The 57,671-nt window shown below is 44.3% G+C and carries 44 protein-coding genes, 4 tRNA genes and 2 pseudogenes (1 of these 50 running past the window's edge); 20 read left to right on the plus strand and 30 right to left on the minus strand.

Going from position 1 to position 57,671, the window contains the following annotated elements:
* Positions 1-414 precede the first annotated feature (414 nt).
* The 3 genes and pseudogenes from DW033_RS03375 to DW033_RS03385 all read right to left on the minus strand — a co-directional run.
* Positions 415-825 (minus strand): annotated as a pseudogene (locus DW033_RS03375) (tyrosine-type recombinase/integrase); the annotation flags it as partial.
* Between the two features lie 128 nt (positions 826-953).
* Positions 954-2,219, minus strand: a complete 1,266-nt coding sequence (locus DW033_RS03380; RefSeq protein ID WP_048928139.1) for a site-specific integrase — start codon at positions 2,217-2,219, stop codon at positions 954-956.
* A gap of 139 nt (positions 2,220-2,358) precedes the next feature.
* Positions 2,359-2,432: transfer RNA gene (locus tag DW033_RS03385), tRNA-Arg, on the minus strand.
* Between the two features lie 196 nt (positions 2,433-2,628).
* Between DW033_RS03385 and asnA the strand changes: the two genes are divergently transcribed.
* Both asnA and DW033_RS03395 read left to right on the plus strand, forming a co-directional pair.
* The gene (gene asnA / locus DW033_RS03390; RefSeq protein WP_022193225.1) at positions 2,629-3,666 is read left to right on the plus strand and encodes an aspartate--ammonia ligase; all 1,038 of its coding nucleotides are present in this window, start codon (positions 2,629-2,631) and stop codon (positions 3,664-3,666) included.
* 21 nt (positions 3,667-3,687) lie between these two features.
* The gene (locus DW033_RS03395; protein WP_005867913.1) at positions 3,688-4,359 is read left to right on the plus strand and encodes a uracil-DNA glycosylase; all 672 of its coding nucleotides are present in this window, start codon (positions 3,688-3,690) and stop codon (positions 4,357-4,359) included.
* A gap of 70 nt (positions 4,360-4,429) precedes the next feature.
* On the opposite strand, the gene DW033_RS03400 is transcribed toward DW033_RS03395, so the two are convergent.
* The 3 genes from DW033_RS03400 to DW033_RS03410 all read right to left on the minus strand — a co-directional run bounded on the left by DW033_RS03400 (position 4,430) and on the right by DW033_RS03410 (position 10,256).
* Positions 4,430-7,174, minus strand: coding sequence for a putative LPS assembly protein LptD (locus DW033_RS03400; RefSeq protein ID WP_122382447.1), 2,745 nt, complete (start codon positions 7,172-7,174; stop codon positions 4,430-4,432).
* 65 nt (positions 7,175-7,239) lie between these two features.
* Positions 7,240-7,782, minus strand: coding sequence for an HDIG domain-containing metalloprotein (locus DW033_RS03405; RefSeq protein WP_048928137.1), 543 nt, complete (start codon positions 7,780-7,782; stop codon positions 7,240-7,242).
* A gap of 59 nt (positions 7,783-7,841) precedes the next feature.
* Entirely contained in the window at positions 7,842-10,256 is a 2,415-nt protein-coding gene (locus tag DW033_RS03410) for a DPP IV N-terminal domain-containing protein (RefSeq protein ID WP_122382448.1), read from the minus strand.
* Between the two features lie 96 nt (positions 10,257-10,352).
* On the opposite strand from DW033_RS03410, the gene DW033_RS03415 reads away from it, so the two are divergent.
* Complete coding sequence (locus DW033_RS03415) at positions 10,353-11,546, plus strand: exo-beta-N-acetylmuramidase NamZ domain-containing protein (protein ID WP_122380642.1); 1,194 nt, start codon at positions 10,353-10,355, stop codon at positions 11,544-11,546.
* A gap of 6 nt (positions 11,547-11,552) precedes the next feature.
* On the plus strand, positions 11,553-13,610 hold the full coding sequence (locus DW033_RS03420) for a TonB-dependent siderophore receptor (RefSeq protein WP_122382449.1): 2,058 nt from the start codon (positions 11,553-11,555) through the stop codon (positions 13,608-13,610).
* Between the two features lie 49 nt (positions 13,611-13,659).
* On the opposite strand, the gene DW033_RS03425 is transcribed toward DW033_RS03420, so the two are convergent.
* The 3 genes from DW033_RS03425 to DW033_RS03435 all read right to left on the minus strand — a co-directional run bounded on the left by DW033_RS03425 (position 13,660) and on the right by DW033_RS03435 (position 15,988).
* Positions 13,660-14,109: an META domain-containing protein gene (locus DW033_RS03425; RefSeq protein WP_005858959.1), complete on the minus strand. Its 450-nt coding sequence runs from the start codon at positions 14,107-14,109 to the stop codon at positions 13,660-13,662.
* Positions 14,109-14,534 (minus strand): META domain-containing protein, encoded by a 426-nt coding sequence (locus DW033_RS03430; RefSeq protein WP_005858961.1) that lies wholly within the window; start codon positions 14,532-14,534, stop codon positions 14,109-14,111. The genes DW033_RS03425 and DW033_RS03430 overlap by 1 nt, the downstream gene beginning before the upstream one ends.
* A gap of 83 nt (positions 14,535-14,617) precedes the next feature.
* The gene (locus DW033_RS03435; protein WP_122382450.1) at positions 14,618-15,988 is read right to left on the minus strand and encodes an MATE family efflux transporter; all 1,371 of its coding nucleotides are present in this window, start codon (positions 15,986-15,988) and stop codon (positions 14,618-14,620) included.
* A gap of 127 nt (positions 15,989-16,115) precedes the next feature.
* Between DW033_RS03435 and DW033_RS03440 the strand changes: the two genes are divergently transcribed.
* Both DW033_RS03440 and DW033_RS03445 read left to right on the plus strand, forming a co-directional pair.
* On the plus strand, positions 16,116-17,432 hold the full coding sequence (locus tag DW033_RS03440) for a M23 family metallopeptidase (RefSeq protein ID WP_370453714.1): 1,317 nt from the start codon (positions 16,116-16,118) through the stop codon (positions 17,430-17,432).
* 3 nt (positions 17,433-17,435) lie between these two features.
* On the plus strand, positions 17,436-17,804 hold the full coding sequence (locus tag DW033_RS03445) for a YccF domain-containing protein (RefSeq protein WP_122382452.1): 369 nt from the start codon (positions 17,436-17,438) through the stop codon (positions 17,802-17,804).
* Positions 17,805-18,115: 311 nt separating this feature from the next.
* Here DW033_RS03445 and murI read toward each other — a convergent pair whose 3' ends face one another.
* The 8 genes from murI to ribD all read right to left on the minus strand — a co-directional run bounded on the left by murI (position 18,116) and on the right by ribD (position 27,115).
* Complete coding sequence (gene murI, locus DW033_RS03450; protein WP_008772655.1) at positions 18,116-18,946, minus strand: glutamate racemase; 831 nt, start codon at positions 18,944-18,946, stop codon at positions 18,116-18,118.
* Between the two features lie 90 nt (positions 18,947-19,036).
* Positions 19,037-19,531 (minus strand): OmpH family outer membrane protein, encoded by a 495-nt coding sequence (locus tag DW033_RS03455; protein ID WP_005858972.1) that lies wholly within the window; start codon positions 19,529-19,531, stop codon positions 19,037-19,039.
* A 74-nt stretch (positions 19,532-19,605) separates the two neighbouring features.
* A complete protein-coding gene (locus tag DW033_RS03460; protein WP_005858974.1) occupies positions 19,606-20,121 on the minus strand; it encodes an OmpH family outer membrane protein in 516 nt (171 codons plus the stop codon).
* 172 nt (positions 20,122-20,293) lie between these two features.
* Complete coding sequence (bamA, locus tag DW033_RS03465) at positions 20,294-22,984, minus strand: outer membrane protein assembly factor BamA (protein ID WP_005867898.1); 2,691 nt, start codon at positions 22,982-22,984, stop codon at positions 20,294-20,296.
* Positions 22,985-22,998: 14 nt separating this feature from the next.
* On the minus strand, positions 22,999-23,742 hold the full coding sequence (locus DW033_RS03470) for an isoprenyl transferase (RefSeq protein WP_005858978.1): 744 nt from the start codon (positions 23,740-23,742) through the stop codon (positions 22,999-23,001).
* A gap of 11 nt (positions 23,743-23,753) precedes the next feature.
* Complete coding sequence (locus tag DW033_RS03475; RefSeq protein WP_008772658.1) at positions 23,754-24,458, minus strand: DUF6089 family protein; 705 nt, start codon at positions 24,456-24,458, stop codon at positions 23,754-23,756.
* Between the two features lie 81 nt (positions 24,459-24,539).
* On the minus strand, positions 24,540-25,916 hold the full coding sequence (locus DW033_RS03480) for a DUF6242 domain-containing protein (RefSeq protein WP_005867894.1): 1,377 nt from the start codon (positions 25,914-25,916) through the stop codon (positions 24,540-24,542).
* A 119-nt stretch (positions 25,917-26,035) separates the two neighbouring features.
* Entirely contained in the window at positions 26,036-27,115 is a 1,080-nt protein-coding gene (gene ribD / locus DW033_RS03485; protein WP_122382453.1) for a bifunctional diaminohydroxyphosphoribosylaminopyrimidine deaminase/5-amino-6-(5-phosphoribosylamino)uracil reductase RibD, read from the minus strand.
* Positions 27,116-27,171: 56 nt separating this feature from the next.
* Here ribD and DW033_RS03490 point away from each other — a divergent pair, with 56 nt between their 5' ends.
* The 12 genes from DW033_RS03490 to DW033_RS03545 all read left to right on the plus strand — a co-directional run bounded on the left by DW033_RS03490 (position 27,172) and on the right by DW033_RS03545 (position 33,839).
* Complete coding sequence (locus tag DW033_RS03490) at positions 27,172-28,128, plus strand: HemK/PrmC family methyltransferase (RefSeq protein WP_005867890.1); 957 nt, start codon at positions 27,172-27,174, stop codon at positions 28,126-28,128.
* Positions 28,125-28,625 (plus strand): regulatory protein RecX, encoded by a 501-nt coding sequence (locus DW033_RS03495; RefSeq protein WP_005867888.1) that lies wholly within the window; start codon positions 28,125-28,127, stop codon positions 28,623-28,625. The genes DW033_RS03490 and DW033_RS03495 overlap by 4 nt, the downstream gene beginning before the upstream one ends.
* Entirely contained in the window at positions 28,606-29,295 is a 690-nt protein-coding gene (locus DW033_RS03500) for a ComF family protein (protein WP_122369026.1), read from the plus strand. The genes DW033_RS03495 and DW033_RS03500 overlap by 20 nt, the downstream gene beginning before the upstream one ends.
* 86 nt (positions 29,296-29,381) lie before the next feature.
* Positions 29,382-30,017 carry an orotate phosphoribosyltransferase gene (pyrE, locus tag DW033_RS03505; RefSeq protein ID WP_005858992.1) on the plus strand — a complete coding sequence of 212 codons (636 nt, stop codon included), beginning with the start codon at positions 29,382-29,384 and terminating at the stop codon, positions 30,015-30,017.
* Between the two features lie 22 nt (positions 30,018-30,039).
* On the plus strand, positions 30,040-30,453 hold the full coding sequence (locus tag DW033_RS03510; protein WP_005858994.1) for a polyketide cyclase: 414 nt from the start codon (positions 30,040-30,042) through the stop codon (positions 30,451-30,453).
* A 13-nt stretch (positions 30,454-30,466) separates the two neighbouring features.
* Entirely contained in the window at positions 30,467-31,807 is a 1,341-nt protein-coding gene (gene argH / locus DW033_RS03515; protein WP_122382454.1) for an argininosuccinate lyase, read from the plus strand.
* On the plus strand, positions 31,800-32,261 hold the full coding sequence (locus DW033_RS03520) for a (2Fe-2S)-binding protein (RefSeq protein ID WP_044545206.1): 462 nt from the start codon (positions 31,800-31,802) through the stop codon (positions 32,259-32,261). The genes argH and DW033_RS03520 overlap by 8 nt, the downstream gene beginning before the upstream one ends.
* Positions 32,262-32,334: 73 nt before the next feature.
* A tRNA-Gly gene (locus DW033_RS03525) sits at positions 32,335-32,407 on the plus strand.
* 23 nt (positions 32,408-32,430) lie between these two features.
* Positions 32,431-32,515, plus strand: a tRNA-Leu gene (locus DW033_RS03530).
* A 15-nt stretch (positions 32,516-32,530) separates the two neighbouring features.
* Positions 32,531-32,603, plus strand: a tRNA-Gly gene (locus DW033_RS03535).
* 92 nt (positions 32,604-32,695) lie between these two features.
* Positions 32,696-33,478 (plus strand): HipA family kinase, encoded by a 783-nt coding sequence (locus tag DW033_RS03540; RefSeq protein WP_005859001.1) that lies wholly within the window; start codon positions 32,696-32,698, stop codon positions 33,476-33,478.
* On the plus strand, positions 33,456-33,839 hold the full coding sequence (locus tag DW033_RS03545; RefSeq protein ID WP_005859003.1) for a DUF3037 domain-containing protein: 384 nt from the start codon (positions 33,456-33,458) through the stop codon (positions 33,837-33,839). Before DW033_RS03540 ends, DW033_RS03545 begins: the two co-directional genes overlap by 23 nt.
* Positions 33,840-33,932: 93 nt before the next feature.
* On the opposite strand, the gene gltA is transcribed toward DW033_RS03545, so the two are convergent.
* From gltA to DW033_RS03560, 3 genes are all read right to left on the minus strand, one after another.
* Positions 33,933-35,402, minus strand: a complete 1,470-nt coding sequence (gene gltA / locus DW033_RS03550; RefSeq protein WP_005867881.1) for an NADPH-dependent glutamate synthase — start codon at positions 35,400-35,402, stop codon at positions 33,933-33,935.
* A gap of 20 nt (positions 35,403-35,422) precedes the next feature.
* Positions 35,423-36,220 (minus strand): sulfide/dihydroorotate dehydrogenase-like FAD/NAD-binding protein, encoded by a 798-nt coding sequence (locus DW033_RS03555; RefSeq protein ID WP_034531562.1) that lies wholly within the window; start codon positions 36,218-36,220, stop codon positions 35,423-35,425.
* A 91-nt stretch (positions 36,221-36,311) separates the two neighbouring features.
* Positions 36,312-36,698: a co-chaperone GroES family protein gene (locus DW033_RS03560; protein ID WP_005859009.1), complete on the minus strand. Its 387-nt coding sequence runs from the start codon at positions 36,696-36,698 to the stop codon at positions 36,312-36,314.
* Between the two features lie 396 nt (positions 36,699-37,094).
* Between DW033_RS03560 and DW033_RS03565 the strand changes: the two genes are divergently transcribed.
* Together DW033_RS03565 and DW033_RS03570 are read left to right on the plus strand one after the other, a co-directional pair.
* Positions 37,095-40,421, plus strand: coding sequence for a TonB-dependent receptor (locus DW033_RS03565; RefSeq protein ID WP_122144017.1), 3,327 nt, complete (start codon positions 37,095-37,097; stop codon positions 40,419-40,421).
* A gap of 27 nt (positions 40,422-40,448) precedes the next feature.
* Positions 40,449-42,197 (plus strand): RagB/SusD family nutrient uptake outer membrane protein, encoded by a 1,749-nt coding sequence (locus DW033_RS03570; protein WP_122144018.1) that lies wholly within the window; start codon positions 40,449-40,451, stop codon positions 42,195-42,197.
* A gap of 78 nt (positions 42,198-42,275) precedes the next feature.
* On the opposite strand, the gene DW033_RS03575 is transcribed toward DW033_RS03570, so the two are convergent.
* The 10 genes and pseudogenes from DW033_RS03575 to DW033_RS03620 form a co-directional block, all read right to left on the minus strand.
* Positions 42,276-42,869, minus strand: coding sequence for a DUF4251 domain-containing protein (locus DW033_RS03575; protein ID WP_005859017.1), 594 nt, complete (start codon positions 42,867-42,869; stop codon positions 42,276-42,278).
* Positions 42,870-42,953: 84 nt separating this feature from the next.
* Complete coding sequence (locus DW033_RS03580; protein ID WP_122382455.1) at positions 42,954-44,300, minus strand: MATE family efflux transporter; 1,347 nt, start codon at positions 44,298-44,300, stop codon at positions 42,954-42,956.
* 14 nt (positions 44,301-44,314) lie between these two features.
* Entirely contained in the window at positions 44,315-45,319 is a 1,005-nt protein-coding gene (locus DW033_RS03585) for an ABC transporter ATP-binding protein (RefSeq protein ID WP_048928126.1), read from the minus strand.
* A gap of 5 nt (positions 45,320-45,324) precedes the next feature.
* The gene (locus DW033_RS03590; RefSeq protein ID WP_048928125.1) at positions 45,325-46,359 is read right to left on the minus strand and encodes an iron ABC transporter permease; all 1,035 of its coding nucleotides are present in this window, start codon (positions 46,357-46,359) and stop codon (positions 45,325-45,327) included.
* Positions 46,360-46,407: 48 nt separating this feature from the next.
* Positions 46,408-47,655 (minus strand): annotated as a pseudogene (locus DW033_RS03595) (AAA family ATPase); the annotation flags it as partial.
* Positions 47,656-48,798: 1,143 nt separating this feature from the next.
* Positions 48,799-50,364: a RagB/SusD family nutrient uptake outer membrane protein gene (locus tag DW033_RS03600; RefSeq protein WP_057326570.1), complete on the minus strand. Its 1,566-nt coding sequence runs from the start codon at positions 50,362-50,364 to the stop codon at positions 48,799-48,801.
* 21 nt (positions 50,365-50,385) lie between these two features.
* The gene (locus DW033_RS03605; RefSeq protein ID WP_122380968.1) at positions 50,386-53,364 is read right to left on the minus strand and encodes a TonB-dependent receptor; all 2,979 of its coding nucleotides are present in this window, start codon (positions 53,362-53,364) and stop codon (positions 50,386-50,388) included.
* A gap of 410 nt (positions 53,365-53,774) precedes the next feature.
* On the minus strand, positions 53,775-55,775 hold the full coding sequence (locus DW033_RS03610) for a fructose-1,6-bisphosphatase (protein WP_005859099.1): 2,001 nt from the start codon (positions 55,773-55,775) through the stop codon (positions 53,775-53,777).
* 38 nt (positions 55,776-55,813) lie between these two features.
* A complete protein-coding gene (locus DW033_RS03615; protein ID WP_034531564.1) occupies positions 55,814-57,322 on the minus strand; it encodes a PD40 domain-containing protein in 1,509 nt (502 codons plus the stop codon).
* 3 nt (positions 57,323-57,325) lie between these two features.
* On the minus strand, positions 57,326-57,671 hold the 3' portion of the coding sequence (locus DW033_RS03620; RefSeq protein ID WP_122382457.1) for a DUF6057 family protein. 1,409 nt of this gene lie beyond the right edge of the window; only the last 346 of its 1,755 coding nucleotides appear in the window; the start codon falls outside the window, past its right edge; it ends in the stop codon at positions 57,326-57,328.

Raw genomic sequence — 57,671 nt, forward strand, 5'->3', positions numbered from 1 at the left:
CAGACTTACAAAGCTGTATGCTTAATCCCCCAGGTTTATCGGGTGAGCCGTTTGAATGTTTAACAATTGGATTGAAGACAAAAAAAGCTCCTGCGACTAAGTTATAGTTACAAATAGACACATTACATCCATGTATAAAGATGCAAGAGTAATATGTCTAACGTAAGTGCGGGAAGTATATCCCGGTAACTTAGTTGCAGAAGCCGCTACCTATGGTAGAATTATTGCTGTTAGGCTTCTTGTAGAAGGCCATCTTTCTTGGTATCGTTTTTGATACTGCACTGTCACGTAGGCCATGTGATGAACAGGAGATTATTCCTTGTTCTTAATCCTTTTCCCTTACCTCGTTTGTAAGATTGGGGCAAATGTATGAAGAATTTCGAGATAAGCAAGCTAATCCATGATAATTTAGAGCTAATTCCTCATCGCCTCGTCCATCTGTTCATTGTCGAAGCTATCCAGATAGATTTGAGTTACGCTTTCTGAACTATGCCCCATCAACTCACGAATGATTGAGGTAGGCACACCAGCCCTTTTCATTACGGTTGCTTAACTGTGGCGTGCGACATAGGTCGTAAGGTCAATTGGAATATCCAATGCCTTGCCAATCTCTTTCAAGCGTTCGTTCACCTTGGAGATTACCTTATGTACCCTGTTCGCTCTTTGCAATTCAGTCTTGTGAAAATTAGATAGAATAGGGAACAGGTAAGTATTGTCTTTGATACTGTATTTCTCGATCAGATCCACGGCCTGCGGTTGCAAGGGAGCTTTGATTAACTTACCGGTCTTATGTCTGGTGTAAATCAATCTGCCATCAACAATATTCTTCTTGCAACGAAAGCAATGTATTCTAATTTATCTTCTGTTAATTCCATTAATATAAACGTTAGGACAACAAAGATAGACAAGTTATCCCCACCTACATTGCTGCAAGTGGGGATTTACCTTATCCATCAACCCAAAACATATTCTATCACTTTCAAATTAGCTTTATTTTCATTTACGAAGTCACGCTCGATGTAGATATCTGTAACCTTCATGCTTTCATCAAGATGATTCAACGCTGCATGCACAGTATATTTATCTATGCCTACCTTATTCAGGGCTATAGTAGCCCAAGAGTGACGGGCCGCATAAAATTCCAAATCTTCAACACCTAATTCCTTCCCCAATTCCTTCAACCCACAATTGATGGCTTTATTAAAAGTTGATTCATCCGCATAGTTTAAATAAAAATTGAATAGTCGTTTGCCAGTACAATCACTATATTTATTTACTATAGATCTAATAATTATAGGAATATCAACCATCATCTTAGCATCATCATCTCTACGTGCCTTTGTCTTCGTTCTATTGTAAACTATTGTATCTTCAATCCTTGTAGCAGCATTAAATAAGTCCACGGAATTCATTCCTATTAAACAAAATGAAAGCATAAAACAATCTTTCGCTAAATTATAACGGCAAATCGCCTCATTACCTTTAACCGTGTACCTATAGGGCAATTCCCATATCTTCTTTAATAAAACAGGGGTAATAGCTCTCTTACGTGTAACTTCTTGCTTTGGTACTTTAAAATTTTCAAAAGGAGAATTAGGTATGAGGATGATATTCCTGTCATAATCATTATAAAACCTCTTAGCCTCATTAAACAAATGCCTAACACTACTTATATAAAGAGAAGCTGATCTGTTAGAAGGTACTCGTTTACCAGAACAACGTAATACCTCGATTCTAGCCTCCCTCTCTTTATTTAAAAATTTAATGAATCCATTTAAGAAGGTTACAGTAATATCATTCACATTCAGATGTTCTTTATTGACATAACGAATTAGGGCATTCACAGCACTTTTGTAGTTCTTTACTCCTTTAACTTCTGTATTTGCAATCCACTCTCTAGCAAACTGAATAAAATCTACACTCCTATTCCTCTCACGTTCCTCGTCTAAACAATTAATAATTTCATCTAAAGTGTAACACTTCGATTCTATTTGAAAGTGAGCACACTTGTCCTGATAATAACGAACCAGATCATCAATCTCCCTTTTGATGGGAGTACCATCTTTAAAGGATAAGGACTTAGTAAGATCTTTAGCTGTTACGAACAGACTTGAAGACAGCCTTCTAACCTTTCTCTCATAAGTAAAACGAATCTTCACATTGTAACTTCCGTCATTTCTCTGTTTGTCCCTTTGGACTTCTGCCTTGATTGTCAACATTTTAATTCTACAATTTAGGGGTCAACAATAGGTCAACAACTAAGCTATATTAGTAGAATCTGCACAGAATTGGAGCCTTATCAAAGAGTCATAAAAAGAAAAAATCCTCAATAATCTAATGATTACCAAGGATTTCTTGTGACCCGGGAGGGATTCAAACCCTCGACCTTCAGAACCGGAATCTGACGCTCTATTCAACTAAGCTACCGAGCCAAAGACTGTGCAAAAGTACATATAATATCTTAGTTTAGCAAATACAGGAGAGAAATATTTTATTTTTGATATTTTGCATATAAGTATTCTGCTTATTCTGCCATTTTGCAAATAAAAGCGATCACATTCTTGTTATTTTGCCATTAATCATTATCTTTGCCGCACATATTTCACAAACACAAAGTACAACAAGTATATGAGCTATCTTATTAAACCCGCAGGGTATAAAGCCTTACTTAATTTATCCCAGACTGAAATGGGAATCAAGAAGATCAAGGACTTTTTCCAGCAAAACCTCTCATCCGAGCTGCGCCTAAGACGCGTAACCGCACCTTTATTCGTACTTAAGGGCATGGGTATCAATGATGATCTCAACGGGACTGAGCGAGCCGTTACTTTTCCAATCAAGGATTTAAACGACTCTAAAGCAGAGATCGTACACTCACTCGCCAAATGGAAACGACTGACACTCGCCGATTATCACATTGAAGAAGGTTACGGTATTTACACCGACATGAACGCCATCCGCTCAGACGAGGAGCTAGGCAATTTACACTCTTTATACGTGGACCAATGGGACTGGGAACGTGTAATGAGCGAAAGCGAACGTAATATCGATTTCCTCAAGGAAATCGTCCGTCGCATATATGCCGCTATGGTCCGTACCGAATATTTAGTTTACGAGATGTTTCCTCAAATCCGCCCGACGCTCCCCCAACAGATTCATTTCATCCATTCCGAGGATTTGTTACAAAAATATCCTACCTTTACACCGAAAGAGCGGGAAGACGCTATTACCAAGGAATACGGGGCCGTATTCATTATCGGTATCGGATGCTCGCTAAGCAATGGAGAGAAGCATGACGGACGTGCTCCGGACTACGATGATTGGTCTACGATCGCCGAGAACGGACAAACCGGATTGAACGGGGATTTATTGGTTTGGGATGATGTACTAAACCGTTCTATGGAACTATCCTCTATGGGTATCCGCGTCAATAAGGAAGCCTTGCTACGCCAGTTGGATATTTGCAAAGCCGGGGAGAAAAAGGAACTATATTTCCACAAACGCCTCTTGAGCGGTGAACTTCCGCAAAGTATCGGCGGTGGTATCGGACAAAGCCGGTTGTGTATGTTCTATCTTCGTAAGGCCCATATCGGAGAGATACAGGCAAGTATCTGGCCGGAGGAGATGCGCAAGGAAGCACGTGCGGCTGGAATGATGCTTATTTAGTTAACAGCCAACTATTATATTATGGACGTAAAGATTGAAGAAAGCTGGAAAAAACGGTTAGCCGACGAGTTTGAAAAAGATTATTTCAAGCAATTGACCGATTTCGTTAAACAAGAATACCGCCAAGGTACTGTTTATCCTCCCGGTCCTTATATGTTCAACGCTTTTGAGCACTGCCCGTTCGATAAAGTGAAGGTCGTTATCCTCGGCCAAGATCCTTATCACGAGCCGGGACAGGCGCACGGACTTTGTTTCTCCGTGCAGGATGGGGTACCTTTCCCCCCTTCCCTCATCAATATATTCAAAGAAATACAAGATGATCTAGGGCATCCGGTTCCAACAACCGGCAATTTGATTCGTTGGGCAGATCAAGGCGTATTATTGCTAAATGCCACTCTCACAGTACGAGCGCATCAAGCCGGTTCCCATCAAAATAGAGGTTGGGAGACCTTTACTGATGCTGTTATTCATCGTCTGGCGGCTGAAAGAAGCCATATCGTTTACATATTATGGGGTTCCTACGCACAAAGGAAAGGTGCTTTCATCGATTCATCCCGTAATCTGGTTCTTAAATCAGCTCATCCGTCCCCACTTTCCGCTTACCGGGGATTCTTCGGAAACAAGCATTTCAGCAAAGCCAATGATTATTTAATCGCAACTGGGCAAACCCCCATCAAATGGGGCGAGAATTAAAAATTGAGAATTGAGAATTATTGGATTGTGTAACTTTAATTTTCAATTCTCAATTCTCAATTTTCAATTATTAATACCACTGCAGTCCATCCCTATAATTACTTCTCTTATCATACTTCAAATCTTTCAATAAAGCAGAGCTTACAGCGATACTGAATGTATAGGATTTATAAGGACCGACCGGAACGAAACTAGCCGTCATTTGCCAACAGTGCAAGTTACGAGTTACGTTACAAGTCATATAAGAAATCTTCTTAGCGTCAAAATCATAAGTAGCGTTAAAGTTAAAACGCCAGTTCTTTGTCGGCTGGATATTTCCGTTAAAGCTCAAAGAGTGAGTCAAGGCGTAATCATACTCCAGTTTAGAACGATTAAAATCACCATACCGCAAGCTCAAACCATAACTAAACGAGAGGCTCCAAGGAATCTTGGAAATTAAATAGCCATCGGCATCTGTCTCACCGGTCTCTTTCTTTTTGCCCAACAGACGGCCACCACTTTCCTTATTCTCGCCCTCTCCTTCTCCATCCGGGTTCAATCCATCCGGATCTGCATTCGGATCCGTGGAAGCCGATTGATTCCCGGATTTATCCGATGAGCTATCACCTCCTCCAAACAACTTCTTGAACGTATCATTATTAAATGTATAAGAAAAACTGGTGCTAGTCCCTCTCAAACGGCCAATACCCTTGCCTGCTTTCCAACGGGGAATATCGACACGATGCCCATTCTCATCGTACGTATAGGTATCGAACTGACCATTCAAGTTCAACGTATAACTCTTGGATAATTTCAAACGTAAACCGACACTCAAGTCACTCCACTTAAATGAATCCGCCGCCATATTATAACTCATGCCTAACGACAGCTTATCGATCAGACTAATTTTCTTGAATCCAGTAGAGTCCTTATCCGAACGCACCTTCATCTCGATATTGTTATTTACGTCAAAACTGATATTTCCTTGTTTTCCCGTTCCCGGAACGCCATACATATTATGAGCGAACGGAGAATACGTATATTCACGATCCTCACCATTCGCGTCTTGATATACATAAGTCTCATAAAAACCAAAACGAGAAGAAGCGAAGTCCGGCTGGGCGCTTACCGTAATAGACGGCTCGAAGCGGTGACGGATCATCTCAACCTTATTACCCAAGAATGGCAACGGTTTATAAAAACCATACAAGGTAGTAGACGCAGAGATAGAAGCGTTAAAATCGTAAATACGATAAAAACCATACGTAGTGTCGCGGGCTACCAAAGCCTGTTTCTGCGTATCATATTCCTGTTCGATCTTGCTGGTGTACCAACGTTCCTTATAATTGAAAGAGGGAGAAATATTCAAGTACTTGAGCACGGAGAATGTAGCGCTTACCGGAATCGAGTGCTGCATAGCATTCTGCCAATCTTTGATCAAATTCGATTTGAATAATAAGTTTTCTTTTGTCGTTATACTATTACTAAACGTACCGGAATAACTCATGGAGATCTTCTCGTACCAACGCTCCTTCCCGACCGGATGTTTCCGCTTGAAAGGGAAGATACGACTCATCGTAACCGTCATGCTAGGCAAGGTCACGGCGATAGAAGAATCACGGGTCGTCTGGTTTATACTCATCGTACCGGAGATCGTGAACGGGTTATTCGGGAAACGTTTCGTTACGTTGATGGATGAACTCTTCGTATTCTGGTTCACATCGGCATATCCATTCGCATTCGGGTATAAACTGTTCTGATTATTACGGTCATACGAAGAGGTCGAGAAGTTTACGCTCGCCGAGAAAGACAGATAAGGATTCGCCTTAGGGTCTTGCGTATGCGTCCAGTTAACCTTGAAGTCCTTGGATAAATTATAGTCTGGCAAGCCCTTATCTCCCAATTTCGTCACCAAATAAGAAGCATTAAAACTGCCCGAGAATTTATAACGTTTGCGGTAAGCCGACTTGGCCGACAATCCCCAAGATCCCTTGGTATAAATCTCTCCCAACAAAGCCAAGTCCATATAATCGCTCAAGGCGAAATAATATCCACCGTCACGCAAGAAGAAACCTCTGGTAGACTCGTCTCCGAAAGTCGGCATAATAATACCGGATGAATATGTACTCGAGAACGGGAAGAAACAGAAAGGTAACCCGATCGGATACAACGGCACGTCCTCCAAGACCAGATAGACCGGACCCGTTACGATATTCTTTTTCGGGCGCACCTTCGCTTTCGTCATCTGGATGTAAAAGTGAGGATGCTCATGCTCGTCGCAGGTCGTATACTTACCACCCACCATGTTCAAGATATCCCCTTCCATCTTTTTCGTTCGCCCGGCGGTAACATACCCTTCGCCCTGCTGGGTAATCACGTCCGTGATATATCCTTTCTTGGTACCAAAATTATACCGCATCGTCTTCGACTCATACTGCTGATCGCCCTCCTTAAACAACGGATAGCCAAACTCCTGCCCGATAGAGTCGAGTCCAAACTTAGCGAACACGATGCTACTATCCATATTCATCTCAATCAATTCGGACTGCAGCTCGATATTCTGGTATTTGACATCGCCTTCCCCGTAAAGATATGCCCAGTTGCCAGCCGTCATCACGATAGAATCGGTCGCTTGATAACTGACCGGAGCATCTAACCCGGTCTGCTTTTCTGGAATCGAATCTCCCGCTAACGTTGTACTATCCGTAGGAGCCACCAAGAGAGAATCAGTCTGCGCCAAGCTATCGGCAGGAGCGACAATCTCCTGCGCTTGCACGCCCAAGCCTCCCAAGAGGAAAACGAATAGAATGATTAGGACTCTATATATCAAAAACATTACTTCGTTCTTTGCAGTGTGTTACAGCGTGCAAATGTATAATAAATAAACGAGCCCTTATGCTTTTATTCCCCTAAAAAGAGTTTACACCAGTGTTCAAACTGCTCAACTGTCTCATTTCCATACTTGGATAAGCTCTGTTTTATCTTATCAGCCGGTTTCTCTTTCGTCAATTTAGTCTTGCTAAAGAATTTATCAGCGAAACAGATCAATTGTTCTTCCAATGACACGGGACGCATATCCCGATGTGGAACAGGCAGGTTCCGTTCCTCGATCATGGCAAGCGAAAGCCCCGTTCCCGTATGCCTCTCGCAAACTAAGGCGTGGCGAGGATACCCCTCTTTCCGCATTAAATCGGCTCCCAGACAGCCATGGCAGATATAATCGGCCTCCCCATGGCAATCGATATCCGGTGCGTTACACAAAAAGATCCCTATGTCATGCAACATCGCCGCTTCCTCAATAAAAGTCAGATCCAGATTCATCTCCGGATGCAAACGGGCCAATGCTAATGCCTTATCCGCCACGCTGCGGCTATGAGTCACCAAAATCCGGTAGGCATCCGAACTTTCCGGATAATATTTCTTTATTATATCAAGAGGTTTCATCCTATTTATTTTTTTGCGAGACAAAAATAAACAATCTCTCTCACATATACTACTTTTCATCACTGATACCCCTGAAACCAATTGCCCAGTTTCAAATCTTTTATATCCGCACCTGTTTCCCGTTCGCCTCTCAAATACTCAGAGAAGTAATCGACCATCCGCCAGTAATAATACTCATTATAGTCATCAAAATGATGACGTTTTCCCGGTACGATCAACATATCAAAGCGTTTGCCAGCCTTGATCAACTCGTCCACGACAACAATGGTATTCGCCGGATGCACATTATTATCGATATCGCCATGGATCAATAACAGATGGCCTTTCAAGTTCCTCGCCAATTCCTGATTGGTCGGGATGCGAATATCGAACGAGATATTTCCCATATCATCCGTGATCTCCTTTACCCCATGATGTTTCTCTCCCCACCACCGGTTATAAATGTTATTGTCATGATTGCCGGCACAAGATACTGCCACCTTAAAGAAATCCGGATAAAGCAGCATAGCCGCTGTAGACATGAAACCGCCACCGGAGTGTCCGTGTATGCCAACCCGGTTGATATCCATGAATTTATAACGAGCGCACAACTGCTCGATAGCTACTTTATGATCCGCCATCGGATAATCACGCAAATTTCCATATCCATAATTATGATACCACTTGGAGCGACTGGGATGCCCTCCCCTATGTCCCATGCACACCACGACAAATCCGGCTTGCGCCAAACGATCCGTACGAGGATTCATCGGGATGTAGCGAAAGAAAGTTCCCTCCTGTTGCGGTCCGGGGTATACATAGTTAATGACCGGATATACTTTCGTGGAATCAAAATCAAAAGGCTTATACATGACACCATACAAATCGGTCACCCCGTCGGCCGCCTTTACCGAAAAAGGCTCAGGGAATTTATAACCTGCCATGAATAATTGGGAGAAGTCACTCTCCTCCAAGGTCATCAATCGGTTACCTTGGTTATCATACAATGCCGTAGCCGGGATCGTATTGACACGAGAATAGTTATCCACGATATATCGCATGGATTTATCCATAGAGACCAGGTGGAAATAATCGCCCGGAGTAATCAGCTTTAAGCCCGAACCATCCAGATTCACCCGATACAAATGCTCGTAATAAGGAGTCGTATCTCCCTTTTCCCGGGCATTCGCCTTGAAGTAAACGACACGATTCCTACTGTCCACGTCTACGATGGCGTCCACATGCCAAGGTCCTTTGGTGATACGGTTTTTCAAATTTCCTTGCGCGTCATATAGATACAGATGCGCCCAACCATCCCGTTCGCTCCAATGGATCAATTCCTTACCATTATCGGTCATCGCTAGCGGGCGGGTTTCCATAGAGGTATTTAGACGTTCCTCAATGATCGCTTTTACCGAATCCTCCCCGATCGTATACGAACAGATATCCACCCGTTTCATATCCCGGCTGACACGGGTCAAATAGAAGGTCTGGTTATCTCCCAACCAGATCGAGTTCCGAGTGAGTCCCATACGCTCCTTATCCGGCTTGGAGGCTAGATTGATTGTTTGATCTTTAAAACAATCCACCCGGATTTCTTTCCGCTTCCCGGTATTTTCCAAATCAAAGAGATATAAATGAACGATTGGAGAACCCGCCTCTCCCGGCATCTGATATTTATAGGTCTCAAGTGTAGGACGAGGTTTGGCGATCGAGTTAATCACCCATAAATCTTGTACCGCACGTTGATCCGACAAAGTCGCAGCGAAATAACGACCATCGGGAGACCAGTTCCCCATTACATATTTCCGCTTATGGTCACATAAAGTATCGGTATTCAAGAAGGTCCGGGGCATACCAAAGCCAAAATCTTTTTCGCCATCCGTAGTCAAGGCGATCTCGGATATCGTCTTATCCTCCGGGTCCTTCACGGCCTTCTCATAATCCTCATAACTCATGACATACAGGTTCAAATCTTTCGCGAAGACGACCCGCTTTTTATCCGGCGATATATTCGCCCAACGGATTTTAGCAGGAATCTCGTCTTTCGTAATCCGAGTCAACCGGGAGGACGGATAATCATACGAGAAAAAATAGTTCCCGTTCGTACCCTTTATCGAGAAAGTAAACGTGCGATCATCTTCCTTTAAGCGTAAATCTTCGATAGGAAGTTGTTGTCCGGTAAAAGGCTCTCTCACGATCTCGCTTATCTGTGCCGCCAACTCATCCCGATCGAATAATAATCGTTTATTTCTCGAATCGGGGTCCACCAGATACCAGTTTGTCCCCTCACTCGTCTTATACTCGTACCAGAATTTGTCACTATTATTAAAATAATTGGGGGTAAGGGTATAAGAGAAAAGTAACTGTTCCGCATTCGACGGGGCGAAACGGCGTGCTTGCGTATATTCCGGTAGGACATCTTGCGCATAGGTGAAAGACGCCCACGACAAACTCAAAAAGGCTACCGCATAAAAAAGTGTTTTTACATTCATATTCTTAGTATTGTCTGTTATTCGCCTCAAAAGTATAAACTTTCTGTGAAAAACATTTCGTACTTTTGCGGTTAGTATACAGTTATTATATATGTAATGAAACAGATCTTTATATTTCTAGTCATACTTTTTAGCCTGACGCCAACGGTCTATTCACAAAACGCCCCGTTAAAGCTAGGTGCCGAGCGGATGGATGTCGTCACTCGTTTACTGAAGGGTAAGCGGGTAGGATTAGTGGTCAACCAGACTTCCATTTTGGAAAAGCGGCAGATTCATTTATTAGATGCGCTAGTAGCGGAAGGCATAGACGTTAAGAAGGTGTTCGCTCCGGAACATGGATTCCGGGGAACCGGTGATGCCGGAGAGGAGATAAAAGATAGCCGAGACTTGAAAACAGGCATCCCCATCATCTCTATTTATGGGAAAAACAAGAAACCGTCCGCCGAGCAACTGGGCGACCTCGACGTAATTGTTTTCGATATACAAGATGTAGGTGCCCGTTTCTATACCTATATCAGCACGATGCATTACGTGATGGAAGCCTGCGCCGAAAACAACAAAGAGTTTATCGTGTTGGACCGCCCGAACCCGAATGACTTCGTAGACGGACCGATCCGCCAGAAAGGATTCGAGTCTTTCGTCGGTGTCGATCCGCTCCCGATCTTGCACGGCTTGACCGTAGGAGAATTGGCATGGATGATCAATAAGGAAGGCTGGCTGAAAAGTACGCCCGATACCTGTCGGTTAAAGATCGTAAAGATGGAGAATTGGAAACACGGAGATCCCTATTGGTTGCCGGTCAAGCCCTCTCCGAACCTCCCGAATGATCAGTCTATCCGCCTGTATCCGTCGCTTTGCTTTTTTGAGGCTACGAACGTTAGCGTGGGAAGAGGAACCTATTATCCGTTTCAAGTACTAGGTTTCCCGGACCCTAAATACGGGGATTTCACTTTTACCCCGACCTCCTTGCCCGGATTCGATACCAATCCCTTGCAAAAGGATAAAGTATGTTACGGCATCGATCTGCGGGAATATCCGTTCGAAGGAGGATTAACCTTGCGATTCTTCCTCGACTTCTACAATAAAGCGGGAAAGGATCAAGCCTTTTTCTTCTCCCGTCCGAACTGGTTCGATTTATTGGCAGGCACGAAGCAGCTCCGCTACCAGATCGTAAGGGGCTTATCCGAGAAAGAGATCCGGGAAAGTTGGAAACCCGAGCTGGATCAATACAAGGCCATGCGTAAAAAGTATTTACTTTATCCGGACTATCCTACTCAAAATAAAAAATAAGAACGAATGAATTATTGGGAATCGCATACCCAAGTCGCCGTACGTTTCCGCCGATTCGACCGGAAACGTTACGCCGTGTTCCGGAGTATGCACAAAGTCATTAACATTGGAGTCGTAACAGCAAGTACGCTACTATTCGCCCTGCCCGACACGGCGCAAGCTCAAAAGACAATCGAGCCTAACCGGACCGGCGAGGAAGCTTCCGTAGAGCTGGAAGAGGTAGAAGTTACCGCCTCCCGTGCGCCTATCGCACGGAATCAAGTGACCAAGATCGTGACAGTCATTCCCGCCCGTGAGATCGCGGCGGCACCTGTCACCAGTATCCAGGATCTTTTAGAATATGCCGCGGGAATAGACATCCGGCAACGAGGAGAAGGAGGCACCCAAGCCGATATCTCCATCCGGGGAGGGACGTTCGACCAAATAGCGGTTCTCTTAAACGGGGTCAACCTCTCCAACCCACAAACTGGCCATTATAGTTTTGACCTCCCGGTGAATCTCTCGGACATAGAGCGCATCGAGGTGGTATCCGCCCCTTCTTCCCGTATATTCGGGGCCAGCGCTTTCGCCGGAGCGATCAATATCATCACGAAAACAGGAAAAGAGAACAGGATCTCGACCGACAATTACGCTGGAATGCATAAGCTCTGGAAACTGGAAGCTGCCATCAATCACGCGACCACTCATTTCGGACAGCGCCTTTCCGCAGGGTATGCCTCGTCCGGAGGGTATATAGACAATACAGACTTCAAACAATTAAATCTTTTTTGGCAATCGGAACTTAAAAGCGAGGAGGCCGATTTCCAATTCCAAGCTGGATACAACGACAAAGGTTATGGAGCGAATAGCTTCTACTCCGCTTCCTACCCCAACCAATACGACAAGACTCGCCGCTTTTTCCTCTCCGCCGGAGGAGAAACACATGGCAAAATCAAGTTCACCCCCAAGGTATACTGGACCCGACATTTCGACCGGTACGAGTTGTTCCGTAGCGATCCCGCCGATTGGTATACCGGGCATAATTACCATGAGACGGAAGTATTCGGAGCCAACCTCAACGCCACGACACAGTGGAAACTAGGAAGAACCAGTATGGGCGTGGAATTCCGAAACGAGGGAGTAAGGAGTAACGTATTAGGCAAGCCGATGAAGGAACCGCAGGATGTTCCTTTCGAGAAAGAGGGGCAATATCTAAAAAGCGATAACCGAAGTAACATCAGCTACTTTCTTGAGCATAACGTATTATTACGCCGCTTCACGTTGTCAGTCGGGGTCTTGGCAAACTATAATTCGGCCTTAAACGAAGGGATTCATTTCTATCCGGGAATAGATGCCAGTTACCGTATCGGGGACAATGTCCGTCTGTATGGGAGCTGGAACCGGGCATTGCGTATGCCGACTTTCACCGATCTTTATTATGAGGGTAAGACGAATAAAGGAAATCCTGACCTAAAACCGGAAGAAAGCGAGGCTTTCGAGGTCGGACTGAAATACAACACTTACTTCCTCCGGGCTCATATAGCCGGCTTTTACCGAAAAGGCAAGAACATGATCGATTGGGTGAAAGAGAAACCGGAAGATATCTGGGAAAGCCGAAATCTGACAAAAGTCGATAACCTTGGTTTCGAGACTAACCTGAGTTTATTACCAAGGGAACTGGGCAACGAACGGTTCTTTATCCGGAAAATAGAACTGGGATATGCGTTTATCCATCAAGACAAGGATAGTGAGGGGTATATATCGAATTATGCGTTAGATTATCTGAAGCACAAGTTCACGGCTCAATTAAGCCATTCTATCTGGAAAGGTTTTTCGGCCACTTGGTATGTCCGTTGGCAAGACCGGGCAGGTAGTTATACTAAATACGAGAATCTTAAGCCGGCTTATGAGGAACCTTACGCTCCTTATTGCTTAGTAGATATGAAAGTAAATTGGGAATATCAGCGGTTAAATCTATATGCGGAGTTAAATAATCTGCTCAATTCCACTTATTATGATCTGGAAAATATCCCCCAACCGGGTATTTGGTTTAAGGCAGGATTCCGTTATAGTTTCAAATATTAATACCCAGTTGTAGAGACGGGGCGTGCCCCGTCTCTACAACTGGGTGATTTTATTTTTGCTTTTTGATCACCAACAACTTATCATTATTGGTCCCGAACAAAGCGATTTCCGTAACAGGAGCCGCCTCACCCTGTGCCTCAAAGCGCACCACCTTATTAAGCGCTTCCAGCAACTCACGTTCGCCGCTCATATCCGGGCAAGCCATTCGGGTAGTCGCTACCTGTGGGAACTTAATGATATTTTTATAAGCATCATTATATTCGATCTTCCCCATCAACCGATTGCAACCGGCATTTCCTGAAAGCCCTTGACGAGCCACGTCGAACACCAAAACCTGATGAGTCTCCTCGGGATTCAACGTCTTACCGTTCATCTCCACGACACCCCATTCACCATCCAGATCCGAGAAAGAAGCTACCACCGCTTTCTTGGATTTACAGCCGGCGAACAAACCGACGCCTACCAAAAGCAGGCAAATATAAAAAAGACCTTTTCTCATTAATTTCTCTCCAATACTAATAATACATTACCATCTTGGTCTACCAACAACATCTCATTCTCATCTTTTCCGGCCTTCACGGAACGAACCTGATCCATCGATTGAAGCACGCTCGTCTCCAAATCCATATTCGGACAAGCCATCATAGTCGTAGCGCCCGGAGCGATCGTAATAGAAGATACATCTTCCGGATCTAACGTGATCGTCGTATTGAATAAATTACAGCCTGTATTTCCATGTAATTTCTTCTCAGCCATATTGAAGTCCATCTGCGGCAGGCCTTCTTCCAAGACTTTCTCACCTTTCACTTCTACCACATTCCATTTACCTTCCAACTTCTTCACATCTGTCTTGACGTCTGAACAAGAAAACATCATCCCAACGAAAGCGGGAAGCAAAAACGCATAAAACAATACCTTTTTCATCTTCATCATAATCTTTTATAAAATATCTATTGTAATTAGTAAGACGCAAATAGAAGGCGAAATGTTCCCAAGAGCACCCTGTTTTAGCTTATATTAACAGGATTCTTGATTAACATCCTCTTTTTCCACTTCTGCGTTCGCCACCGCAAACAGAGTACCGCTCCCCTGGAACACTCGTCCAAAGCAAAAGCGAACCACATCCCCGCTAAGCCTAATCCGAACACGATACCGAACATATACCCGCAGAACACGGCAAAGAACCACATACAGAATAACTCGATAATTACCGGGACCACAACGTCGCCTACCGAACGCAAGCAGAATAAGAACAGCAGTACCGTGGCCCGCCCTTGCTCCAAGAGTACATCTACCAGCAAGGCTCCCATCGCGATCGTTATGATTGCTTGATTCTCAGTAAATATCCCCAATAAAGGACGTCCCAGCAGATAAACCCCGGTACTAGCGACCAGCGTAATCAGCAACGACCTCCTCCAAGCATACCAACTCAATAAATAAGCGGCTTGCTTCTTCCTCGCGCCCACCAAATTGCCGGTACAAATAGAAGTAGCTTGCGCGATCGACAAAGAAAAGATATAGCCGATTATCACGATATTCATCACATAAACACGAGCTGTCAAGTACTCATTACCCAGCATATTGATAAAGTAGACAATCGTCACCTGCGAGGCATCATACGAGATTTGTTCCGCTGCCGAAGGCAAACCGATCTTCAACACATCTTTCAACTTCTGAAACGGGAACGGACGGAAATAAGCCAAAGGGATACGAGGCACCAACCGCTTGAACAGCATGATAAACAAAAGTGTCATCGCCACTCCCCGGCAAACAGAGGTAGAGATAGCCGCTCCTTGTACACCGAGGGCAGGGAAACCAAAATGGCCAAATATCAACGCATAATTTCCAAACACATTCAATACATTGATCAACAAGGTCACCTGCATCGCGCAATTCGGCTTGTTCGCCGCACGGAGCACCGCCGATATCGTAAAACTAACCGCTTGGAAGAAGCCGAACCCTCCGACAATGTGCATATAAGTCTCAGCGTCCGGCATCAGATCCGGACGGATATCCATCAGGACCAACATCTCCCTACCGAACAAGAAAAGCATCAAGCTGATCAAGCAACCTACGCCGGCGTTAAACAACAAGGAGGTTCCTAACACCTGAATAAAACTCTTATTATCTTTCGCCCCGAAATAAAGGGCGCACATGACGGAAGTTCCGGTCGTGGTAATATTGAACAGCAGGAATACCATGTTCAGTAATTGATTAACCACACCTACCGCTGCCACCGCATTATCGGAATGATGGCTCAACATAAGCGTATCCACCACGCCTAAAGTCAACATCAGCAAGGTTTCCAGAAAGATAGGCCCTGTTAATTTAAATAATTTGCCTCTCAGCCCTCTCGGGGCACGGAATAGTCTATACATGTCCATTGATCTGCTTTCTACCTAAACACCTTTTTTACGAGTCCGCGAAGGTACAAAGCTTTACGCTAAATAGGTTTCGCTATTTCTATTATTTTCCGTAAGTTTGTATCCGGTTGAATAATTTTTGATGAACAAACGAAGACAAATGGACAAGAAACTACCTATATGTATCGTATTAGCCATGTTGATGAGTTGTTTCTCCTGCAAACAGCCCCAACAGCCCACGGAAGACGCGGACATGGATACGCAGTGGGTGGATAGCTCACAACATCTGTATCAATACGGCATCTGTATCGATTCCTTGGACGTAAAAGAGTATTTGATGAAAAACGGGGATAATCCCGCCTCCATCTTCTCTGGGCTGGGCTTCTCGGCCTTGAAAGCAGACAGTATCAGCAGGGCATCCACCCATGTCCTCGATCCGACGAAACTGCGAGCCGGCATGCATTATTACACATTTTCCACGGTAGATTCCTTGGAGACGATCCGATATATCGCCTTCGCCAAGTCGCTGACCGATTATGCCGTAATCGACTTGACCGGAGATACGATCAACGCCTATGAATTTAATAAGCCGATCACCCTCAAGAAAAAATATACGGAAGGAGTATTAAACTCTTCCCTATGGAACGTGATCAAGGCCAACGGAGGTGATCCGTATCTGGCGATCAAGATATCGGACGTGTACGCTTGGCAAATCGATTTCTTTGACATCAAGGATGGAGACTCCTTCAAGGTTCTATACAATGAGGCTTACATCGACGATACCACCGCCTTGAGCATCGCCTCTATCGAGGGGGCTATCTTTACGCATCAAGGCAAGGATTTCGTGGCGATTCCTTTCACCCAAGACAGTATCTTCGAATACTTCGATGAGGAAGGGAACAGCCTTCGCAAGGCGTTCCTGAAAGCACCGCTGGACTTTTTCCGGATCACATCCCGTTTTACGAACGCCCGTTTCCACCCGATCCTCAAACGATACCGGGCGCATCATGGGGTTGATTACGCGGCACCGGCCGGTACACCGGTACGCAGCATCGGAGCTGGTACGGTTATCGCCAAGGGATATCAAAACGGCGGGGGCAATTTCCTGAAAGTGAAACATAACTCCGTATACACCACGACTTATATGCACTTAAGCCGCTTCGCCAAAGGAATCCAAGTAGGCAGCCATGTGCAACAAGGCCAAGAGATCGCTTATGTAGGCTCCACCGGACTCTCTACCGGGCCGCACCTAGACTTCCGTGTCCACAAAAACGGGCAACCTATCGATCCGCTAAAAATGGAAGCTCCCCCTTCTGAACCGGTGAAACCGGCCTATAGGGATAGTTTCGCTTTCGTTAAGCGGCAAATCTTGGCGGAAATAGATAGTTTTCATGTAGCCACAGTTAGTAAAGCATCTGTTATATATGAGAAAGATAGTATCAACCATTTAAATAACTAGCGTATGAAATTCTTTGGGAATATAATATGGTTACTCTTCGGAGGGATTATAACAAGTGTAGAATATCTGATATCCAGCCTAATACTAATGATAACGATCATTGGTATACCTTTTGGCCTCCAGACCTTAAAATTAGCGATACTGGCTTTATGGCCTTTTGGCAGCCGTGTCGTAGACGAGGGGAATTCCGGAGGATGCTTGTCACTTATCATGAACATTATCTGGATATTCGTCGGAGGCTTTTGGATTTGCCTTACGCATCTAGGATTCGGCCTTTTGCTATGTATCACGATCATCGGCATCCCTTTCGGCATGCAACATTTTAAGATGGCAGCTTTAGCCTTGGCTCCTTTTGGAAAGAGCATCCAATAAGAAAGCATCTAACTTTTCCGTAGAAGGCAGACGTCCGGCAAGAATTTAAGATAGGATAAGGTATTATACCTATTTCTTTCTATACCTATACGTTCTCGCTCCTTGTTTTATTTTCTAATTCACGTCATGGTCTGTACAGACCACAACGTGAACTATACAAACCACGCCGTGAACTCTACAGACCACGGCGTGATCTGTAGAATTATACTAGATATTCAAATGAATTCATCCGATATCTTTCAAGTATTCATAAGGAAGGAGGGAAGTATAAATAGCGTTCATATACATCTCCCTCATAGGGCCTAGGGACGTTATAGCTCGATCTGGGAAACCGAAACCGGAGTATTCATGAAGATAGAGGCCGCCTCAGAAAACTTCTCTGCCGACTCCGTGGTAAGAAAACGGCAACTTCCTCCCTTCGTGAGTTTACGATCCATTTCCGGGTGACGCCCTAAATAATCTCGCAAACTCTCCGCTACATGCTCGCCTTGCGAGAATAGAGTGATGCCGGAAGGAAGAAAAGCACGGATCTTATCCATCAAAAGGGGATAGTGAGTACATCCCAAGATAAGCGTATCGATTTGCGGATCTACGGATAATATATGGTCGATATGCTTTTTCACGAAATAATCCGCTCCCGGGGAATTAAACTCATTATTCTCCACCAAAGGGACCCACATGGGGCAAGCCTCGCCTGTCACTTGGATATGTGGGTACATCCTGCCGATCTCGATCGTATAAGAATTGGACGTAATCGTACCGCTCGTACCTACGATACCGATATGTTTGGTACGGCTGATCGTATCCACTAACTCAACTGTAGGACGGATGACTCCCAATACACGACGATTGGGGTCCCATGTAGGCAAGTCTTTTTGTTGAATCGTACGAAGCGCTTTCGCGGATGCCGTATTACAAGCCAAGATCACCAATTGGCAACCCGACTCAAACAGACGCGATACCGCCTGACGGGTAAATTGATAAACGACCTCGAACGAACGGGTTCCATAAGGAGAACGTGCGTTATCGCCCAGATAAACGTAATCATAACCGGGCATCAACTGATGAATCTTATCGAAAATCGTAAGTCCGCCATAACCTGAATCAAAAAGACCGATCGGACCGGGAGTTTGTGGAAACATATCAGAAACCTTCTTTTATAAAGTACAAAGGGTGCAATCCTTTCGGAAAACACCCCCTCTTTTATTCTATAGAATAAATTTTCTTGCTAATTACAAACCGAGTTTCGTACGAACAAACGGAGTTGCGTCTACCGCGTTAGTACCCGTATAAAGCAAAGCTGCCGGATCGATGATATACGTATATCCCTTCTCCTCGCCTACCTTCTGGATAGCCTCGTGCAACTTCTGTTGGATCGGTTGCAACAATTCCTGTTGTTTCTTTTGTACGTCTTGCTGAGCTACCTGAACGAAGTTATCCATACGTTCTTGGATATCTTGAATCTCTTGCATTCTTCTCAACTTGATATTTTCTGTCAATGAATCTTGCTGCGCTACGAAGTCTGAATATTTCTTTTGGTATTCATCTTGCATTTGCTTCAATTCAACTCTATATTTCTCATTCAAGTCTGCCATTTGTTTTTCCATACCAGATACCTCCGGCATAGCCATAAACACCTCTTGAGTTTTTACAAACGCAATTTTAACTTCCTGAGCGATAGCTCCCAACGGGAGAATCATCAACAATAAAACAATAAGTTTCTTCATTTTTACTATATAATTACTTTGTTATTAATCAAGCTTTCACACTTTTCATGCATAAAGCGCACAAATGTAAGCATTTATTTTGAATATCCTAACTTAATCAGCACTTCATTACTGATATCGATCTTCGGAGAAGCGAAAATAATGCTCATAGCTGAAGCTCGATCCCAAACAATTTGATATCCCTTGTCTTCCGAGATTTCTTTCACCGCATTATACACCTCGTCTTGAATCGGTTTCATCAAACTCTCGCGTTTCTTATATAACTCACCCTCAGGACCGAAATATTTACGTTTCAGATCTTGCGCCTCTTGCTCTTTCTTCACGATCTCTTCCTCACGTTTCGTTTTCATCTCGGCGGAGAGGAATACCAGATCGCTCTGATAATTCTTATACATATTCTGAGCTTCTTGCTGAATCGCTTCCACCTCATTTTGCCATTTCTTGGAAACTTGGCTCAACTGCTCATTGGTCATTTCGTAAGCCGGAATATTCTTCAATATATATTCCATGTCGATTAAAGCGAACTTCTGTGCCATGCCGGCAAAAGAACAAAGCAACATCAGACAGCTCAATGTGATAATCTTTTTCATACTCTCTTTATTTATAGTTCTACTTTATGACTGCAAATATAACAGAGGGTTTACTTACAGCCTACCAATATTCGTTAAAAGTATTTATTTAAATGTAGAGACGGGGCGTGCCCCGTCTCCACATACGGAACACGCCCCGTCTCTACATACGAAGCTATACCCGATCTATATTTTAGAATTCCTGTCCGATGATAAAGTGCAGGTTACTACCGCTACGTTTACCATTAGATCCATAATTCGGCTCGTCGAAACCATAAGCCCAGTCGAGTCCCATCAAACCGATCATCGGCAAGAATATACGGACACCGACACCGGCGGAGCGTTTCAAGTTAAACGGATTAAAATTCTTCAAATCAGTCCAAGCGTTACCAGCCTCCACAAATACCAATCCGTAGATCGTAGAGGAAGGCTCCAGCAAGAACGGATATCTCAACTCCATAGCCAAACGAGAATAAGCGTATCCATAAGAGTTGTAACCACCATTACCGGCGATACTACCATTCTCATAACCTCTCAAACCGATCGTTTCCTGAGCATAGGTACTGGAGTAACCACTCATACCGTCACCACCCATATAGAAGGTCTCGAACGGAGACTTCTTATTTTTATTATAAGTACCTAAGAAACCATACTCAACACGGGTCATCAATACCGGCGTACGTTTCACGGTCAACGGAGCCAACGGAGAGAAGATCTTCGCTTTGAACTTCCATTTATGATACTCGATGAATTTATACTTATCCGGGTCTGAGCTTGACATCGACGCATAATCCTTACCATCGAATAAAGAGTAAGGAGGCGTAGCAGCTACAGACAACATGAATTGTGAACCCTTACGAGTATACAACGGGTTATCGATAGAGTTACGTTGCAACATCAACTCCAAGTTGATATTATGGCAATTTCCGTTATTAACCAAGAAATAGTCCCAATCATGCATCATATACAGCTGATAGTTCAACGTCGCCATGAACTGGAAGTAGTCATCCGGCCAATTCAAGCGTTTACCATAACCGGCCGCTAAACCGAACATCATGATAGACTTATCCGGGTCGTAAGCATACTCATAACTATTATTGTAACCATAGTTGCCGTAATAGTTGCTACCATAGCCATAACCGCCCCCATAATAACCGGGATAACCATAGCCATAGCCCGGATAGCCATAACCATAACCGGAATTGGTCAAGTAATTGCTACTGATATCGGTTTGCTTTGAGAAATAAGCGCTGACAGACAATGTATTCGGTCGTTTACCGCCGAACCAAGGATCCATGAAGGAGATGCTGTAAGCCTGATAGTAACGCCCATTCGTCTGGCCGCTCAAAGTCAATGTCTGTCCCTCACCTTGCGGGATGATGCCCTTATAGGTTTTCGGGTTCAAGAAGTTCTTCATAGAGAAGTTCGTAAACTTCAAACTTAACTTACCGATCACACCCGTCTGTCCCCAACCTGCGGAGAACTCGATCTGGTCATTCGCCTTGGAAACCAAGTTATACTCAATATCCACGGTTCCATTCTCAGGATCAGGCAGCGGCACCGGATTCATGTTTTCTGGGTCAAAGTGTCCCATCTGGGCCAACTCACGAACGGAACGCATCAAGTCATCACGGCTGAACAACATACCCGGCTTGGTACGCAACTCACGGCGAACGATATCCTCATACAAACGGTCATTACCATTAATGATAATACGGTTGATCGTCGCCTGCGGACCCTCTTGGATACGGATCTCTAACGAGATAGAGTCATTCGCTACATCCACCTCTACCGGATCGGCGTTGAAGAACAAATAACCGTTATTAAAATAGACATTCGAAACGGCATCATCATCCGTACTCAAACGTTCGTTCAATTTCTTTTGATTATACACCTCGCCCGGTTTCATACCCAACACGGCCATCAAATAGTCCGTAGAATATTGCGTATTACCCACGAAGCGAATATCTTTCAAATAGTATTTCTCACCTTCATCCACTTTCAAGAAGATATCTACCTTCTTCTCGTTAAAGTTCGCTACGCTATCGGACAACAATACGGCGTCGCGATAACCATGCTCGTTATATTTAGCGATTATATTTTTCTTATCGTTCTCATATTCCTCAGTCGTGAACTTCTTCGTGCTGAACATCTCCATGATACTGGTTTTCCAGTCGTTCGGCAAGCTGAACTTCTCGTTCGTCTTCTTCATCGCCTTCTTCAACTCCCGGGCAGTCAGTTTTTCGTTACCCTCAAAATAGATACGATGGATCTTGGTCTTTTCATTCTTATCGATATTGATATCCACGATCACCTCGCCTTCATTCGCGGGATCGTCCTTTTGCTCGATCTCGACATCCACGTTCTTAAAGCCTTTGCCATCGAAGAACTTCTGGATCACGATCTTGGCACGGTCCATGACGTTCGGTGTCACCTGAAAACCTTTCTTCAAACCCAGCTTCGCCTCCAAGTCCTCACGCTCGCCTTTCTTGATCCCGTGGTAATTGACTTGCGAGATACGCGGACGCTGCTTCAGCTGGATCTCCAGCCAAATCTGGTCGCCCTCGATCTTCGTTGCCAAAATCTTCACATCCGAAAACAAGCCATGTTTCCAAAAACGCTTCACTGCTGTAGTGATCTCCTCTCCCGGTACGGTAATCTCATCGCCTACCGACAAGCCCGAGAAGCCGATCAACACAAAATCATCATAATTCTTGATACCCGTAATCTTTATATCCGCAATCTTGTATTTCTTCGGAGCTAACGAGTACGAAATGACCGGCACTTCTGCCGGCGCCTCAACTTGGGTAGTGTCTATTTCTTGGGCAAACGCACCGCAAGCGAAACCCAAGCAAATAAAAAACAGCACTATTCTTTTGTACATATAACAGCTATTGTTTATAAGATTAATTGCTCACTTGTCTTACCGAAACGACGCTCACGTTGCTGGTAATACAATATAGCCTCATACAACTCTTCTTCTCTGAAATCCGGCCAAAACACATCCGTAAAGAAGAATTCAGCATATGACAACTGCCATAGCAAGAAGTTACTGATGCGTTTCTCTCCTCCGGTCCGTATCAAAAGATCGGGATCGGGGATATTTTTGGTCGTCAAGTGGTCCGAGACCATAGCCTCGGTTATATCATTGGGGTTTATTTTCTGTTCCAAGACCTCTTGGGCGAGTTGCCTAGCCGCTCTGGTGATCTCCCACCGGGAAGAATAACTAAGCGCCAGAACAAGTGTGGTTCCCGTATTCGCCGAAGTCGTATCGATACATTCTTGCAATGTATTATAAGCATCCTCACGCAAACGGGAAAGATCGCCTATGGCGGTAAGGCGAACGTTTTTCTTCATCATGTCCGGAGTCTCCCGGTGAATAGCAGAGACCAGCAAGCTCATCAGCGCTTGGACCTCTTCTTCCGGACGATTCCAGTTCTCGGTAGAGAAAGTGTACAACGTCAGATATTTCAATCCGAGTTGAGTGACCGCATCCATAATCTTACGGACCGAAACAACGCCTTCCTGATGCCCGAAGCTACGGTCTTTCCCCTTCGCCTTGGCCCAACGTCCGTTCCCGTCCATAATAATTGCCACGTGCCGTGGCAAGCGATTCTTGTCTATTTTCTCAATCAACGACATTTTTTATCTTACTAATATTCACTTATATTTTTCGCATTGTTACAAGTACGACACCTCGGGCCGAAATCCCATGTAACAGACAACAACAAGAAAGAGTACCAATCTTTATTCTTAAGAGCGCTACCCTTAACACCATACGGATCGTCCAACATGTCCTTTCCCTCTAGGCCATCGCCAAATAACTTACGAAACGAGAACTCGCACCCTAAATTAAGGCGGTTCTTGATCTTATATTTCATGCCCACGCCTAAAGGAATATTCGGGCTGGCGAAAGTCTTCCCGCCACCCGGAGCCACCGTCAGCCCTATGCCCACCAAGACATAAGGAGAGAAACGCTTCGCCCCCGCATAGTCGAACTTATCGCTATACGGGAAAAAATTGAACTCTGCCTGTCCCCCCAACTCCATGATACTACGGTTGAAAGAGGTTTGGGCATTATTCGGAAAAACGTTCTCCATACCTTCGGTCTTACCGGAAACCTGTCCCCACATCAAGTTGGCTTTCAAGGCCCAACGAAAGTTGATGTTATACCGGAACACGGCTCCCACCGCCGGATTCATTCCTTTAAATATCGTATTCTTGTTGGCGTCGCCCATATAAAAGGCGCCACCAGCCATACCACCGATCTCGTACTTATATTCCTGCGCCCAAAGCGTAGGGACCGTACCCGCTAATAGGATGATTATGAGAAGCCGCTGAAAAAAAGTTGAAGTCATAAGCCTTGCTGTTATATATACCACACTTCTTTTTCTAACGCTAAAAGCCTCATAAAATTATACATCTCCTATCGAACTTTTCTATTCCTTCGGGATCAAACGATTGATACGGCCTCTCCAAAGTTGGTTCAAGTCATTGGAACCAGTGCTGGTCTTTCCTCCGAAAATGTTCACGAAATTCTCTTTATCCACAATAATTGAGGAAAAGCCTCTCGCCGCATAGTCGGTCGGTAACACCACCATCGAGTCGATCAACGACCAAGAAATACCATAATCTATCGATTGATACATATCTTTCAATGCCTTGTTCGAAGCGTCGATACCTCCGATCAAGAAAAACTTATCGTCATAATTCGTGATCATCGCTCCCTCACGCTTCGTGAAGTTTGCGTCACCGGAAGCCATCAACGCCCAAGAGATACCATCCATGGTCGCCCAAGTCGTATTAACCACTTGGTTGTCCGCGGTACGTCCGCCGGCGGTCATCAAGTACTCATGATACATTGCGGCATATTGGAGATTGCTAAATCCGGTAACAGGGAATCCGCTAGCCACCGCATCTCCGGCGATCCACTCCATGGATTCGTTCATCGCATAGAACGCTAGCTTTCCTTCCTGATCCACGATCGTAGCTAAGGCGGAAGGCTGTTTCGTGCCCTGCTTCACGCTACCCAAAACGTATTTCACGGAAGGGGCGTTCTCTACAGCGCTCCAAGTCAAGCCATCCTCGGATCTATATAATGTGCCATTTGTAGCCGGCACATATAAAGCATTGTTATACTCGGTAATCTGGGAGATCAAAAGCCCATCGGAAGGCAGACCGGCCAAGGATAATGACTGCCAGCCCTTAGGCGCACTTACCGAAGCGTAATATAATTGGTAAGGTTTACCGGACTCGGCGGGTTTCACATACATAAAGTAATTCTCCGATCCATTATAATCGTAGGTTACCACCTTCTGATCCTTCACGGTAATGCCAATCATAGGATTCGCGTACATACTCCAAACCATAGAGTCCGGAACCACTTGATGGATATTCACCTGCGCCATATAGACTTTTGTCGTGACTTGGTCATACGCATGAACCACGAACTTTACCGGAGCGGAGAAATCGATGGAATCCGACAAACTACTTAAATAATAAGTGGAATCGGGATAAGCCTCGGGACTAGCCTCCACGCCACCTATCACTGAAGAATTAGCGAACCCAATCTTACAAACCACTTTCTCGATCTTCGTACCAAAAGGTAAAGAGTCTATATTAAAAATCCGTCCCGTTAGCTGGTCTATCGTAAACTTCACAGTATCCAACCCCGACACAGAATCATGACTTAATGAAAAAGTATGTATCTGGCAATTCTTAATAGCTTCTACACCAACGATTTCATCTGACTTCAAACAAGAAGACAGCACTAACGCAAAACAACCTGTTATAAATAGTACTAATTTATTTTTCATCAAAAACATAAGTTTGTCGCATATAAAGGCACAAAAGTAGAAACATTTTTTGCTTTCACCCTAATACCTGCTAATATTTATAATATTTTAGTTGATTATATGAGCCTTAAAATTCATAGTTATGATTTTTCGAACTCATCGTTATGATTTAAAATTTCATAGTTATGATTTTTAATGCTCATAACAGAACGTCTAGAGATGCCGCTAACAGCCTCCTTTCCAAGCATCGGCGCATGCACCCCTTGATACAGGCGAACCGGAGCTGTTTCCACCCTCGCCTCGTCCCACACATCCGCTTCCACGAAAGAATTAATCAACTGGGCCCCACCTTCCACCAATAAGGAATCCAACTTCCGGGCAGCAAGATGATCTAGCACTTGCCGGATCACCGGGCCCTCGAAATCTATCCGGATATACTCCATGTTCTCTCGGTTTTCCACTTCCTTCTCCGTAAATATTAATGTACGTGAGAAACCATTCAGCAACCGATAAGAATCGGGAATAACGAGCCGGCGATCCAATACGACCCTAACCGGAGAATTACCGGACCAATGGCGCACGTTCAATGAAGGATTATCCAATAAAGCGGTCCGTGTACCGACCATGATAGCCGCCACCTCCGAGCGAAGTTTATGCACCAAGCGTGAAGTCTCCGGAGAAGACAAAACCGTGACCGGCTCCGACACGTCCGTACGCAAACGATCGATAAACCCATCCTCGCTCTGCGCCCATTTCAAGATAATATAAGGACGGCCTTTCATTTGTAGCGTCATAAACGCCTTGTTCAACGCACGGGCTTCTTCCTCCATCACGCCTGTGACGACCTCGACACCAGCCTCACGCAACATCCGCACGCCTCGCCCCGACACCTCGGGAAAAGGATCCAAGCAACCGACCACCACCCGTGGAATCCCTTTCCGGATAATCAACTCGGCGCAAGGAGGCGTCTTCCCATAATGAGAGCAAGGCTCCAGACTCACATAAATCGTACTGTCTTTCAACAAAGACTCGTCTTTCACGGAAGCGATAGCATTCACCTCGGCATGCGCCTCCCCACATTTCCTGTGAAATCCCTCACCGATAATACGGCCCTTATGCACAACCACCGCACCAACCATCGGATTCGGACTGACATTTCCCCTCCCTCCTTTAGCCAACTCGATGCAACGAGCCATGTATTTCTCTTCAACCTCTACCATAATCTTTGCATATAAACGGTTTTTACACTACTTTCGCGATAAAACAAGAGTAAGATATGACTGAGACCATCGCCTACATCCGAAATTCCCTCAAAGATATTTATCCTCCCGGCGAAGCCCAAGCGCTCGTCCGGCTCATCATGGAACGTGTTTGCGGTCTTTCTACCCATCAACTCCTGTTAGGCAAAGGTAAAGAATTATCTGATACGGAGAAATTTAAAATCAAGGAGATTGTAGAAGGACTGCGTTTATACAAGCCCATACAATACTTATTAGGCATAGCGGATTTTTACGGGATAGAGTTTAAGGTGACGCCGGACGTATTGATTCCCCGCCCGGAAACCGCCGAGTTGGTCGAGCGGATCATCACGGACTACCGAGGCCAAGCCCCTCGTATATTAGATATTGGTACGGGAAGCGGCTGTATCGCTATTTCCTTGGCGAAACATCTTCCGAAGGCTGAGGTAGCGGCGGTGGATATATCACCCGAAGCGCTCGCCGTGGCCGAGGAGAACGCCCGACTGAATCAAGTTTCCGTATCTTTCCTCGAATTGGATATCCTTTCCGAAGGTTATCCCAGTTTCATGCAAGGAAAACTAAAGTTTCACGTAGAAGAAACAAAAGTTTCACGTAAGGAAAACAAAAGTTTCACGTACATGAAACCAAAATCCCATACGGAAGAAACCGCTGTTTCTCCTATAGGCAACTTCAATTGCATCGTCAGCAACCCTCCTTATATAATGAATAAGGAGAAAGCGACCATGGAAGCGAACGTTTTGGAGAACGAGCCTCACCTGGCCTTGTTCGTTCCCGATGACGATCCGCTTCTCTTTTACCGGGCCATCGCCCGCTTCGGACAAAGGCATTTGGTGGAAGGCGGGCATCTTTACTTCGAGATCAACGCCCTTTGCGGAAAAGAGACCGTAGCGATGCTACGTCAAGAGAATTACACCGAAGTCGAATTAATACAAGATTTATACGGAAAAGACCGGATCGTAAAAGCAAAAATATGAAAGAGATAACCGAACCCGAGATGTTGCACCGGGCAGCCGCCTATTGCTCCACCGCCGAACGCTGCATACAAGACGTACAGAAAAAGATCGATGCCGCCGGACTTCCTCCCGACGCCTCCGAGCGTATCATCGCCCGCTTGCTGAAAGAGCGGTTTATCGACGAATCCCGTTACACCCGTTTCTTCGTGAACGATAAGCTACGGTTCAATAAATGGGGACGGGTAAAAATAGGCTACGAGCTTTATAAGAAAAACATCCCCTCCCCGATCCGGGAAGAATCGCTCGCCGCCATTGACGAGGGAGAATACCGCTCCATCTTACTCGATTTACTAAAAAGCAAAAAGAAATCGACCAAAGGAAAAGACGAGCGGGACCTATTCAACAAGTTACTCCGTTTCGCCTCCGGACGAGGTTTCGAAAGCCGGATCACGTTGGATTGCCTAAGCCAATTATTCAAAGGAACAGACTGCGAGGATTATGCCGACGACATGGAATAATCTGCTCAACCTGTTTTTCCCAAACTTATGTAAAATATGTAAACGACCACTCGTCGAGGGAGAAGAACAAATTTGCCTGAAATGCCTATGCGACCTGCCGCACACGGGATATCATCAACTGGTGAACAACCCCGTCGAGCAACTTTTTATCGGAAAGAACCGGATCGAATACGCCACCGCTTATCTACGATACGAGAAAGGCGGAAAAGTACAAAGCCTGATACACTCGCTCAAATACCATGATAATAAAGAGCTGGGCTATCTACTCGGACGACAGATAGCGAGAGAGCTCCAAGCGGATCACAGCCCGATATGTACCGTAGACCTCCTTATCCCCGTTCCCCTGCATCCCCGCAAAAAACGGCAAAGAGGTTACAACCAGTCCGAATGGATCGCCTCCGGCATCCGTTCCATATGGGATATCCCCATCGATACGCGAAGTCTAGCCCGCACCACCCACACAAGTACCCAAACTCGTAAGGCCATTTACGACCGTTGGTTAAATGTATGTTCTATTTTTAATGTCATTCATCCGGAAAGCTTAAAAAACAAACATATCCTGCTCATAGACGACGTGATCACAACCGGAGCCACGATTTCCGCTTGCGCAAAGGCTTTATCAGGGATTCCGGGCATACGCATCAGCATTTTAGCCCTGTCTGTCGCATAAATATTAATAAAAAATTAACGTACGATATTCAAGGTAATGTCATTCAGTTTATCTATTTTTGCAGACTGATATAAATATAGGATTGTATGAAAACACTGGAAAGTTTAGTAGCAGAAAAATTATTAAAGATTAAAGCCGTAAAGTTGCAACCGGCCAATCCGTTTACTTGGGCATCCGGCTGGAAATCTCCGATCTACAATGACAACCGAAAGACTCTTTCTTATCCGGTCGTTCGTAGCTTCATTAAATTGGAGTTGGCTCGTGTGATTAGTGAAAAATTCGAGAACGTAGATGCCATTGCCGGTGTTGCTACAGGCGCGATCGCTCAAGGTGCTTTAGTAGCCGATTTATTAGGATTGCCATTCGTATACATCCGCTCTACGCCAAAAGATCATGGATTGGAAAACCTTATCGAAGGAGAATTGAAACCGGGTTCTAAAGTAGTGATCATCGAGGATTTGGTATCTACCGGAGGTAGTAGCTTGAAAGCCGTACAGGCCGTACGTAACTTTGGTTGCGATGTCGCGGGTATGGTAGCTATCTTTACCTATGGATTCCCTGTAGCGGAAGCCGCTTTCAAAGACGCTAAAGTAACATTGACTACATTGAGTAACTACGACGCAGTCTTGGAAGAAGCTGTCCGTACGCATTACATCGATGAGTCTGAGATCGCGGTTCTTCAGGAATGGCGTAAAGATCCGGCTAACTGGGACCCGAAATAAGTAATAAACAAAAAGACACTCAATGACTGAAGAATTTGTGAGTGAGGTCAAACAGATCCCACACAATGATGAACGTATCTTCACGATGTTGTCCGATCTTTCCAACTTGGAACGTATCAAGGATCGCATCCCGCAAGATAAAATAAAAAATTTTGAGTTCGACAGCGATACCTGTAGTTTCGCTGTCGATCCCGTTGGTAAGATTACCTTCCAGATCGTAGAAAGAGAGCCGAATAAATTAATCAAGTTCACGACGACCAACTCTCCTGTTCCCCTTTTCTTGTGGATACAATTGAAACAGGTGGCCGAGGACGACACACGGTTAAAAATCACGGTTCGTGCCGATCTGAATCCGTTCTTGAAACCAATGGTATCGAAACCTTTGCAAGAGGCTGTGGATAAAATCTCGACCGTTATCGCCTCCTTGCCTTATTAATTCCTTTTTCATTATGGCTCAGAAACTTTGGGAAAAAAATGTACAGGTAGATCATGAAGTAGATATCTTCACGGTAGGTAAGGACCGTGAGATGGATCTTTACCTCGCTAAATATGACGTATTAGGCTCTATGGCGCATATCACGATGCTGGAATGTATCGGTTTATTGACCAAAGAGGAACTAAACGTCTTATTAGCAGAATTACGGAATATATACGCCGTAGCGGATCGTGGAGAATTCATCATCGAGGAAGGCATCGAGGATGTGCACTCGCAGGTGGAACTCATGCTTACACGCCGTTTGGGCGATATGGGCAAGAAGATCCATAGCGGGCGTTCCCGCAATGATCAGGTTCTATTGGATCTGAAACTTTTCACCCGTTCGCAAATACAAGAATTGGTTGAGTTGGTTTCCGGCTTGTTCGACGTTTTGATCTCCCAGAGTAACCGGTACAAGGATGTACTGCTTCCCGGATATACGCATCTACAGGTAGCTATGCCCTCTTCGTTCGGACTTTGGTTCGGCGCTTACGCGGAGAGCTTGGTAGATGATTTGCAACTTATGCAAGCCGCATACCGTATTTGCAACCGTAACCCGCTGGGTTCCGCCGCCGGATATGGTTCATCCTTCCCGCTAAACCGCCAGATGACTACGGATTTATTAGGTTTCGACTCGCTGGACTACAATGTGGTATACGCCCAGATGGGACGTGGCAAGATGGAACGCACCGTGGCTTTCGCTATGGCGGGTATCGCCGCTACGCTCTCCAAGTTAGCGTTCGACGCTTGTATGTTCAATAGCCAGAACTTTGGCTTCATCAAACTGCCGGATCAGTTCACGACCGGCTCCAGTATCATGCCGCATAAGAAGAATCCGGATGTATTTGAGTTGACACGTGCCAAATGCAATAAGCTTCAAGGCTTGCCTCAGCAAATCATCTTGATCAGCAATAATCTTCCTTCCGGTTACTTCCGGGATCTCCAGATCATCAAGGAAGTCTTCCTACCGGCTTTCGACGAGCTGAAGGATTGCTTACGCATGGTAACTCATATGATGCGTGAGGTGAAAGTGAACGAGCATATATTGGACGATGATAAATATTCTCTATTGTTTAGCGTGGAAGAAGTGAACCGCCGTGTCTTGGCCGGAATGCCTTTCCGTGACGCTTATAAGCAAGTAGGTTTGGATATCGAGGCCGGTAAATTCGTTCCTTCGAAGAGCGTTAACCATACACACGAAGGCAGTATCGGTAATCTATGTAACGAACCAATCGCCACCATGATGCGTAGCGTGATAGGTTCTTTCTCTTTCGAACGGATGAACGAGGCTGAAAAGAAATTGATCCATGGATAAGATAAGACGGATATTTCCACTTTTGATCTTGTTTACGCTATTATCTTGCGCAGATACGATAGAGACTCGCATTCCCTATCGTGCGGTCTATCTGGAACTAGATCTGACTTATCAAGATAAAGCATTAAAGGCAATATTGGCCTATAAAATCTATACACCCAAAAACGTAGATCAAGCCAATGAGCAGACCGGTTTTGGTGGAGTTTTGGTTTATCATGGTTTACCCGATGCATTTTTCGCTTTTGACACTGCCTGTCCTCATGAGGCTTCGAGTAATACCATTGTAGAAATTGATGAATCAGGTATGTATGCGATCTGCCCGAAGTGTGGTAGTAAATTTGACATATCATATGGAAACGGCAATCCGGTGGAAGGACCTTGCGCTGAGGAGAAACAAGCCCTCAAACAATATGTCGTCGATACAAACGGTAATAAAATTTACATCCATAATTAAATTTTTCACCGAAAATGTTTGGTAGTATAAATATTTGTACTACCTTTGCACTCGCAAAAGAGAAACAAACAATGCGGAAGTAGCTCAGTTGGTAGAGCATAACCTTGCCAAGGTTAGGGTCGCGGGTTCGAGTCCCGTCTTCCGCTCAACTCTTAGAGAAGAGGTGGATGCTCGAATGGTGGAATCGGTAGACACGAAGGACTTAAAATCCTTTGGCCATTGCGGCTGTGCGGGTTCAAGTCCCGCTTCGAGTACGATCTAATTTAATTGCGGAAGTAGCTCAGTTGGTAGAGCATAACCTTGCCAAGGTTAGGGTCGCGGGTTCGAGTCCCGTCTTCCGCTCGCTTCCAAAAGGCCTCGCTGTTCGAAAGAATAGCGGGGCTTTTTATTTCTAAAATATAATCGTATCTTTATCTTCAATTAAAGTGAGGGTTATGGAATTACGTACAGCGAATGTTACCCGATATATCATGCCTCTGCGGGAAGGCGGATCATTGCCTGCTTTAGCGGAGGCAGACGATGAGTTTAAATATGTCGTTAAGTTCCGGGGGGCCGGACATGGGACAAAAGCCTTGATAGCCGAGTTGATCGGAGGTGAGATCGCTCGTTGCTTGGGTTTCCATGTACCGGAATTGGTCTTCCTGAATCTTGACGAGGCTTTCGGGCGGTCGGAAGGTGACGAGGAGATACAAGACTTACTACAAGCAAGTCAAGGGCTCAATCTGGGATTACATTTTTTATCCGGAGCCTTGACTTTCGATCCGGTAGTCAATCGTGTAGATCCCAAACTCGCCTCACAAGTCGTATGGCTCGATGCTCTTTTGACAAATATAGACCGCACGGTCCGGAATACGAATATGTTGATATGGAATAAAGAACTTTGGCTCATCGATCATGGAGCTTCCTTATTTTTCCATTTCTCATGGGTAAATTGGCAAAAACATGCGATCGGCCCTTTCATCCATATCAAGGATCATGTATTATTGCCACAAGCGACGCTGCTGGAGGAAGTAAACAAAGATTTCAAACGTATCTTAACGGAAGAGAAAATTCGTGAGATCGTAGGTCTAGTACCCGACGATTGGTTGCATTGGAACGATAGTCCCGGTACGCCTCAAGAGATACGTGATGTATATATCCGGTTCTTAATTGACCGAATCGCCCATTCTGACACGTTTATAAATGAAGCTCGACATGCAAGACAAACACTTATATGAATATGCCGTAATCCGTATCGTGCCGAAAATCGAACGGGAGGAGTTTATCAATGTAGGCCTTATCATGTTCTGTAAACGGCCTAAATTCATCAAGGCTCGCTATCATGTAGACGAGGAGAAACTTCGTCTGTTCACATCAGATATAGATAAGGAATCTTTGTGTACGAATCTCCACGTTTTCGATAAGATATGTTCCGGCGCGAAGGATGGAGGTCCTATAGCCAGCCTAGATATTCCGGAGCGCTTTCGTTGGCTTACCGCCATAAGAAGTGCCTCTATCCAAACCTCGCGTCCACATCCCGGTTTTTCCAACGATCTAGAACAGACATTTGAGAGATTATTTCAAGAATTAGTCTTATAGATAATAAACATAAATCTCCGTATCACGATAAAAGAAAAAAGACGGATCGTCCAAACAACCCGTCTTTCCTTATAGAACTAATAGATATTATACTTATCCTCTTAAGTCCGCATCCATAGCGGCGGCGGCCTTACGACCGTCTCCCATCGCCAGAATCACGGTAGCTCCACCACGAACGATGTCACCACCGGCATACACATCGCCTAAAGCGGAGCGCATACTGTCTTCCTCCACTACGATCGTACCCTTCTTGCTCACCTCCAAACCTCCAAAGGCGCGGGGTATTAATGGATTCGGAGATACACCGACGCTAACGATCACCTCATCCACATCGATTGTTTCGATAGCTCCCTCGATAGGTACCGGACGACGGCGACCAGAGGCATCCGCCTCACCTAGCTCCATCTTCTGCAAGCGCATCTGCTTAACACGACCTCTTTCATCTCCTATATATTCAATCGGATTATGAAGCGTCAAGAACTCTACACCTTCTTCCTTCGCATGTTTCACCTCTTCCAAACGAGCGGGCATCTCCTCCTCGCTACGACGGTAGACAATCATAGCACGCTCAGCGCCCAGACGGCGAGCAGTACGGACAGAGTCCATAGCTGTATTGCCACCTCCGATCACGGCCACCTTCTTCCCTTGTAGCACCGGCGTATCACTTTCCGGATTCGCCGCATCCATCAAGTTTACACGGGTCAAATACTCGTTGGACGACATCACGCCCACAAAGTTCTCACCCGGAATGTTCATAAAGTTAGGCAGACCGGCGCCACTTGCCACAAACACGCCCTTAAAGCCATCCGCATGCAAATCATCATAACTGATTGTCTTGCCCACGATACAATCTTTCTCAAACTGTACGCCCATCTTCCGAAGGCCATCAATCTCCACGTCCACGATCTTATTCGGTAGGCGGAACTCCGGGATACCATATTTCAATACACCACCGATCTCATGCAATGCCTCGAACACAGTCACATCATATCCACGCTTCGCCATATCTCCGGCAAAAGACAATCCGGCAGGACCGGAACCTACCACGGCAATCTTGATACCGTTCTTCTCCGCGATCTCCGGAACCGAGATATTACCGCTCTCACGTTCGTAATCAGCGGCGAAACGTTCCAAGTAGCCAATGGCAACCGCTTCCTTACCCATTTTCAAATGGATACACTTGCTCTCACATTGTTTCTCCTGCGGACATACACGACCGCAAACAGCGGGCAGGGCACTTGTCTCCTTCAAAGTCTTAGCTGCCTCCAAGAATTCCCCACGCTCGATATTCTTGATAAAAGTAGGTATATTGATATTTACCGGACATCCCTGCATACAAGTAGGATTCGGACAATCCAGACAGCGCTCGGCCTCTTGCATGGCCTGTTCTTTTGTCAAGCCTAAGTTAACTTCCTCCAAACGGGTACGACTCCGGTATTCCGGGTCCAACTCGTTCATCTTCACACGGGGAATATCCGCACGTTCTTTATTTTTCTTGCTTTTGCGAAGCGCCTCCCGCCAAGGTTCGGCACGACGAGCAGCGATTAATTCTTCTGTTGTCATGATTCAATTACGTGGTTTCGTTATTTCTTCTCTATATCCTTATAAGCGCCGAGGCGCATGATCATCTCATCAAAATCCACTTGATGAGCATCGAACTCCGGTCCGTCCACACAAACGAACTTGGTCTTCCCGCCTACCGTGATACGGCAAGCACCACACATACCCGTTCCGTCCACCATGATCGTATTCAAGGAAGCTACGGTAGGAATCTCGTATTTCTTTGTAAGAGCGGAAACGAATTTCATCATAATAGCCGGACCGATCGTAACGCATAAATCTACCCTCTCCCGGTTGATCACGCTCTCCACACCATTCGTCACCAAGCCTTTCGTACCCAGAGAGCCATCATCCGTCATGATAATTACCTCATCCGAGTTTTGGCGCATCTGCTCCTCAAGGATCACCAAGTCCTTGGTACGGGCCGCCAATACGACGATCACACGATTTCCTGCCTTATGGAAAGCCTCCACGATCGGCAACAACGGAGCGACACCTACGCCACCACCGGCACAAACAACCGTTCCAACCTTCTCGATATGGGTAGCCTGCCCTAACGGACCCACCACATCCGTGATATAGTCACCCTCATTCAATTCACAGATTTTACGGGATGAGCCGCCTACCGCTTGGATCACCAAGGTGATGGTACCTTTCTCGGTATCCGCCCCGGCAATGGTAAGAGGTATACGTTCGCCTTTTTCGCCAACCTTCACGATCACGAAGTGACCGGCCTTGCGGGAGCGGGCGATCAAAGGAGCCTCGACTTCCAGCTTCACCACGTTGGCTGAGAAATGTTCTTTACTTACAATCTTATTCATTATAATCGCTACTGTTGATAGTTTGTCTTGTTTTGCTGGCAAAAATAAGATAAAAAAGTGAATATAGCCCTATTTTCCTTAACAAAAGGCTTTATTCAAACAAACCTTCATCACGCACTAACATCAAAATAGCGGAATGAGGGACAATCAAGAACTTCTCGTCATTAAAATTGATCTCGTAAGCGGCATTCTGCAAATAGACAGCCAAATCACCTTCACGGGCTTGAAGCGGCAAGTATTGCACCTCCTCCCCTTTCTTTTTCTCCCAGACCTCATGCTCCTCAGATTGAGAAGGCAACGGATATCCGGGCCCCGTCTTTATGATATAACCCGCTTGTATCTTCTCCCCTTGTTGAACCGAGGGAGGCAGATACAATCCGGTCTTAGTCTGGCTCTGTGGATTCTTAGGCTTGATCAATACTTTATCGCCTATCATCAGAAATTTATCGATGTCTTTTTGATCTATGGATAGTTGCATGATTATAAGATGTTAAATTTTTATTTCGCGAACTTACGGAAAGTTTACCGAACAAAAAACCCTGTTCATCGAATAATTCCGCCAGTTCACTGATTCTATTTTTTATACTTCTCTCCTTAATTTACATTTGCACCGTTAGGACTTGTGAAAGCCCTAACAAACCGGTTCATCATACAGACCGGCAGAATAGGTAAACATTAAAGAAAAGGACACCTGCCGGTGTCCTTTTTCTTTGCCCAGACGGATAAAAAACAAAAGAATTCCACCAAAAGTTGTTCGCCGATTAAAAAGGCTTTTTCACCGAATAGATAAAGGCATTCATTGATTTTTATTGGTCTTCGTCTAAACAAACCTTAATATTGCCTCATTTTACTAGACTTTATTAATCTATTTATTATGAAACACAGACATGCGATCTTTAAAAGCAGGCTAGGATTGGCCTTATGCTTTTTATTGGCAGGCGGTGCTATCATACCGCAAAGTTCCGTATTAAAAGCGGAAACCTCCGTTACGCAACAATCCCGGAAAATAACGGGTACGATCACCGACGCTAAAGGAGAGCCCCTATTAGGTGTTAACGTAGTCGTAAAGGGTACCACGAACGGAACGATCACCGATCTGGATGGTAAATACGTATTAGAAGTAGAGCCGAATGCCATTCTGGTCATCTCTTACATCGGGTACGTAACTCAACAAACACCTGCAAGCGGGAACGTCATGAACATTATCTTAAAGGAAGACACCCAAAATCTAGACGAGGTAGTCGTTGTCGGTTACGGTACCCAACAGAAAAAGGACATCACAGGTTCCGTAGCGGTTATCGATACCGAAGAGCTATTGGCGTCTTCCGGTTCTTCCGCTACACAACAGTTGCAAGGTAAAGCGGCGGGCGTAAACATCGGTACCTCCGGTGCTCCCGGTTCAGCCACGATGGTACGCATCCGAGGTATTAATTCCATCAATGACAACGGACCTTTGTATGTTATCGATGGCGTATCCACTCGTGACCAAGACCTAAGCTCTATCAATCCCAATGACATCGAGAGTATGCAAGTATTGAAAGACGCCTCCTCCGCAGCGATCTACGGAGCGCAAGCAGCGAATGGCGTCATTTTAATCACGACCAAGAAAGGAACAAAAACGGGACAACCGAGATTAACCTATGACGGATATTACGGTTTCTCTAAAACAGGTAAACGCTATGACGTCTTAAACGCTTATGACCGTATTGATGTCGAATGGCAAGCCTCGAAAAACAATCTGGACCTAACGGGAGCCAGCGCCAATGGAGAATTACCTTACCACCAGCAATTCGGAAGTACTTCCGACTCTTGGGTTAATCATCTACCCAATTACATGACCGTAACCGGCGCCGGTGGTAGCACCTCCATCGATCCTAGCGATTACGATCAAGCGAACAACGTAGTCTATGCGCCCGTAGGCGATACGAACTGGTGGGATGAAATCAGCCAACTCGGTTGGATGCAGAATCACCAGTTGTCCTTGTCTGGAGGTACCGATAAAGGGCAATACACCATGAGCATGAACTATTTCGACCAGCAAGGTACCGCTATCGAATCTTATTTCACACGCTATCAAGCACGTGCTAATTCATCGTATAACGTCCGCCCATGGTTGCGATTCGGAGAGAACCTAACTTATAGTTTTAGCAAAAACAACGGACTTAGCTTCTCAGGTACAGAGTCCAACATCTACTCATGGACTTATCGGGCCTCTCCTTATGTACCGGTTTATGACTATGCGGGCAATTATGCAGGCTCCTTATTCGCCGGGACCGGCAATTTCCAGAATCCTGTAGCTATTCGTGAAAGAAATAAGGATAATTATGCCACTACCCAACGTGTATTTGGCAACGTATATGGAGAGGCAGACCTATGGACTGGACTGACTTTTAAAACAAACTTCGGTATCGATTATCGTAATGACTATTCTTACTCGATGACTAAAAACAACCCGGAGTTCTCCGAGTCCGGCGGTCAAAATAACTTTTACGAAAGTAATTACTTTAATTATCGTTGGGTTTGGACCAACACGTTATCTTTCAGCCGGACATTCAATGAGATCCATTCCTTGAACATCTTATTGGGAACAGAGGCTATTCGGGACGGTTTAGGCAGATCCCTCAACGCACGTAGATATAACTATTTATTCGAAGACAATACCAATACATACACCTTGGATATGGGCGAGAACAATAGCCAACGTACCAACTCTTCCACTTACAATGGAGAATTCGCGCTATTTGGTATGTTTGCCCGTGCAGACTATGGATATAAGGATAAGTATCTATTAACCGGTATTATCCGCCGGGACGGTGTTTCCCGTTTCTCGGAAAATAATCGTTACGGAGTCTTTCCATCTATCTCCGCCGGTTGGCGTATGTCAGAGGAGGCATTTATGGAACCAAGCCGAGATTGGCTGGACGACTTAAAGATACGAGCCGGTTACGGCGTCACGGGTAACTCAGAGATTCCTGTCGCAACTAATTTCGCCAATTTGTTCACGACCAGCACCTCCTATACGAATTACGACATGACCGGAGCGAACAATAGCGAGACAACCGGATTCCGCCTCAGTACCTACGGTAACACTGATACGAAATGGGAAATGACCAAGATGGTCAACTTGGGTCTGGACGCAACCTTCCTGAATGGTAAATTCAGCGGTTCATTCGAATGGTATACGAAGAAGACATCCAATATGTTGATACAAGCGGCCTACACCTCGATGGCCGGAGAATCCGGAAGCCCTTATATCAACTTCGGAGATATAAAGAACACCGGTTTCGACTTCATGTTTAATTACCGTGACCGAAAAGGAGACTGGGCATGGGATCTATCCTTGAATTTATCCCATTATAAAAATGAGGTCTTGAAACTCGCAGAAGCTGACGATTATTCTCTATGGGCTAGCGGTACGCGCATCGAAGGATACGTAACCCGTACGACAAAAGGACATGCCGTGTCTGAATTCTGGGGGTTGAAGCAAAATGGTTTTTATGAGTCCGTAGCCGATGTTATGGCAACCAAGCCATTCGGACAAAGTGATATCACAGAGGCAGACGCTGCCGCTTATGTCGGCCGCTTCCGTTTTGAGGACTTGAACGGAGACGGCAAATTGGATGATAGCGACCGGACCTTTATCGGCTCTCCTCATCCGGACTTAACCGGAGGCCTCAACGCCACGTTAACATGGAAAAACTGGGACTTTACTATGTTCTGGAACTTCTCTATCGGCAATGACTTATATAATAACACAAAATATTTTACCGATTTCTGGACTTTCAACGGTAATAAATCCTCACGCCTCAGAGATCAATCATGGACATTGAATGGCGATAACAGTAATGCTATCCTTCCTATGCTGAATACGGAAGATAACTATTCCGGAGCTTATTCTAGCTCTTATTACGTAGAAGACGCCTCCTTCTTACGCCTGAAAAATCTCGTATTGGGATATTCCTTGCCTAAGGAATTACTCAAGAAGGCTGGTATCCAGAATCTCCGCCTGTATTTACAAGCCGAGAATATCCTTACGGTCACCGGATATACAGGCTTGGACCCAGAGTTTACCAACGCCTATTTACGGCAAAGCGATTCTGACACCGACGGAGCCGGACGTGTAGACTTAAAAAGAGGAGTCGATATGGGAGGCTGGCCTACAACTATGCGATTCTTATTGGGCGTGAATTTTACTTTCTAAATCCATTTTACTATAAAAACGACTAGTATGAGACATAAAATATTAATAATAAGCGCAGTTGCTTTATTTACCTTGAGTTCTTGCGGTGAGGATTTTCTATATAAAGCTCCTCAAGGCAGTATTGACCAAGAAGCATTAACAAATGCTGAAGGGGTTGAGTTATTGGTGGTCAACGCTTATGCCGGTTTGACCCGGCCGACCGGATATGACAATATGTTCAATTGGGTATTCGGTGGTGTATACGGAGGTGACGCTAATAAAGGCTCCGAATCCAATGACCAATCCGTATTGAACTCCGTAGAGACGTATGCCGTCACGGCCACAAACGACTATTTACAGAATAAGTGGAAAGACGCATATTATGGAGCACAACGTTGCAACTTAGCACTCAATGTGATGAAAGAAGCGGCAGACATGGATGAGACAACCAAGGCCTACCGGACTGCGGAGCTAAAATTCTTACGTGCCCTATTCATGTTCGAAGGGGTAAAGATTTTCGGACCGACCGGCATGCCCTATATCGACGAGACGATCGCCGCTGAAGAAAATGACCCGAAAGTTCATAACGGTACGGACATCTATCCTAATATTTTAGCAGATGTAGAAGCGGCCATCGAAGGATTACCCGAAAAACAGACCGAAGTGGCACGCCCTACGAAAACAGCGGCAAAAGCGTTAAAGGCTAAAATACTAATGCAACAAGGTGATATGACAGCCGCCAAACCGATCTTGGCCGATATTATCGCAAACGGATTAAGCCCTAAAGGAGAGAGATTAGCCTTACAAGATGATCTGGACGCAAATTTTAACGCAACTACCGAAAATGGGAAAGAGTCTATTTTTGAGGTACAATTCTCTGTCGGAGCCAATAATAACGGGAATTACGGATTTTTACTGAATTATCCTCATAACACAGGCCCCGGTGGATGTTGCGGATTTTATCAACCCTCTTACGAACTGGTAAACTCATTCCAAGTAGACGAAAACGGACTTCCTTATCTTGACGGAGAGTACAGAAATAAAAAATCCGTAACAGAACGTGTTACCGATTATGATTACATCTCTAAGAATGATAAAACAATCGCCGTGGACCCTCGTTTAGATTTCGCCGTAGGACGTATGGAGATTCCCTATAAAGATTGGGGATTGCCTGCTAATGATTGGATACGAAATGTAAGTAGCGGTGGTGTATTCCTACCGAAAAAGCATGTCTATAGCAAAGCGGAACAGGATGCCGGATTAGCTGGCTCCACCTATTCATCCGGCTGGGCTCCCGGTTCTGCCATGAATTTACAATATCTATGCTTACGTGATTGTAAATTGTTATACGCGGAATGCCTAGCGAACGACGGAGAATTAAGTGCCGCCATGCAGCAAGTAAACGATATCCGTGAACGTGCAGCCAAACCGGATAATATCATTTATCTGGAAGACGGAACGCCTGCCGCCAATTATTTAGTGAAACCTTATCCATCCAGTCACGCCGCATTCAGCAACAAGGAAACTTGTATCAAGGCGATTCATATGGAACGTAAGCTGGAACTTGCGATGGAAGGACAACGATTTTTCGATCTGGTTCGTTGGGGAGGTGATTATATGAACAAGGAATTGACGGCATATATAAATTATGAGAAGCAATACCTAACTAAATTCTATGGTGTATCCGCTCCAACCGCTTCTAAGACGATGTTCCCGCTTCCCGAGACAGAGATCCAGACCGCAGGAAACGATGAGAACGGCCAAGCTTATCTGGTACAAAATGATGCTTGGAAATAGTCCAATCTCATCCTTCTTATAAACAGAAAGGCGGGCTTCCCGAAAGAAAGTCCGCCTTCACGATTCTTTGTATCTACATTAAATAGAACGTCCCTTGAACACATTCGACTCGCTCGAAGGATAGAGATTTCCCGTAAAGGATATACGGTTGCTATTAAAGTTAGGCGATACCGTGGCAGTACATTTATTCGTACCTTTCGCCATACGGAACGTAACCCTAGCGGATACCGCTACACCCTGCACATTCATCTCGTACATAACGTTTCCTTTTTTGTCAGTCTTCATCTGTACACCGGAAGTTGTTCCATCAACCGTTATACCTCCTATTCCGTTAGGACCGGCCGCCGGAGTATTAAACGCTAACTGAATGGTAGCCTTCTCACCCTTCACCGAAACGAAGTTCGTGTTCGGAGTAACATAAACAAAACTACCGCGCTTAAACTCTATACGATCCGCTTCCAATACGAAATCCTTATTCTTCAAAGCTTGCACCGCTTGTTCAAACAATGCGTTAGCCTCGGCTTCCTCCGCAGCTTTCTTCGCTGCCTTCTCTGCTTTCTTTGCTTCTTTCTCGGCCTGCTTCGCAGCTTTCTCTGCTGACTTGTCCTGCTGTGCCATCATCGACCCTGCACCAAATAATAAAACGGCGAGCAATAATACAATCTTCTTCATATTAACTCATTTTTAAAGGTTTGTCTATAAAAGTACTTTTATACATACAATAAAAATACAATTAACATCGACATAAGTTCATCTTTAACCCTTATTTTTCACGTTTTTAACATGATACCATAAAAAGCCCCATGCGGTTACCGCCGCGATGAAATCGGAGAAAGGTTGCGCTAGCCAAACGCCCTCCAATCCCCAGATCGGAGGAAATAGCAGGATAGCCGGTATCAGGAATAAAACCTGCCGACTTAGACTCAGAAACATCGCTTTCCATGCGACACCGATACTTTGAAAAAACTGGCTGATCGTAATCTGGGAACCGACAACGAAAAAGACCAGCATCGTCAGACGTAATCCATTATCCGTAATCGACACCAATTCGGCATCCGTCGAGAATACGCTAACGATCAGTCTCGGGAATAATAAACTGACGATACATCCTACCCCTGTAATCAAGGTCGATACTATAATAGACAACCGCAAGGTAGCCAATACCCGGTCATGATGCCCAGCGCCATGATTAAACCCGACAATCGGTTGCATCCCTTGGGCGATACCGATAATCAACATAACCAGCAGCATGGCGATACTGGAAATAATACCGCTGGCTCCAATCGCCAAATCGCCTCCATTCTCTTTCAACGCATGGTTCATGATCACCACAACCACACTGCCCGCCAGCTGCATGGAAAATGGAGACATGCCGATCGTAAATATATTCCAAATAATGGAACCTTTCAACCGGAAATATTTCGTATGGAAACGTACGATACTATCCTTGCTGATAAAATGACTCATCACGAAAGCGGCACCGGCAGCCATGGAGATCACCGTAGCGATAGCGGCACCCTGTATCCCCATATCCAGCCAGAAGATAAAGATCGGGTCTAGGATCACGTTCAATACGGCACCGATCATCATCGTGAACATCGCCTTTTTCGGATATCCGGAAGCACGCATCACGGCATTAAAGCTAAAACTTAATGTAGCCAGCAAATTACCCGGGATAGCGATATATAAATAGTCTTTCGCATAAGGTATCGTCTGCTCGCTTCCTCCGAACCACGTTAACAAATCATCCAAGAAAATCATACTGGGGATAATCGTCAAGGCTCCGATAATGAATGTCAAAGTGAAAGCGTTTCCTAATACGTTATCTGCCAGATCATTCGCCTTACGGCCTAGATGAATGGAGACCCTTGTAGCGGCTCCCGCGCCGATCAACATTCCAAATGCCTGCATAAAGAGTAGTATCGGGAAAGTCAAAGTCAATCCGGAGATAGCTAGCGCACCCACTCCTTGTCCGATAAATATACGATCTACGATATTATAAAGAGCATTAACCATGGTCCCGATAACGGCGGGAATCGCGTAATGTACCAACAAACGGCCTATATTCTCATTTTCCAGCCGCCATGTAATTTCATTTGTCATAACAAACTCGTTTCTTATAAGATTTGAATCCATGAGACCATCTCCGCCATACTTGTCGCAATCTTTACATCCCCATTGGGTAATTGGATACGCAGGCGATCCGGTGCCTCACAATAAACATTTATAGAATCCTTATTCACCGGGGAGGGTTTAAATCCATTCCGGATCAAGGCATTCCCCACCCAATAAGAAACCATGAAATCTCCCTCTACCCCGATCGGAACAGTAGGCGCTACCGTATTCAATTTTCCGGTATTCGGATCAAACACTATTCCTTCCTTACTGAAGAATGTCTCAAACGACCCTCCCATAATCAAGTCCTCCGGCGTTCCACATGCCATCGGACGTTTTTTCTCTTGCAGCCACAGGCAATCCCCCAGCTGGATCGCTAAATCCAGATCATGCGTTGATAAGAGAATCGCCTTTTGTTGTTCCACTGCCAACTTATGCAAGAGAACCATGGTCTCAATCCGGCTTGTCACATCCAGAAAGGCGGTCGGTTCATCCAGCAAGATTATCGGGCATTGCTGAGCCAAAGCTTTAGCGATCATGGCCTTCTGCCGTTCGCCATCGCTTAATTCCGACACATAATTGCGTGCTTTATGGGCAATCCCGGCAGCAGCCAACGACTCTTCGATAATCCTCCGGTCGTCCTGCCTCAACTGGCCGAAGAATCCCGTGTAAGGATGTCTTCCTAAAGAGACCAACTCGTAAACCGTTATTCCGCCGGCATTCGTTTTCTCCGTGAGAACAACACCTACCATCCGGGAAAAATCACCTTGCGAGTAAGAGGCCAACGGCTTTCCTTTCAATTCGATCTCGCCCCCTAGAGAGGGCTGGAAACCGCACAGCGTACGCAATAAGGTAGACTTTCCCGCACCATTCAACCCGAGAAGGCAAGTCACCTCGCCCGGATATAAATTCAAGTCGAGGGCATCATGCACCAACTTTAGGTGTCCACCTTTCAAAACATATCCAATACTCAGATTTTTTGTCCTTATAACTGGAATCCTTTCCATAACCACTAATTAAAATATTGAATATTCTTCCGGTTTACGATTACATAGATAATAACCGGCGCACCCAGCATAGGTGTCACCGCATTCAAGGGTAAAATCGTGTTGCTTCCCGGTACGACCATCAATAAATTACAAAGCAAGGCGATACAGGAGCCCGTCAACATCGTTATCGGCACCAATATCTTATGATTGGAAGAACCAAGCATCAGCCGTGAGATATGCGGAACCGCTAATCCGATAAAAGAGATCGGTCCGCAGAAAGCGGTAGTCGTAGCGGTCAATATCCCCGTACATAAAAGGATGGCTATTCGTGCCCGCTTGATCCGTATACCCAGATTAGCGGCATACATCTCTCCCAGCAACAAGGCATTCAGAGGCTTTATCAGCAAGACAGCCAACAGCAACCCGATCAATGCGCAAGTCCCGAAGAAAGGCAATTGTTCCAAGGATACCCCCGAGAAATTGCCCAGTCCCCACATCACGAAAGCATGTACCCTATCTGTCGAGGAATAATAGTTCAGTATAGAGATAACCGACGAGGCCAGATAGCCGATCATTATACCGATAATCAAGAGCATGACATTGTTCTTCACCTTCGCAGAGAAATAGATAATCAATCCCAAGATCACGCAAGCCCCTACGAACGCAGCAAGAATCACCGCCATATATCCGCTGACCGGCCAATCCGTAAACTGCCCCAGCGTACCTCCAAAATACAACATGATAGCGGCCACTCCCAGATTAGCCCCATCACTGATACCTAATATAGAGGGTCCGGCCAACGGATTCCGGAATAAGGTTTGCAACAACAGCCCACTCGTAGCCAGTGAAGCCCCCGCCAACAGTGCGGTTATCGCCTGTGGTAAACGAGATTGCAACACGATATTCTGCCATGCGATCTTATCAGATCCCTTCCCCAGTAAAATATCCATCACGTGATCCAAAGGAATCGGTACGGCCCCATACGCCAGCCCTCCCACAAAGAGCACCAAAAGAACCACCCCCAACAACGGATAAAAAAGCAGCGCTTGTTTGTTCATGGCGCGAAGGTATACAAAAAAGCGGAGTTATGTTATACTTCTCCCTACCTCCCGGAGAAAAACAGAATATCGCTCACGTACGCAATTATTAGGAATACACATTCTTAAACGATCGCCTCGAGTACCACACATCGTAAGCAAACCGTAATAATAAAGTAGACTACGGAAATTATCTATATCCGTTACCCGTTCGGCAGGAAAGGATGTATGTAAGTCCACCAAGATCTCTCCCTTTGCCGCGATTTCCTCGATGATACCCATACGATTTTCCTCCTGTACGAAGTCACGATCAATACGTGCCAGCATCTTCAGCTTACTATAGTCCGTTCGGATATTCTTATCGGCCATTTCTCCCGGGGAACAATGAAAATCAACTTGCCAACGTGAATAATACAAAGTCATATCACAGTTAAAAATCCGATCGTCACCCAAGCTCTCTCTTGCGAAACAGTAATTATCATACCAAGGCTTCATTTCCGTAATCATAGCCTCAGCATCCCCTTTGAGCATATCGTTTTGCTGATAATAACGGAACATCTCACGAACATCCGTTTCATCAAAACCCATCATGGCATTAAAACGAGGATCTACCGAGATATTCCAGTCTATATTATATCCACTCGACAAATCATCCAGCGTCACAGGGCTTACCCCCATCATGAATATACGGTCAAACATTCCCTTGAATTGTTTGAAATACTCCCGGTAGAAACCACTGGCGTGAGTCAAGTCATGAAACATTCGCTGCCCATGCTCACTCAATATCACATTGGTAAAGTTGTCGTACTCATCTATAATGAGATACAGGGGATATCCCTTTTCCTTCGCTTTTACCTCTATGTAAGCCAGCTTAGACTTTGCGCTTTCTATATGCTCGACGGTCTCCTTAAAATCAGCGTCATAATAAGCTGCGTACACATGCGCGAACTGATTAATGATTAAGCCGCAATAATCATTGAAACTTGTCATCAGGTCCGCTCCCGGCATCGAACAGCCCGCTTTAGAGAAATCGAAATAAAGTACCTGATACTTATTCCTTTCACCGGTTGGATGCGTACCAATCCAGAGATCTCCAAAATATGCATCAAAATCATCCTGACGCAATATATCATAATACGTACGCATCATGCTTAGGAATACGCTCTTGCCAAACCGTCTCGGACGGATCAAGAAAAGATAGCTAGGTATCTTCTCGATAAGCGGAAGGTACATCGTTTTATCCACGAAATAGAAATTACCATTCCTTATTCGATTGAAATCTGATAATCCGTAAGGGATTCCTTTCACTTGACTCATATACTGGATAACTTTTATACTTGTTGTAGGCAAAGTTAGTCTATTCCTTGCAATAAGCACTAATATTTAGAAAAAAGAGCAACCACAATGTTTGCAAATGCATTTATTCAAGTTTAGTTCACAAACGAATGCATCTGTCTGTTGTTTTGGTTCGATAAAACTCGATCAAGTCATTCATTTCAATATTTTGCTTACAGTTCCATTCTCTCAAAAGGAGATGCTTTGGTCGTTGAGAAGCACACTATTTTTGGCTGTTGAAGTGAATAACTAACGGCTTGTCGAGTGAATAACTAACGGCTATACCTAGCCGTTAGCTTACGGCTTGGGAAGTGAATAACTAATCACTTGGAAAGCCTTTTACGAGTGACTTAATCAACTGTATACCAGACATATTTCACAAACACATTTTACGACTCAACTAGCTCTTCTACTAAATTAAAGAAGAACCAGAAAATTTAGGTATAGTCAGTCAAAATAAAGCTAGCTTCTTTAAAAGAGCATAACAAATCGCAACACAGACACAAGAACTTGAAGAAATATATCAACTGGTATAAAAATGAGCCCGATAGAATACCGAGCCCATTAAAAATGTAGAATGTTTAATTTAACCCCCAATCTATCGGGTTCACTTTTATGAGACAACCTCTTATTTATGCATCTAATTTACTAATATCAAAAAGAGGGCAAAAAGGCTATATGAAAAGTCTCATTCTGCCCTGTTGCCGGACAATAGCCACTTACATCAATACTCGTTCCAATTATACTACTAAATCCTGTACCTGCGCAATTCAAGGTTACATGATTATTTGAAGAACCTATAATCAAGTCCTTAATAGTTGATGTATAATGTATAGGAGGTAAGTACTGGAGAAGTAATATAAACAGAAATCGCCGTTGTTCCTGCAGGAATATGCAAATTACTTCCAATTGAGAAAGTAGAAGATCCGGTAGACGCCTCATACCAACCTTCCACATTGTAAATCACACGAGCCTCATCTACTATATTAACAACAGGAAACTGGTTTTACTGCAAACGCAACTAACGTACAAGCGAAGGAAGCTAACGCAAAATAAATTACCTTTTTCATAATATTTAATTTTAAAGATCTTAGATGAAGCTTACGCCTCATCTAAGATTCCTGTTTAGAAACTTGCATAACCCGGATTCTGAACCAAGTTTGGATTGGTTTGCCATGCGTCTTGAGAAACAGGGAATATTTTTAAATAATCATCTGTTTTTCTTTCACAATTGGATTCAGTCCACATTCCTTTAGTAAAACAGCCAAAACGAATATCATCCTGACGAGAAAAACCTTCCCAAGCCAACTCTAAACGGCGCTCCAATTGGACCTCCTTCAACGTTATGGTTGAATAATTATGGGTGTTATTTCCATAAGCGCGTTCACGAATAGCATTGACTAAATTTGTCGCTTCAGCAACACTACCTCCACTACGAAGCAAAGCTTCTGCTTTCATTAAATAAATATCCGCTAAACGAAATAGATGGAAATCGTTCTCCATTGCCGTAGATAAAGATTTCTCATACGTCCATTTTTGACAACGAGCTCCTTGGTCTTGATAAACAGCTCCCCACTTAGTTCCATCCAATTCAGAACCCGGAATAATACTAATATCTACAGTATAATCCAGCGGGCGATTCTCGTCTGTAATAATTTTTTCCCCGGTTGAGATATCATACTGTTGGCCGATTAAATAAGTACCTTCATAACGAGGATCATCCTCATTGAATAATTTAACATAGTCTGGCTGAGCACAAATGCCATTCCAAACACTAATACTAGCTCCTAGAGCCAAACCTTGCTTATAATGCAACGTACGTCTATAAAGAACATTTTGATCCTCTGTATCTGTACTTGAATAAGACGCCGCAAAGATAGCTTCTTTAGAAGTATTATTATTGGGATCAAAGTTTGTTTTCCAATTAGGCTCCAATATGTATGGCATTGCCATTACCTTATCGCAGTATTCTATAACTTTACTGTTAGCATTCTCGGAGATATTAACACCCCAAGCCTCCGCATTTTGGTACATCTTAGCTAAAATCGTATAAGCTGTCCCTTTAGTAAAAGTTCCATATTTTTTTGTATCGTAATCAGGAGCTTCTGTAGCTAAAGCATTCAACTCTGTTATCAGCCAATCAAATACCTCTTGACGAGATTTGCAAGTTGGTAATTCCTTATCATTATAATCAACAACCAATGGAATATTTCCAAAGAAATCCATCATTGAATAAATCCAGAAAGCCCGGACCCCACGAATTTCCGCAACTTTAGATGTTTTCTCCGCATCACTCAATAAAGTTGAATTTTTCAAAACCTCGATTGTCGCATTACACGTACCAATACATTCCGAACCTATACTCCAACAACTTTTTACACAACTAGTATTCGCAGTCCATGTATGCATATAAACTTCACGGTACTGTCCCCCATCATACCAGTCACCTCCATTACGAGTTACGTTCACTGTTGACGAACCAGAATTTTCTGCGAGGATCATATAGTCTCCGGAATATTTTTTTAACGTATTATAAACCGTACCAACCAAGGCGTTAATTTCAGTAGTTGTATTGCCAAAATTTTCAGCAGGTAGTTTATCGTATACTTCCTCGTCCAAATTCATACAGGACGGCATAGAACATAGTAAAGCCGCACCAGTAAGAAATGATAATATAGTTTTTCGTTTCATAATATATTTTCCTTATTTTTATTAGAATGTTAAGTTAACACCAAATGTAAATGAGCGAGATTTCGGCATGTAATCACGAGGTTCAATACCCGGAGACAAGCCAGCATCATCATCACTTGCCTGACCACGGAACAGTTCTACCTCAGGATCCAATCCTTTGTAACCTGTAATCACGAATAAATTCTGGGCGGCAACATAAATACGTGCTTTGTCTAACCAGTCAATCTTTTTAGTATTAAATGTGTATCCGATAGACATATTATCCAAACGAGCGAATGAGCCATTTTCTACATAATAAGAACATACACGAGAGTTCTCACGCAATTTATAAGTAAGTTCATCATTCATCGCATTTGCACCGCTCAAATAAGTATTATTCGCATAGGCTGCACGTGGATTATCCAAAACCTTATTACCGATTGTTCCACGTATAAAGAAACTAGCATCCCAATTTTTCCATGAGAACGAGTTATTCCATCCGAATGTCAAATCAGGTTGAGCGTCACCTACATATGTACGGTCATCATCCGTTATCTGTCCATCACCATTGATATCTTCGATGATATACTTACCATTCTCATCAATACCATCACATTTCAGCATAAAGAACTGACCTACCGGGCGACCTTCTTCAATTACATGCGAAGTCACACCCGAAGCACCTCTGATCCAAGGATCTCCTGTATAAATACGGCTTGTTGAATACAAGTCATTAGACAGCTTCGTGATCTTGTTCTTGTTATGAGATAGATTAATAGAAGTATTCCAATTGAAAGTCTTATTACGAATAACATCCAAATTCAACATAACTTCAATACCCTTATTGCTCATGTCACCCACATTCGCTTGAATTGTACTATATACGTACGTTGGAGTAGGTACTTTATAACGATACAACATATCAGAAGTTTTCTTGTCATAGTATTCTATCGTACCACCAAGACGTCCATTAAATAATTGAAAATCGATACCAACATTAAACATCGCAGTAGACTCCCATTTCAAGTCAGGATTAGCGTTCTGTGAAACCCTAAATGCGGTCAATTGAGAGCCATCACTATAGTATGTACCTTTTGCCTCGTAAAGCTCAATTGATTTATAAGGTTGTAAGCCATCTTGATTTCCTGTTATACCATAACCTGCACGTAATTTCAAATCCGTAAGCCAATTAACATCTTGCATAAAAGCTTCCTCTGAAATACCCCAAGCTGCGGAAACTGAAGGGAATGTACCCCATTTGTTATTAGCTCCAAACTTAGAGGAGCCATCTCGGCGAACTGTTGCTGTAATCATATAACGCTCTTTATAACTATAATGGGCACGAGCAAACATAGAGATCAATTTATAATCATTTTTATCAGACTTTACATTACCTACATCCAATTTATTGCCTGTTTGCAAATTATTAGCACCCATTGAACTAACAGCGAAGTCTAAGACCTTTGCCTCATGACTAGAGTACTGATTATCCTCCCATGAATAACCTATAATCGCATCAATTTTATGTTGTTCTTCCGAACCAAAAGCTTTATTATAATTCAAAGTCCACTCCATTAATTCGCGGTTCCATGCTCTTGAACGCCGAATAGCCAAACCATTACCAGCATCAACACCAATACGGTTAGCAGGATCCTGCCATTCACTATAATCATTAGAGAAACGACTTTTATATAAATTAGCCTTAACATTCAATCCATCAATAATATCAAACTGAAGATCTCCCTGACCATAAAAATACACATTACTATTCTTTTTATAGTTCTGATCCTGGTTCTGTACAGGGTTACCTTGATCATAACCATCATTACGAATAAAGTAAGAACCATCTTCATTAAACGGAGCCAAAACTGGAGACATATTATATGCGTAAATAAAGTTTGTTTGGAACGGCATTTGCATGTCTGTCAATGTTGCAGCACCGGTTAAACCAATACGCAAACGGTCATTAATAGCGCGTTGTTGGAACTGGAAACGGAAACTATGGCGTTTCATCCAGTTATCACGAACAATACCAGTACGATCCAAATAAGTATAAGACGCACGATAATTATTCTTTGAACCTCCACCGGACATTGAAATAGAATGATTTTGCGAAACTCCTGTACGAAGAACTTCATCAAACCAATCAGTGTCATTATTATAGCCATCGAATACACTTATATCCTTACCTAGCTCTTTATTTAGCGCTTTCCATTCAGAAGCATTTAACATATCAGGTTTGTTAGCTACTATATCCATGGTCACATAACCATCATAGTTGATCTGAGTTTTAGATCCGGAGCCTCTCTTAGTCGTAATCAAAATAACACCACCGGCCGCACGAGAACCGTAGATTGCCGCAGAAGAGGCATCCTTCAATACGGAGATAGACTCGATATCCGTAGGAGATACAGTGGACATATCACCACCCGGAACACCATCGATCACGATCATTGGGCCTTGGTCATTCTGCAAGGTTGATGTACCACGTAAACGGATTTGGGAGCTACGGGTCACGTCGCCCGAGCCAGATGTAATCGTCAAACCGGCTACCTTACCTTGCAACAAATCGGACGCATCACGAGTAATACCTTTATTAAAATTCTCCTCCGAAACATTTGCTACAGATCCTGTAATTTCCTTACGAGTCTGCGTACCGTAACCGATAGCGACAACCTCGCCTAAGTTTACCACAGAAGGAGCCAATTTAACTTCAACAGTCTTACGTCCTTTAACCCCTTCCTCTAAAGTGTTATAACCAATAAATGAAAATTGAAGAACGGCTTTTTTCAAGTCGTTAAGCGTAAGCGTGTAATTACCGTCAATATCGGTAATCGTACCATTGGTAGTACCCTTTTCCACGATGTTCGCACCGATGATGGGTTCACCAAGTTCATCTAGAACTTTTCCTTTAACAGCGCCAGATTGGGCAAAGGCCGCTGTCATGCAAAGAGACATCAACACTGAAAGTATCGCTACCTTACAGCGTCTGAAAGAATCAAAAGTTTTCTTTCGTTGCATAATTACTTAATTTTTAGGTTAACAATCATTGAATTCACAAACACAATTGAGAATTTTCGAGGCAAATATAACTTATTTTTTTAAAATAAGCCATGTTTATATAAAAAACATTACCGCAATTCTGCATGTTTCATTAAATCAATTGATTTGTTTAGGTGTTCAACATGTGATACTCAGATGCAACCAAGCATACTTCAATGATACCATATCCTTATTTTCTACAAGAACAATAGCGAACTTATCATGAATCAACAAAATAGGAAAAATGTCGTTCTAGGCAATAGTTCTAGATGGACTATCGTTAAACTGAAACAACACGTCAAACTATGTCTAAATTCCTAAAAAGAAAAGAGGTCTGATAAGCTCAGGCCTCTTTCATCTTATATTTAGCAAGAAAAATCGTAAGGAATCTATCTTTCCATCCTCTCCTTCTCCTTTATCAACCCATTCCGATACGCATAAAGCAGTTTCTCCAAGTCCTTGATCTGGCTTTGAAGATCCGCACCCTTATCCGTATCTTTCACCATCTGGCGATGGGAGCTTAATTCTACCACGATCGTAGTGGATTTGATATCCAAGCCTTCCTCGATCGCTTTCGCCCGGGATTCGAAGGGTTCGTGTTGCACAAGCTGGAAACCACGGGAGTGATATACTAATGTATAGCCCGCGATACCGGTTTCCAAATGATACGGACGGGAGAAACCGCCATCGATTACCAACATCTTGCCATTCGCCTTAATGGGATTCTCACCTTGATTGGAACGGACAGGGACATGTCCGTTGATGATATGCCGATGCATACCGGTCACCCCAAACTCATCCAATATCTTATCACAAATTTCCTCTTGCTCTCGTAACGTATAATAAGCGCCTTTTTCCTCCTTATGAGTCTCGGCCTCTTCGATAAAGGCACGCTCGAAAGTAGCCATCTTGCTTTTATCGAATAACGGAGAGTCCTTGCCGCCCCAAAGATACCAGATATAATCATGCGCATATTCCACTTCTTCCTGCTCCCCGGTCTTGAAATAAGCCGTACGGATCAGTTGGTCTACACGGTCCAACAAAGCACGGCCCTTATAATCCTGCCCCAAGATACGTACTGACTTAAACGTCCCATCCGGATTCATCGGGATAGAGGCATGAAACAGTAAATTGGAATTACAAACCTGATACATTCCCCCATGCCGGAAGAAACAACGCATATGCTTTTTCATCTTCTCGCTGCTCTCAAAAGAATGCAAGATCTTTCGGATCAAATCCTCCTCCTCAATAGAAAGACGATACGGATCTTTCGGGTCTAAAGTAGGCCAGTTAGTATCTTTAAGCGTATAATCCTTTCCATCGATATGAACCACTCCCCGCTTCAGATCGATATGGTGCAACAACATCCGGTCATCCATCTCAAACTCCGGACGACGGCGGATGATCTCACCCTCCAGCTTGAACTGGATGATGGTGATCGCCTTGTGCATCTGGGCGATCAAACGGGTGGTCTTCTCATCCATTGCATTATCGGCGAACTTTGTTTTCGGCATGAATAACGCACAAGGATCATCCCCGTACGCCTCCATCGCGAAAGTGGCCAACGGCAAAAGATTGATGCCATATCCATCTTCTAAGGTAGCCATATTACCAAAGCGTAAACACATACGAATCACGTTGGCGATACTTACCAAATTACCGGAAGCGGCTCCCATCCATAAGATATCATGATTACCCCATTGAACATCGAAATTATGGTAATCGCAAAGGATATCCATGATCAGATGAGCGCCCGGACCCCGATCGTAAATATCGCCGATGATATGTAACAGGTCGATTGTCAACCGTTGGATCAAGTTACACATAGCGATAATGAAATCGTCCGCACGTCCCGTGGAGATGATCGTACAAATAATCTGATCCACATAAGCGGATTTATTCGGCTCTACGGAAGACTCGTGCAATAACTCCTGAATAATATAGGAGAACTCCTTGGGTAAAGCCTTACGTACTTTCGAACGGGTGTATTTGGAGGACACGTTCCGGCAAACACGTACCAATTGATTCAAGGTCACTTGGTACCAATCTTCCAGATCTTGCTCTTGACTCTTGATCAGTTCCAGCTTATCCTCTGGATAATAAATCAAGGAACAAAGCTCCTTCTTCTCGGATTCCCGGAGCGTATTACTGAAAATCTCGTTCACCTTGCGCTTTACGGCACCGGAAGCGTTTCTCAGCACATGGCTAAAGGCTTGATCCTCGCCATGTAAATCACTCAAGAAGTGCTCCGTACCCTTCGGTAGGTTCAAGATCGCTTCCAGATTAATGATCTCCGTACTGGCATCCGCGATCGTCGGGAAACTCCGTGCCAACAATTGCAAATACCGTAAATCATTTTGTACAGATTCGGCTATAATATCTTTTGTCATCTTATCTCTTATTTATACGCGAATATAAATAGATCCGGTCATTTAAACCGAACCTGCTCCGGTTTATTTTTCTCGGCTACTTGCTGGATCTCATAGGGGCTGACCTCTACGGCGCCTTTCGTCAATTCCGGAATATTGTAGGAATACAACTGATAGTCATACTTATCCGGATCTTCTTGAGGCAATAAGAACGGTTTCGAAGGCTTACCGTCTTTCCCTATATAACAAATATAAGGTAAAGTATATAAACCGTTATCCCGGCGGCTACTAAATACGACCCAATCACTATTACTACTCCAAGAATGATAGCTATCCGTATCCGGGCTATTCAACGCGGACATATCCATCGCTGTCCGATTCTCCAAATCCATCATCCGGATCTCCGCATCCGGGTGCCAAATAGGGAACTGCCCATAAGCGGTTTCCGTGTACATCAGGAAACGCCCATCGGGAGAGATACGGGGAAATGTATAGCTCAAGCTATCCGCATGTACCAACGTATCGATCGGGAAGCTGATCTCGCCACGATCCGGATCGAACGCGACACGGCAGAGATTATAACGTACCTTATCATAATTCTCCGGCATCTTCTGGGCCGGGGCCGTACAGAAATAAAGCCATTTACCATCCGGAGAGAACGCGGGGAAAGTCTCGAATGCATCTTTTGTGATCAATGAGGCTTTCGAAAGGATTTCTTTGTTTTTCACGTCATACACCACCACATCGGACTCCAAGTCGAACACTTCCATCTTTTTCTCTTTCACGGAATGGAAAAACTGTTTGATATCATTTACCGATGTGGTGATATAGCGCCCGGAAGGATGCCAGAAAGGATACGTCATATTACTGATCGTCCCATTCGTTTTCGTATTCAATTTACTGATTTTCTTGTCTTGGACAATATAAGTTCCCCCATTCGCCGCACGCATATGGAACATCATCTGCCCCGGATCTCCCATACAGAACGAATGGCAGTTCATACAATTATAGCCGGTCATATCGTTACGGATAATCGGCTGTTCGTCAAACGACTCCAAATTCCGCTGATAAATACCCACAATATGCCATTTCTCGTATCCCGGCTCTATCAAACGGTATACTAAATGAGAGTCGATCGCTTGATCACTGATATAGACAGAGAATGGTGCCCATTTAGTCCACTCATCACCTATCTTCGTGGCGATCGTAACAAAAAAGGCTTTTCCACGGTTCGCACGTGTCAAGCGAATCCAATCCTTCATCTTAAAACGGATCGTATTTGTCCCATGATATTCAAACACTTCCGACTCACTACCTTCTATTTTCGCATAGCATTCATCCGCTGGTACATTTATCCGGAAATTCAACGGAGCTATATTATAAGGTATAGTCGTCCCTTTATAATCCGGAAAAATAGGAGGCGGGGACATACGTTCGTTCGTGACATTCGTAATGCCTTCCGGATGCAAGGACCAAAAGCCTAAATATACGACTATAGTGAGAACTTGTATTATTAGATATCCGATCACAAAATTTCGGACGATCTTTCTTTTCTTTGTATTATCCATGTATTATTGTCGTTTAGGAGTCGGGATAAATTGAGCGTAATAATAATAGGTATCACCAAACTGTTGCTTCAAGGCTGCCGGCGGCATAGAGCGTGCCACTTTCATGAATTGCAGGAAGCGATTCTGCACCTCCTGACTGATCGGGAAGCTCCGGAACGCCTCCGGATCTTTCTGTACGGCCGCGAAGAACAAGCAAATAGCTTCTTGATAAAGCACCGGGAATGCCTCACCCCGTTCTTTCATCAATTCCATATAATGCATAAAAGTCATCAAATCCTTATAAACCAAAAGATATCCCATCCCATATTCGAAAGCCGGACGGTTATCGGCATGATCGTCGATCAAAAAA

It is taken from the genome of Parabacteroides sp. AF39-10AC (genome assembly GCF_003635405.1).
Taxonomy (GTDB): domain Bacteria; phylum Bacteroidota; class Bacteroidia; order Bacteroidales; family Tannerellaceae; genus Parabacteroides; species Parabacteroides distasonis.

Bases quoted from the DNA above. Each gene is read 5' to 3' on its own strand.
- DW033_RS03565 (WP_122144017.1), top strand. From the start codon at position 37,095: ATGAAACACAGACATGCGATCTTTAAAAGCAGGCTAGGATTGGCCTTA.
- gltA (WP_005867881.1), bottom strand. From the start codon at position 35,402: ATGACAACAGAAGAATTAATCGCTGCTCGTCGTGCCGAACCTTGGCGG.
- argH (WP_122382454.1), top strand. From the start codon at position 30,467: ATGGCTCAGAAACTTTGGGAAAAAAATGTACAGGTAGATCATGAAGTA.
- murI (WP_008772655.1), bottom strand. From the start codon at position 18,946: ATGTTTCCACAAACTCCCGGTCCGATCGGTCTTTTTGATTCAGGTTAT.
- DW033_RS03580 (WP_122382455.1), bottom strand. From the start codon at position 44,300: ATGACAAATGAAATTACATGGCGGCTGGAAAATGAGAATATAGGCCGT.
- DW033_RS03480 (WP_005867894.1), bottom strand. From the start codon at position 25,916: ATGAAAAATAAATTAGTACTATTTATAACAGGTTGTTTTGCGTTAGTG.
- DW033_RS03510 (WP_005858994.1), top strand. From the start codon at position 30,040: ATGACTGAAGAATTTGTGAGTGAGGTCAAACAGATCCCACACAATGAT.
- pyrE (WP_005858992.1), top strand. From the start codon at position 29,382: ATGAAAACACTGGAAAGTTTAGTAGCAGAAAAATTATTAAAGATTAAA.
- DW033_RS03590 (WP_048928125.1), bottom strand. From the start codon at position 46,359: ATGAACAAACAAGCGCTGCTTTTTTATCCGTTGTTGGGGGTGGTTCTT.
- DW033_RS03600 (WP_057326570.1), bottom strand. From the start codon at position 50,364: ATGAAACGAAAAACTATATTATCATTTCTTACTGGTGCGGCTTTACTA.
- DW033_RS03570 (WP_122144018.1), top strand. From the start codon at position 40,449: ATGAGACATAAAATATTAATAATAAGCGCAGTTGCTTTATTTACCTTG.
- DW033_RS03585 (WP_048928126.1), bottom strand. From the start codon at position 45,319: ATGGAAAGGATTCCAGTTATAAGGACAAAAAATCTGAGTATTGGATAT.
- DW033_RS03380 (WP_048928139.1), bottom strand. From the start codon at position 2,219: ATGTTGACAATCAAGGCAGAAGTCCAAAGGGACAAACAGAGAAATGAC.
- DW033_RS03555 (WP_034531562.1), bottom strand. From the start codon at position 36,220: ATGAATAAGATTGTAAGTAAAGAACATTTCTCAGCCAACGTGGTGAAG.
- DW033_RS03540 (WP_005859001.1), top strand. From the start codon at position 32,696: ATGGAATTACGTACAGCGAATGTTACCCGATATATCATGCCTCTGCGG.
- DW033_RS03435 (WP_122382450.1), bottom strand. From the start codon at position 15,988: ATGTATAGACTATTCCGTGCCCCGAGAGGGCTGAGAGGCAAATTATTT.
- DW033_RS03425 (WP_005858959.1), bottom strand. From the start codon at position 14,109: ATGAGAAAAGGTCTTTTTTATATTTGCCTGCTTTTGGTAGGCGTCGGT.
- DW033_RS03410 (WP_122382448.1), bottom strand. From the start codon at position 10,256: ATGAATGTAAAAACACTTTTTTATGCGGTAGCCTTTTTGAGTTTGTCG.
- DW033_RS03400 (WP_122382447.1), bottom strand. From the start codon at position 7,174: ATGTTTTTGATATATAGAGTCCTAATCATTCTATTCGTTTTCCTCTTG.
- DW033_RS03495 (WP_005867888.1), top strand. From the start codon at position 28,125: ATGAAAGAGATAACCGAACCCGAGATGTTGCACCGGGCAGCCGCCTAT.
- DW033_RS03405 (WP_048928137.1), bottom strand. From the start codon at position 7,782: ATGAAACCTCTTGATATAATAAAGAAATATTATCCGGAAAGTTCGGAT.
- DW033_RS03440 (WP_370453714.1), top strand. From the start codon at position 16,116: ATGAACAAACGAAGACAAATGGACAAGAAACTACCTATATGTATCGTA.
- DW033_RS03460 (WP_005858974.1), bottom strand. From the start codon at position 20,121: ATGAAAAAGATTATCACATTGAGCTGTCTGATGTTGCTTTGTTCTTTT.
- ribD (WP_122382453.1), bottom strand. From the start codon at position 27,115: ATGGTAGAGGTTGAAGAGAAATACATGGCTCGTTGCATCGAGTTGGCT.
- DW033_RS03605 (WP_122380968.1), bottom strand. From the start codon at position 53,364: ATGCAACGAAAGAAAACTTTTGATTCTTTCAGACGCTGTAAGGTAGCG.
- DW033_RS03610 (WP_005859099.1), bottom strand. From the start codon at position 55,775: ATGACAAAAGATATTATAGCCGAATCTGTACAAAATGATTTACGGTAT.
- DW033_RS03575 (WP_005859017.1), bottom strand. From the start codon at position 42,869: ATGAAGAAGATTGTATTATTGCTCGCCGTTTTATTATTTGGTGCAGGG.
- DW033_RS03560 (WP_005859009.1), bottom strand. From the start codon at position 36,698: ATGCAACTATCCATAGATCAAAAAGACATCGATAAATTTCTGATGATA.
- DW033_RS03545 (WP_005859003.1), top strand. From the start codon at position 33,456: ATGCAAGACAAACACTTATATGAATATGCCGTAATCCGTATCGTGCCG.
- bamA (WP_005867898.1), bottom strand. From the start codon at position 22,984: ATGTACAAAAGAATAGTGCTGTTTTTTATTTGCTTGGGTTTCGCTTGC.
- DW033_RS03415 (WP_122380642.1), top strand. From the start codon at position 10,353: ATGAAACAGATCTTTATATTTCTAGTCATACTTTTTAGCCTGACGCCA.
- DW033_RS03615 (WP_034531564.1), bottom strand. From the start codon at position 57,322: ATGGATAATACAAAGAAAAGAAAGATCGTCCGAAATTTTGTGATCGGA.
- DW033_RS03430 (WP_005858961.1), bottom strand. From the start codon at position 14,534: ATGAAAAAGGTATTGTTTTATGCGTTTTTGCTTCCCGCTTTCGTTGGG.
- DW033_RS03455 (WP_005858972.1), bottom strand. From the start codon at position 19,531: ATGAAGAAACTTATTGTTTTATTGTTGATGATTCTCCCGTTGGGAGCT.
- DW033_RS03475 (WP_008772658.1), bottom strand. From the start codon at position 24,458: ATGACTTCAACTTTTTTTCAGCGGCTTCTCATAATCATCCTATTAGCG.
- asnA (WP_022193225.1), top strand. From the start codon at position 2,629: ATGAGCTATCTTATTAAACCCGCAGGGTATAAAGCCTTACTTAATTTA.
- DW033_RS03490 (WP_005867890.1), top strand. From the start codon at position 27,172: ATGACTGAGACCATCGCCTACATCCGAAATTCCCTCAAAGATATTTAT.
- DW033_RS03395 (WP_005867913.1), top strand. From the start codon at position 3,688: ATGGACGTAAAGATTGAAGAAAGCTGGAAAAAACGGTTAGCCGACGAG.
- DW033_RS03445 (WP_122382452.1), top strand. From the start codon at position 17,436: ATGAAATTCTTTGGGAATATAATATGGTTACTCTTCGGAGGGATTATA.
- DW033_RS03470 (WP_005858978.1), bottom strand. From the start codon at position 23,742: ATGTCGTTGATTGAGAAAATAGACAAGAATCGCTTGCCACGGCACGTG.
- DW033_RS03420 (WP_122382449.1), top strand. From the start codon at position 11,553: ATGAATTATTGGGAATCGCATACCCAAGTCGCCGTACGTTTCCGCCGA.
- DW033_RS03520 (WP_044545206.1), top strand. From the start codon at position 31,800: ATGGATAAGATAAGACGGATATTTCCACTTTTGATCTTGTTTACGCTA.
- DW033_RS03500 (WP_122369026.1), top strand. From the start codon at position 28,606: ATGCCGACGACATGGAATAATCTGCTCAACCTGTTTTTCCCAAACTTA.